This window comes from Nocardia transvalensis NBRC 15921, assembly GCF_000308875.1.
Classification (GTDB): Bacteria; Actinomycetota; Actinomycetes; order Mycobacteriales; family Mycobacteriaceae; genus Nocardia; species Nocardia transvalensis.
The window spans coordinates 1-56,360 of record NZ_BAGL01000027.1 but is presented as its reverse complement, the minus strand read 5'-3'; the positions used below and the strand labels follow the sequence as shown (position 1 = coordinate 56,360).

At 69.3% G+C, this 56,360-nt stretch carries 58 protein-coding genes (1 of these 58 running past the window's edge); 21 read left to right on the top strand and 37 right to left on the bottom strand.

Going from position 1 to position 56,360, the window contains the following annotated elements:
• The 4 genes in view from ON41_RS08245 to ON41_RS08230 are tightly spaced (at most 52 nt apart) and all read left to right on the top strand, a layout consistent with a single transcriptional unit that may run on beyond the window.
• Positions 1-343, top strand: the 3' portion of a protein-coding gene (locus ON41_RS08245) for a class I SAM-dependent methyltransferase (protein ID WP_221332883.1). The gene continues 197 nt to the left of window position 1, outside the view; 343 of the gene's 540 nt are visible here — the last part of the coding sequence; the start codon falls outside the window, past its left edge; the stop codon is at positions 341-343.
• 10 nt (positions 344-353) lie between these two features.
• Positions 354-764 (top strand): MerR family transcriptional regulator, encoded by a 411-nt coding sequence (locus ON41_RS08240; protein ID WP_040746604.1) that lies wholly within the window; start codon positions 354-356, stop codon positions 762-764.
• Between the two features lie 50 nt (positions 765-814).
• A complete protein-coding gene (locus ON41_RS08235; protein WP_051161104.1) occupies positions 815-1,528 on the top strand; it encodes a VIT1/CCC1 transporter family protein in 714 nt (237 codons plus the stop codon).
• A gap of 52 nt (positions 1,529-1,580) precedes the next feature.
• On the top strand, positions 1,581-2,012 hold the full coding sequence (locus ON41_RS08230; RefSeq protein WP_040746602.1) for a PaaI family thioesterase: 432 nt from the start codon (positions 1,581-1,583) through the stop codon (positions 2,010-2,012).
• 40 nt (positions 2,013-2,052) lie between these two features.
• Here ON41_RS08230 and trpS read toward each other — a convergent pair whose 3' ends face one another.
• Positions 2,053-3,033: a tryptophan--tRNA ligase gene (trpS, locus tag ON41_RS08225; RefSeq protein WP_040746601.1), complete on the bottom strand. Its 981-nt coding sequence runs from the start codon at positions 3,031-3,033 to the stop codon at positions 2,053-2,055.
• A gap of 120 nt (positions 3,034-3,153) precedes the next feature.
• Here trpS and yczE point away from each other — a divergent pair, with 120 nt between their 5' ends.
• Positions 3,154-3,774: a membrane protein YczE gene (yczE, locus tag ON41_RS08220; RefSeq protein ID WP_040746599.1), complete on the top strand. Its 621-nt coding sequence runs from the start codon at positions 3,154-3,156 to the stop codon at positions 3,772-3,774.
• A gap of 1 nt (position 3,775) precedes the next feature.
• On the opposite strand, the gene ON41_RS08215 is transcribed toward yczE, so the two are convergent.
• A complete protein-coding gene (locus tag ON41_RS08215) occupies positions 3,776-4,420 on the bottom strand; it encodes a response regulator transcription factor (protein ID WP_040746593.1) in 645 nt (214 codons plus the stop codon).
• On the bottom strand, positions 4,417-5,619 hold the full coding sequence (locus ON41_RS08210; protein ID WP_083905213.1) for a sensor histidine kinase: 1,203 nt from the start codon (positions 5,617-5,619) through the stop codon (positions 4,417-4,419). The genes ON41_RS08215 and ON41_RS08210 overlap by 4 nt, the downstream gene beginning before the upstream one ends.
• Before the next feature lie 126 nt (positions 5,620-5,745).
• Between ON41_RS08210 and ON41_RS08205 the strand changes: the two genes are divergently transcribed.
• Entirely contained in the window at positions 5,746-6,693 is a 948-nt protein-coding gene (locus ON41_RS08205; RefSeq protein WP_051161103.1) for an SDR family NAD(P)-dependent oxidoreductase, read from the top strand.
• Between the two features lie 7 nt (positions 6,694-6,700).
• On the opposite strand, the gene ON41_RS08200 is transcribed toward ON41_RS08205, so the two are convergent.
• The 6 genes from ON41_RS08200 to ON41_RS08175 all read right to left on the bottom strand — a co-directional run bounded on the left by ON41_RS08200 (position 6,701) and on the right by ON41_RS08175 (position 10,513).
• The gene (locus ON41_RS08200) at positions 6,701-7,348 is read right to left on the bottom strand and encodes a pentapeptide repeat-containing protein (RefSeq protein WP_040746592.1); all 648 of its coding nucleotides are present in this window, start codon (positions 7,346-7,348) and stop codon (positions 6,701-6,703) included.
• A 120-nt stretch (positions 7,349-7,468) separates the two neighbouring features.
• The gene (locus tag ON41_RS41040; RefSeq protein WP_085995636.1) at positions 7,469-8,035 is read right to left on the bottom strand and encodes a hypothetical protein; all 567 of its coding nucleotides are present in this window, start codon (positions 8,033-8,035) and stop codon (positions 7,469-7,471) included.
• Between the two features lie 114 nt (positions 8,036-8,149).
• Positions 8,150-8,542 (bottom strand): nitroreductase/quinone reductase family protein, encoded by a 393-nt coding sequence (locus ON41_RS08190; RefSeq protein ID WP_040746589.1) that lies wholly within the window; start codon positions 8,540-8,542, stop codon positions 8,150-8,152.
• Between the two features lie 27 nt (positions 8,543-8,569).
• The gene (locus tag ON41_RS08185) at positions 8,570-9,184 is read right to left on the bottom strand and encodes an NAD(P)H-binding protein (protein WP_040746851.1); all 615 of its coding nucleotides are present in this window, start codon (positions 9,182-9,184) and stop codon (positions 8,570-8,572) included.
• Positions 9,185-9,194: 10 nt separating this feature from the next.
• Positions 9,195-10,145 carry a M56 family metallopeptidase gene (locus tag ON41_RS08180; RefSeq protein WP_040746587.1) on the bottom strand — a complete coding sequence of 317 codons (951 nt, stop codon included), beginning with the start codon at positions 10,143-10,145 and terminating at the stop codon, positions 9,195-9,197.
• Complete coding sequence (locus ON41_RS08175) at positions 10,142-10,513, bottom strand: BlaI/MecI/CopY family transcriptional regulator (protein ID WP_040746585.1); 372 nt, start codon at positions 10,511-10,513, stop codon at positions 10,142-10,144. The genes ON41_RS08180 and ON41_RS08175 overlap by 4 nt, the downstream gene beginning before the upstream one ends.
• Positions 10,514-11,071: 558 nt before the next feature.
• Here ON41_RS08175 and ON41_RS08170 point away from each other — a divergent pair.
• A complete protein-coding gene (locus ON41_RS08170; protein ID WP_040746584.1) occupies positions 11,072-11,863 on the top strand; it encodes a helix-turn-helix domain-containing protein in 792 nt (263 codons plus the stop codon).
• Between the two features lie 84 nt (positions 11,864-11,947).
• Here the strand turns inward: ON41_RS08170 and ON41_RS08165 are convergent, their stop codons facing one another.
• A complete protein-coding gene (locus tag ON41_RS08165; protein ID WP_040746583.1) occupies positions 11,948-12,868 on the bottom strand; it encodes a LysR family transcriptional regulator in 921 nt (306 codons plus the stop codon).
• Positions 12,865-13,581, bottom strand: coding sequence for a class I SAM-dependent methyltransferase (locus ON41_RS08160; RefSeq protein ID WP_040746580.1), 717 nt, complete (start codon positions 13,579-13,581; stop codon positions 12,865-12,867). Before ON41_RS08160 ends, ON41_RS08165 begins: the two co-directional genes overlap by 4 nt.
• Before the next feature lie 107 nt (positions 13,582-13,688).
• Between ON41_RS08160 and ON41_RS08155 the strand changes: the two genes are divergently transcribed.
• The 3 genes from ON41_RS08155 (at position 13,689) to ON41_RS08145 (ending at position 16,365) form a co-directional block, all read left to right on the top strand.
• Positions 13,689-14,249, top strand: coding sequence for a TetR/AcrR family transcriptional regulator (locus ON41_RS08155; protein ID WP_040746850.1), 561 nt, complete (start codon positions 13,689-13,691; stop codon positions 14,247-14,249).
• Between the two features lie 72 nt (positions 14,250-14,321).
• Complete coding sequence (locus tag ON41_RS08150) at positions 14,322-14,981, top strand: PadR family transcriptional regulator (RefSeq protein WP_040746578.1); 660 nt, start codon at positions 14,322-14,324, stop codon at positions 14,979-14,981.
• 178 nt (positions 14,982-15,159) lie between these two features.
• Positions 15,160-16,365, top strand: a complete 1,206-nt coding sequence (locus ON41_RS08145) for an FAD-dependent monooxygenase (protein ID WP_040746576.1) — start codon at positions 15,160-15,162, stop codon at positions 16,363-16,365.
• Positions 16,366-16,638: 273 nt separating this feature from the next.
• Here the strand turns inward: ON41_RS08145 and ON41_RS08140 are convergent, their stop codons facing one another.
• Positions 16,639-18,675 (bottom strand): MDR family MFS transporter, encoded by a 2,037-nt coding sequence (locus ON41_RS08140; protein WP_040746575.1) that lies wholly within the window; start codon positions 18,673-18,675, stop codon positions 16,639-16,641.
• Between the two features lie 215 nt (positions 18,676-18,890).
• On the opposite strand from ON41_RS08140, the gene ON41_RS08135 reads away from it, so the two are divergent.
• From ON41_RS08135 to ON41_RS08125, 3 genes are all read left to right on the top strand, one after another.
• Positions 18,891-19,766: an oxidoreductase gene (locus tag ON41_RS08135; protein WP_040746573.1), complete on the top strand. Its 876-nt coding sequence runs from the start codon at positions 18,891-18,893 to the stop codon at positions 19,764-19,766.
• Between the two features lie 62 nt (positions 19,767-19,828).
• Complete coding sequence (locus ON41_RS08130; protein WP_040746571.1) at positions 19,829-20,248, top strand: glucitol operon activator; 420 nt, start codon at positions 19,829-19,831, stop codon at positions 20,246-20,248.
• Positions 20,245-20,643 carry a DUF3817 domain-containing protein gene (locus ON41_RS08125; RefSeq protein ID WP_083905211.1) on the top strand — a complete coding sequence of 133 codons (399 nt, stop codon included), beginning with the start codon at positions 20,245-20,247 and terminating at the stop codon, positions 20,641-20,643. Before ON41_RS08130 ends, ON41_RS08125 begins: the two co-directional genes overlap by 4 nt.
• Positions 20,644-20,748: 105 nt before the next feature.
• Here ON41_RS08125 and rdgB read toward each other — a convergent pair whose 3' ends face one another.
• The 9 genes from rdgB to clpS form a co-directional block, all read right to left on the bottom strand.
• Entirely contained in the window at positions 20,749-21,357 is a 609-nt protein-coding gene (rdgB, locus tag ON41_RS08120; protein WP_040746569.1) for an RdgB/HAM1 family non-canonical purine NTP pyrophosphatase, read from the bottom strand.
• Positions 21,354-22,118: a ribonuclease PH gene (gene rph, locus ON41_RS08115; protein ID WP_040746567.1), complete on the bottom strand. Its 765-nt coding sequence runs from the start codon at positions 22,116-22,118 to the stop codon at positions 21,354-21,356. The genes rdgB and rph overlap by 4 nt, the downstream gene beginning before the upstream one ends.
• Positions 22,119-22,161: 43 nt before the next feature.
• The gene (locus ON41_RS08110; RefSeq protein ID WP_040746565.1) at positions 22,162-22,926 is read right to left on the bottom strand and encodes a cyclic nucleotide-degrading phosphodiesterase; all 765 of its coding nucleotides are present in this window, start codon (positions 22,924-22,926) and stop codon (positions 22,162-22,164) included.
• A 69-nt stretch (positions 22,927-22,995) separates the two neighbouring features.
• Positions 22,996-23,685, bottom strand: coding sequence for a rhomboid family intramembrane serine protease (locus ON41_RS08105; RefSeq protein ID WP_040746563.1), 690 nt, complete (start codon positions 23,683-23,685; stop codon positions 22,996-22,998).
• Positions 23,686-23,878: 193 nt separating this feature from the next.
• A complete protein-coding gene (locus ON41_RS08100) occupies positions 23,879-24,841 on the bottom strand; it encodes a PLP-dependent cysteine synthase family protein (protein ID WP_040746562.1) in 963 nt (320 codons plus the stop codon).
• 5 nt (positions 24,842-24,846) lie between these two features.
• On the bottom strand, positions 24,847-25,125 hold the full coding sequence (locus ON41_RS08095) for a MoaD/ThiS family protein (protein ID WP_040746560.1): 279 nt from the start codon (positions 25,123-25,125) through the stop codon (positions 24,847-24,849).
• A gap of 47 nt (positions 25,126-25,172) precedes the next feature.
• Positions 25,173-25,601 carry a M67 family metallopeptidase gene (locus ON41_RS08090; protein WP_040746847.1) on the bottom strand — a complete coding sequence of 143 codons (429 nt, stop codon included), beginning with the start codon at positions 25,599-25,601 and terminating at the stop codon, positions 25,173-25,175.
• 185 nt (positions 25,602-25,786) lie between these two features.
• Positions 25,787-26,356 carry an oxidative stress transcriptional regulator AosR gene (gene aosR / locus ON41_RS08085; RefSeq protein WP_040746559.1) on the bottom strand — a complete coding sequence of 190 codons (570 nt, stop codon included), beginning with the start codon at positions 26,354-26,356 and terminating at the stop codon, positions 25,787-25,789.
• 22 nt (positions 26,357-26,378) lie between these two features.
• Positions 26,379-26,723: an ATP-dependent Clp protease adapter ClpS gene (gene clpS / locus ON41_RS08080; protein WP_246460997.1), complete on the bottom strand. Its 345-nt coding sequence runs from the start codon at positions 26,721-26,723 to the stop codon at positions 26,379-26,381.
• Between the two features lie 129 nt (positions 26,724-26,852).
• Between clpS and ON41_RS08075 the strand changes: the two genes are divergently transcribed.
• A complete protein-coding gene (locus ON41_RS08075) occupies positions 26,853-28,166 on the top strand; it encodes a nicotinate phosphoribosyltransferase (RefSeq protein ID WP_040746558.1) in 1,314 nt (437 codons plus the stop codon).
• 28 nt (positions 28,167-28,194) lie between these two features.
• Complete coding sequence (locus ON41_RS08070) at positions 28,195-28,761, top strand: nicotinamidase (protein WP_040746556.1); 567 nt, start codon at positions 28,195-28,197, stop codon at positions 28,759-28,761.
• A 51-nt stretch (positions 28,762-28,812) separates the two neighbouring features.
• On the opposite strand, the gene ON41_RS08065 is transcribed toward ON41_RS08070, so the two are convergent.
• Together ON41_RS08065 and ON41_RS08060 are read right to left on the bottom strand one after the other, a co-directional pair.
• Complete coding sequence (locus ON41_RS08065; protein ID WP_040746553.1) at positions 28,813-29,934, bottom strand: epoxide hydrolase family protein; 1,122 nt, start codon at positions 29,932-29,934, stop codon at positions 28,813-28,815.
• A gap of 139 nt (positions 29,935-30,073) precedes the next feature.
• Complete coding sequence (locus ON41_RS08060; protein WP_040746552.1) at positions 30,074-30,934, bottom strand: alpha/beta fold hydrolase; 861 nt, start codon at positions 30,932-30,934, stop codon at positions 30,074-30,076.
• 95 nt (positions 30,935-31,029) lie between these two features.
• On the opposite strand from ON41_RS08060, the gene ON41_RS08055 reads away from it, so the two are divergent.
• Positions 31,030-33,090: an ATP-dependent DNA helicase gene (locus ON41_RS08055; RefSeq protein WP_040746551.1), complete on the top strand. Its 2,061-nt coding sequence runs from the start codon at positions 31,030-31,032 to the stop codon at positions 33,088-33,090.
• Between the two features lie 228 nt (positions 33,091-33,318).
• Here the strand turns inward: ON41_RS08055 and ON41_RS08050 are convergent, their stop codons facing one another.
• Together ON41_RS08050 and ON41_RS08045 are read right to left on the bottom strand one after the other, a co-directional pair.
• Positions 33,319-33,867, bottom strand: coding sequence for a DoxX family protein (locus ON41_RS08050; protein ID WP_051161136.1), 549 nt, complete (start codon positions 33,865-33,867; stop codon positions 33,319-33,321).
• Between the two features lie 94 nt (positions 33,868-33,961).
• Positions 33,962-35,323: an NCS2 family permease gene (locus tag ON41_RS08045; RefSeq protein WP_040746550.1), complete on the bottom strand. Its 1,362-nt coding sequence runs from the start codon at positions 35,321-35,323 to the stop codon at positions 33,962-33,964.
• 269 nt (positions 35,324-35,592) lie between these two features.
• Between ON41_RS08045 and ON41_RS08040 the strand changes: the two genes are divergently transcribed.
• The gene (locus ON41_RS08040) at positions 35,593-37,647 is read left to right on the top strand and encodes an AMP-binding protein (protein WP_040746548.1); all 2,055 of its coding nucleotides are present in this window, start codon (positions 35,593-35,595) and stop codon (positions 37,645-37,647) included.
• Here the strand turns inward: ON41_RS08040 and ON41_RS38860 are convergent, their stop codons facing one another.
• From ON41_RS38860 to ON41_RS08020, 4 genes are all read right to left on the bottom strand, one after another.
• Positions 37,648-38,100 carry a hypothetical protein gene (locus ON41_RS38860; RefSeq protein WP_051161101.1) on the bottom strand — a complete coding sequence of 151 codons (453 nt, stop codon included), beginning with the start codon at positions 38,098-38,100 and terminating at the stop codon, positions 37,648-37,650.
• 80 nt (positions 38,101-38,180) lie between these two features.
• Entirely contained in the window at positions 38,181-40,784 is a 2,604-nt protein-coding gene (gene glgP, locus ON41_RS08030) for an alpha-glucan family phosphorylase (protein ID WP_040746546.1), read from the bottom strand.
• A 40-nt stretch (positions 40,785-40,824) separates the two neighbouring features.
• A complete protein-coding gene (glgB, locus tag ON41_RS08025; protein WP_040746545.1) occupies positions 40,825-42,978 on the bottom strand; it encodes a 1,4-alpha-glucan branching protein GlgB in 2,154 nt (717 codons plus the stop codon).
• A gap of 10 nt (positions 42,979-42,988) precedes the next feature.
• Entirely contained in the window at positions 42,989-44,992 is a 2,004-nt protein-coding gene (locus tag ON41_RS08020; protein WP_040746544.1) for an alpha-1,4-glucan--maltose-1-phosphate maltosyltransferase, read from the bottom strand.
• 103 nt (positions 44,993-45,095) lie between these two features.
• On the opposite strand from ON41_RS08020, the gene ON41_RS08015 reads away from it, so the two are divergent.
• Both ON41_RS08015 and ON41_RS08010 read left to right on the top strand, forming a co-directional pair.
• Positions 45,096-45,854: a dienelactone hydrolase family protein gene (locus tag ON41_RS08015; protein WP_040746541.1), complete on the top strand. Its 759-nt coding sequence runs from the start codon at positions 45,096-45,098 to the stop codon at positions 45,852-45,854.
• A 31-nt stretch (positions 45,855-45,885) separates the two neighbouring features.
• Positions 45,886-47,433, top strand: coding sequence for an alkaline phosphatase D family protein (locus tag ON41_RS08010; protein WP_040746539.1), 1,548 nt, complete (start codon positions 45,886-45,888; stop codon positions 47,431-47,433).
• 160 nt (positions 47,434-47,593) lie between these two features.
• On the opposite strand, the gene ON41_RS08005 is transcribed toward ON41_RS08010, so the two are convergent.
• The 4 genes from ON41_RS08005 to ON41_RS07990 all read right to left on the bottom strand — a co-directional run bounded on the left by ON41_RS08005 (position 47,594) and on the right by ON41_RS07990 (position 50,568).
• Positions 47,594-47,977 carry an SSI family serine proteinase inhibitor gene (locus ON41_RS08005; protein WP_051161100.1) on the bottom strand — a complete coding sequence of 128 codons (384 nt, stop codon included), beginning with the start codon at positions 47,975-47,977 and terminating at the stop codon, positions 47,594-47,596.
• A gap of 37 nt (positions 47,978-48,014) precedes the next feature.
• Positions 48,015-48,869, bottom strand: coding sequence for a tetratricopeptide repeat protein (locus ON41_RS08000; RefSeq protein WP_040746537.1), 855 nt, complete (start codon positions 48,867-48,869; stop codon positions 48,015-48,017).
• A gap of 61 nt (positions 48,870-48,930) precedes the next feature.
• Positions 48,931-49,284 (bottom strand): DUF3817 domain-containing protein, encoded by a 354-nt coding sequence (locus ON41_RS07995; protein ID WP_051161135.1) that lies wholly within the window; start codon positions 49,282-49,284, stop codon positions 48,931-48,933.
• A gap of 72 nt (positions 49,285-49,356) precedes the next feature.
• Positions 49,357-50,568: an acetyl-CoA C-acetyltransferase gene (locus ON41_RS07990; protein WP_040746532.1), complete on the bottom strand. Its 1,212-nt coding sequence runs from the start codon at positions 50,566-50,568 to the stop codon at positions 49,357-49,359.
• A gap of 67 nt (positions 50,569-50,635) precedes the next feature.
• Here ON41_RS07990 and mce point away from each other — a divergent pair, with 67 nt between their 5' ends.
• Positions 50,636-51,133 (top strand): methylmalonyl-CoA epimerase, encoded by a 498-nt coding sequence (gene mce / locus ON41_RS07985; RefSeq protein WP_051161099.1) that lies wholly within the window; start codon positions 50,636-50,638, stop codon positions 51,131-51,133.
• Positions 51,134-51,219: 86 nt separating this feature from the next.
• A complete protein-coding gene (locus tag ON41_RS07980; RefSeq protein WP_040746528.1) occupies positions 51,220-52,215 on the top strand; it encodes a coiled-coil domain-containing protein in 996 nt (331 codons plus the stop codon).
• Positions 52,216-52,305: 90 nt separating this feature from the next.
• Here ON41_RS07980 and ON41_RS07975 read toward each other — a convergent pair whose 3' ends face one another.
• From ON41_RS07975 to ON41_RS07960, 4 genes are all read right to left on the bottom strand, one after another.
• The gene (locus ON41_RS07975; protein WP_246829469.1) at positions 52,306-54,219 is read right to left on the bottom strand and encodes a vWA domain-containing protein; all 1,914 of its coding nucleotides are present in this window, start codon (positions 54,217-54,219) and stop codon (positions 52,306-52,308) included.
• 139 nt (positions 54,220-54,358) lie between these two features.
• Positions 54,359-54,667, bottom strand: coding sequence for an Rv1322 family protein (locus tag ON41_RS07970; protein ID WP_040746522.1), 309 nt, complete (start codon positions 54,665-54,667; stop codon positions 54,359-54,361).
• 10 nt (positions 54,668-54,677) lie between these two features.
• Positions 54,678-55,355, bottom strand: coding sequence for an endonuclease NucS (gene nucS, locus ON41_RS07965; RefSeq protein WP_040746519.1), 678 nt, complete (start codon positions 55,353-55,355; stop codon positions 54,678-54,680).
• A 38-nt stretch (positions 55,356-55,393) separates the two neighbouring features.
• A complete protein-coding gene (locus tag ON41_RS07960) occupies positions 55,394-56,116 on the bottom strand; it encodes a rhomboid-like protein (protein WP_040746517.1) in 723 nt (240 codons plus the stop codon).
• Positions 56,117-56,360 lie beyond the last annotated feature (244 nt).

The following is a 56,360-nucleotide window of genomic DNA, read 5'->3' as shown; positions in this document are numbered from 1 at the left end:
CGGTGTCGATCTGGCGCCGCCGATGATCGAGCTGGCCGCCGGGCATCTCGCCGGTGCGCCGGTCGAGCTGTCGGTGGGTGATGTCGCGGCCCTGCCCTATCCGGACGACAGCTTCGACTATCTGATATCCACGATCAGCCTGCACGAGTGGCCCGATATCGACAGTGCCGCAGGTGAATTGGCCCGAGTGCTCGCGCCCGGCGGCCGGGTCGTAATCTACGACTACCGCTTCGTCCGGACCGATCGCGCACAGGCGGCGTTGCGGGCGGCGTTCGGCGCGGATCCGGTGCGGACGGCGTGGGGCCCGCTCGGCCTGTTCGCGCGGATCACGGTGGGGGCATAGGGTCCGTGCCATGGCGGATCTGTCGATCGGCGACCTCGCCGCCCGCTTCGGCCTGGCCACCCATGTGCTGCGGCACTGGGAGGATGTGGGTCTGCTGACCCCGGTGCGCGATCCGGGCGGCCGCCGCCGCTATCGCGCGGACGACGCCGAGACCGTGACGCTGATCCTGGTCGCGAAGGGCGTCGGCCTGTCGCTGGAGGAGATCCGGGAACTGTTCACCGCCGCACCGGACCGCGAGTCGCGCCGCCGGCTGCTGCGGGCCCATCAGGCCAGGCTGCGGGAGCAGATCGCCCAGGCGCAGGCGGCGCTGGCGGCGGTAGGGCACGCGCTGGACTGCACGGCCGCCGATCTCCGGACCTGCCCGCATTTCCGCGGGCTGCTGTCGCGGGCCGCGGACACCCTGGCGGCACAGGGAGACTGACCGGCGCCGGATCCCCGGGGCCGCGGCGGTGGGGGCTTAGTCTGCTGGTCGTGGACTCATCGACCCATCCGCACGAACCGCACGACCCGAGTCTCGGCTCGCGGCTGAACTGGCTGCGAGCCGGGGTGCTGGGCGCCAACGACGGCATCGTGTCGACCGCGGGACTCGTGGTCGGCGTGGCGTCGGCGGCGACCAGCAGGACGCCGATTCTCACCGCGGGCGTCGCCGGGCTCGTCGCGGGCGCGCTGTCGATGGCGGTCGGCGAGTACGTCTCGGTGAGCACTCAGCGCGACAGCGAGAAGGCGCTGCTGTCGCGGGAGAAGCGGGAACTCGCCGAGGATCCCGACGCGGAGCTGGCCGAACTCGCCGGGATCTACGAGTGCAAGGGCCTGTCGCCGGAGACCGCGCGCCAGGTCGCCGAGGAACTCACGGCGCACGACGCGTTCGCCGCGCACGCCGAGGTCGAGCTGGGACTGAACCCGAACGATCTGACCAACCCGTGGCAGGCCGCGTTCTCCTCGGCGGTGGCCTTCACCTGCGGCGCCCTGCTGCCGCTGCTGGCCATCCTGCTGCCGCCCGCCACCTGGCGCGTCCCCGTCACCTTCGTGGCCGTCCTGATCGCACTGACGATCACCGGATCGATCAGCGCCCGCCTCGGCCGCAGCAACCCCCGCCGCGCCGCCCGACGCGTCCTCATCGGTGGCGCACTGGCCATGGGCATCACCTACGCCATCGGCCAGATTCCGGGAGTTTCCGGGCATTGAGCCCCGAATCCTGTGGCTGTCCCCCGTCCGCCGAACCTGCCAGGGTGATCACATGAGCGAACGACGAGGCCTCTTCTGGGACAGTGTCGAGGGCCGTGCACCGATGCCGCGCGCCGCGCAGACCCTCGGCTTCGAATTCGTCGACGCCGATACCGACAGCGGCACAATAGAACTCGCCTTCACCGCAACCGATGCCTTCACCAACCCGATGGGCGAGGTCCTGGGCGCCTTCGTCGCCGCCATGCTCTACGACACGGTAGGCCCGGCCCTCCTCGCCACCCTGGCCCCGGACGAATTCCAATCCACCCTCGACCTCCAAGTAACCTTCCTCCGCCCAGCCCGAACCGGCCGCCTCCGCGCCACCGGCCGCGTAATCCGCCGAGACGCCGACATAGCCTTCCTCGCAGCCGAACTACGCAACCCCGACGGCGAGCTGACCGGCACAGCCACCGCCACCGCCAAGGTCATCCCCCTCGGCAACTGAGCACCTACGTCGGCCGTATGCGTCGGTGTCCCTTCGGGTTTCAGGGGGCTGGGAGTAGGCCGAGGGCATTTTTCACGCTGTCGACTTTTGCTCGGGCTTGGGGGCGGGCTGTGGTGGCGCCGTGGTGCAGGGTGGCGCGGATGGTGGTGGGGTCTCGGGCTAGTTCGGTGTAGTGGTGGCGGATCGGGTCGGTTGTGGCGATCACGGCGTCGGCTACCGTGCGCTTCACGTCGCCGTAGGTGGTGAATTCGTGGGACAGGCCGTCGGGGGTGGCGCCGGTGCAGGCGGAGAGGATTGTCAGGAGGTTGGCGATGCCCGGCTTGCGGTGTGGGTCGTGGGTGATTTCGGTGTCGTTGTCGGTGACGGCGCGCATTACCTTGCGGCGCAGCACATCCGGGGGATCCAGGAGGCGGAGGGTGCCCGCCGGCGACAGGGATTTGCTCATCTTCCGGGTCGGGTCGGTCAGATCCATGATGCGGGCCGCCACCGATGGGTTCACGGCGCGGGGAACGGTGAGGACGGGAGCGTAGGTGGCGTTGAAGCGTTCGGCCAGGTCGCGGGCTAGTTCCACGTGCTGGCGCTGGTCCTCCCCGACCGGGATCTCTTCGGCGTCGTAGAGCAGAATGTCGGCGGCCATGAGGATCGGATAGGTCAGCAATGACATCCGGACCTGGCGGCGACCGCGGGATTTCTCCTTGAACTGGATCATGCGGTGCGCCTGGCCGTATCCGGTGACGCATTCGAGTAGATAGTGCAACTCGGTGTGCTCGGGGACGTGGGACTGCACCAGGAAGACGGTGCGGTCCGGATCGACGCCGGCGGCCAGCAGCACTGTCGCGAATTCCAGAGTGCGCCTGCGGACTTCGGCTGGGTCGTGGTCGAGGGTCAGGGCGTGCAGGTCGGAGACGAAGGTGATCGTCTCCCCCGGGATCTGCCGCTCGACCAGCGGTGCGATGGCACCGAAGTAATTGCCGAGGTGGAGATCACCGGACGGAGTGAATGCGGTGAGTCGGCGAGACATGGGTTGCCTTTCGGATGCCCGGAGGTTAGCACCGCGGCCGCCCTCCGGCCACCTCATTAAAGGCCAGCAATCCTGCACTGGCTCTGTTTTCGGGGTCCAGTTGGCGGGCATGCTGGCCGAATGTTGCTCCGTCGCCTGTGTGCTCTCTATGCCGGACTGTGGTTGTACGGGTTCTCGATGGCGGTGATGATCCGGGCGGCGCTCGGGCTCGATCCCTGGGATGTGTTTCATCAGGGCGTGGCGGGGCACGTGCCGGTGAGCTTCGGCGCGGTGACGGCGGTGACGGGTGTGGCGGTGCTGCTGGCCTGGATTCCCTTGCGGCAGCGGCCCGGACTGGGGACGGTGAGCAATGTCGTGGTGGTCGCGATCTCCGTCGATGCCGGGCTGTGGCTGCTGCCCGAACTGCACGCGCTGCCGGTGCGGGCGGGCGCGATGGTGGCGGCCGTCCTGCTGAACGCCACGGCGACCGTGCTCTACATCGGCGCGGGAATGGGTCCGGGCCCGCGGGACGGCCTGATGACCGGCCTGGTCGCGCGCACCGGACGGCCGGTGTGGGCGATTCGCACCGGCATCGAGGCGACGGTCCTGGTGACGGGCTGGCTACTGGGCGGCAGCGTCGGCATCGGCACGCTGGTCTACGCCGTGGGTATCGGCCCCCTGATCCACCTCATGATCCCGCTGGTCGACCGCTGGCTCCCCGGATTCCACCGAACCCCCGAACCGGAACTGACACCGGCGTGATCTACCGCTGCCCCAAGCCGAGGACAGCGAGCCGGACTCTGTTGGCGGCACCGGTTTTCGCCATCAGGCTGGCGATGTGGGTTTTCACGGTGGTGATGCCGACGTGGAGGCGGTCGGCGATCTCGGCGTTGGTCAGGCCCTGCGAAACCAGGTCCAGTACTTCGGTTTCCCGGGCCGTCAATCCGGACAGCGTTGTGGTCGAGCGGTTTTCACCAGTGCCGTGGGCATTGACCGCCGAGTCGACCACGCGGCCCAGGACCCCCGGGGAGAACGGGCGCTGCCCGGACGCCGCGCGCCGGATGCCGTCGAGCAGTTCGGTCGGTGAGGCGTCCTTGACCAGGAATCCGCAGGCGCCGGCGGCCAGCGCCGGGTACAGGTGGTCATCGTCGTCGAAGGTGGTCAACGCCAGCACGCGGGTGGCGGGCCGGTCGGCGAGAATGGTTGCGGTGGCGCGAATCCCGTCCATTCCGGGCATGCGCAGATCCATCAGCACGACATCCGGGCGGGTGTGCGCGGCGAGCCGGACCGCCTCGGTCCCGGTGGCGGCCTCCCCCACCACCTCGAGATCGTCCGCGTTCTCGCACAGCATCCGCAGCCCGGCGCGCACCAACTGCTGATCGTCGACCAGCAGCACCCGTATCGTCACGACGCCCGCCCCGGCAGATGCGCCGCGAGCCGCCAGCCCGCCGGTGTGGGTCCGGCGGTCAGCGCACCGCCGAGCAGTTCGACCCGTTCCGACAGTCCGATCAGACCGATACCGGTTGCGGCGCAGTCGGTCTCGCTCACCGCGATCGTATTGGTCAACAGGAAGTCCACGCCGCCCTCGACCCCGATCACCAGCCGCGCCGCCGCGCCTCGACCGCCGTGTTCGACGACATTGGCGAGGCCCTCCTGGGTCAGCCGCAGCAGCGTGAGCGCCGACAGTGCGTCCACCGCGCCGACGTCACCGATCTCGGCCTGTACCGACGGCCCCAGCCGCCGAGTGCGTGTCACCACGGCCTCGAGCGCGGCGGGCAGGTCGGCGGCCGCGACGAACGATTCGCCCGCACCGGGATCGCGCAGGACGGTCACCAGTTTGCGCAGGTCCGTCAGGGTGTCCTTGCCGCTGGCGTGGATATCGTCGAGCACCTCGCGCACGGCGGGCGGCGCGTCCGGCAGCGCGTGCCGCGCCACGCCCACCCGCAGAACCGTCGAGGAGACGTGGTGGGCGATCAGGTCGTGCAGTTCCCGCGCGATGGCAGTGCGCTCGGCCGCCCGCGCCGCGGCGATCTCCGCCGTGCGCTGCCGGGCGATCTCGGCCGTCGCACGCCGCGCCCGGACGGCATTGTCGAGCGCGCCGCGCAGCAGCCCGCCGATCAGCAGCGGCAGCCCCGCCATCACCACGGCCCGGTACCCGACCGCGCCCGCGCCACCCGTCTGATGCAGCAGATACGCCCCCGCCAGCGCGGCTGCTCCCACCCACTGCCGCCAATTGCCTTGCCGCGCGGCGAGTTCGGTCAGAGCCACGCCCGCCGCCACCTTGGCGACCACCGGACCCGTATCGCCGAATTCGAATCCGCACACCAGCAGCCCGGTGGTCAGCAGCGACGCTGCCATGGGCCAGCGCACCCCGGCCACGGACGCGAGAATGGCCCCCATCCCGATCACCCAATCGACCGCTGAGGCGGAGCCGGTCAACCACAGCAGACATCCCACGGCCAGCGCGGGCAGCACCACGAGCCGCACCGGCACCGACCGCGCGGACAGCACCCACTCGATTCCGCGCGTCACACCGCCGGAATCGCCGTCGACCCGCCCCGCATCGCGGCGGACACCGGGCACGCTCGTGTCCGCGGGCTCCCTCATTCCCACATCATGCCGTCCGGTGGCGGCGGACGTCTCCTACCTGGGGAGGAGACGGCTCGTACCGGAGGCCGCCGGGACGGCCCGCGGGCCGATTCGCGGGAGTCCGCCGTGCGACAGGGTGGGGATATGACCGATGAGGACACGACAGCCGCCGATCGCCCCACCCCGCCGAGCCGGCGCAGATTACTCGGCGCCATCGCCGCCTCGGGAGTGGTAGCGGGCGCCGCGGGACTGGCAGGCGGGGTGGCATTGGGCGCGGATTCGAACGCGCCGCGGTACCAGCCTGCCCAGCGCCGATTTCAGGACAAGGTCGTAGTGATCACCGGAGCCACCTCCGGCATCGGCGCGGCGGCGGCGCGAATGTTCGCGGCCGAGGGCGGGCGGGTGGCGTTCTGCGGCAGGCGCGTCGATCGCGGGCGGGCGGTGGAACGCGAGATCCGCGAGGCGGGCGGTGAGGCCACCTATATCCGCGCCGATGTGCTGGTCGAGCAGGACGTCCGCGCGTTCGTCGACGCCGCCGTGGCGAAGTACGGCGGGCTGCATGTCGCCTTCAACAATGCGGGGATCACCATCCAGAAGAAACTGCACGAGTACAGCGCCGACGAGTTCGACCGGGTGCTGCGCACCAATCTGCGCGGCACCTTTCTGGCCATGAAATACGAAGTGCCGCAGATGATCCGGTCCGGTGGCGGCGCCATCGTGGTGACGTCCTCGTCGAACGCCCTCGCCACCGATGCCGGTCGCGCCGCCTACACCGCGAGCAAGCGCGGGCTCGTCGGCCTGGTCCAGGGAGCCGCGCTCGACTACGCCGCCGACGGGATCCGGGTCAACGCACTGGTTCCGGGCACCACCGATACCGAACTGGTCCGCAATGCCAGCCCGATCGGTGCCCTGCCCGACGACGCCTATCACGTGGCGATGCGGCAGTGGGCCTCCTCGAATGTGCCGGGCCTGGGGCGGCTCGCCACACCGGAGGAGATCGCGGCGTTCGCCCTCACGCTGGCCGCGCCCGAGCACGGCTATCTCACCGGGGCGCAACTGGTCATCGACGGCGGCAAGACGGCGCACGCCTGACGCGACTTCAGTTGTCGCGCACGATGATTCCCGCCGCCCGCGCGAACGCCGGGGCGAGGTCGAACAGTTGCACGGTGCTGACGGTCGCGCCCTTCAGCGCGTCGATTCCGGCGGTGATGTCGAGGGAGACCGCGCCGCGCAGGTCGACGTCGTGCAGCGTGGCCCCGTGCAGCGCGACCTCGTCGAGGCGGCAGCCCGGGAAGCTCACCCGGGTCAGCGTGGCCTCGCCGAAGTCGGTGTCGCGCAACACACAATCCACGAAGGTGACGTCCTGCAGCGCCGCGTTGCGGAGATTCACCGACTCGAATTTGCAGCCCTCGAACCGGATGCGGCGCAGTTGCGAGCCCACCGCCTCCGCACCCGACAGGGCGCAGTCGACGAATTCGGCGTTCAGCCAACCGGATTGGCCGAGGTTGGTGCCGATCAGCCGGACGTTGCGCAACCAGACGTCGTCGAAGCGGGAGTACCGCAGGGTGCCGCCGGTGAACGCCGCCGCGGTGAGCGCGGATTCGGTGAGCCGGATACCGCGGGCGTCGACCTCGTCGAAGGTCGTGGCATCGATGTGCACGCTCTCGTATTCGGTGTCGGACTCCGGCTCGGCGTCGAAGATCTCGAGAAAACGGGCGTACGGCAGATCGGCTAAGTCGCGAGGCACCCCTGCACCCTAGGCGAGCCCGACGACATCCCGATTACCCGATCCCGGGCAATGGTGGGAGCGCGACCGGATCCCGGTCACCCGATCCCAGGCAGTGGTGGGAGCGCGACCAGATCCCGGTCACCCGATCCCAGGCAGGGGTGGGAGGCCGGGGAGGATCGGCATGGGCGGGGGCGCGGGTGGAGGTACGGGAGCGGGGGCGGGGGCCGGCTCGGGCTCTGGTTCAGGCTCGGGTTCGGGGGCGGGGGCAGGCGCGGGGACGTACTCGGGGGTGTATTCGGGAGCGGGGACGTACTCCGGCGCAGGTGCGGGGGGCGGGGGCGCTTCGGGCACAGCGGGCGCGGGCGGCGGGGGCGCACCCGGTGGGGGCGGAGGCGGCAGGAGTCGGCCGACCACGCCGGCCGGGCCCTGCGGAACGCAGGACCAGTCGTTTTTCATGGAGAGACCCCACTGCGCGGCGATCCCGTCGTGCGAACAGTCGTCGCCCACGCGGTGCGCCGGGCGCGACGTCGTCGGCGCGAGAGGGGTGGTCGCGGCCGTGTTGTCGGCGTCGGCACTCTTGTCCGACCGGTTCAGCAGCACCCCGACGAGGGCGGCCACCGCGATGATTGCCACGGCGACGGCGGCGATGGCCACGGTGCGCGGGGTGTTGCCGCCACTGTTCGGCGGACGGTCCGGTGACACCATGCTCGGAACCCTTTCGTTGCACCAGCGTGGAAAACGCTGACCCGAAAAGCCCGGTCACCAGGAACGTTACCGAATGCGACGCTCCCGGCGGGTGGTGACGCGCGGAAGCCGCGCTCAGTCCAGATCGATACGCACCGACAGCAGATCGGTGCCGACAGTGCCGACGACCGCGCTGTTCGCCCAGGGCAGCTGCTTGAGCCGCGCCCGCGCGTCGTCGTCGGGCACCAGGTGTGCGGTGCCGGTGTGCCAGTGACCGCGCAGCCGCAACCGCACGCGATTGTCGGCCTGGATATTGCGCACGTACTGGGACCGCTCGCCGAATTCCGAGACGAACCAGAACTCGGTACCGGTGCGGCGCCCGCCGATCGGGGTGACGCGGGGCTGCCCGCTCACCCGGCCGGTGGTCTCCAGCAGGGTCTGCGGGCTCAGTCGGCGCAGGATCGGGTTACCGAGATTGCGCTGGAACGTCGTCACCACGCGGTGCTGGATATCGCGCCGGTTCGCCATGGGCCGACCGTAGCACGCGGCCGAAACTCACTGCACGGGTTCGAAATCCGTCTGTCCGGTGTCGGTGACGGAGTAGATCCCGGAGGCGAGGTCGAGGGCCATCACGGTGCGCGCGGCCGCCTCCGCGATGTGGATGCGCGGCGGGTCCGGGTAGTCGTCGGGATTCGGGTAGTAGGTGCCCGGACCGTAGAACTGGCCGTAGCGCAGCACGACGCCGCCCATCTCGAGGACCGACTTCTCCAGGAATTCCGCCGCGGCCTTGCCGTCACCGGTCATTTCCCACGCCACGCTCTGCGCGAGCACGCGGGTGACGCCGGCCGCCCGCGCCGCGGCGAGGAGGTTGGCGGTGCCCTCGCGGCGCATGCGCGCATTCGTCGCGCGGCCGGCGGGCAGGTCGGCGGGGTTGTCGGGCAGGTCCGTGAGCTGGTGCAGCACCATATCGGGCGCGAACGCACGCACCGCCTGTTCCAGCGCGGGCGCGTCGTACACGTCGCAGACGACCGGTTCGGCCCCGAGTTCGGCCAGCGCCGCGGCCTTCTCGGGACTCCGGGTCATGCCCGCGACCTCGCACCCGACCGCGACCAGCAGCGGCGTCAGCCGGACGCCCAGTACTCCACTCGCACCCGCCAAGAAAACTCGCACGCCCGCCACCCTAGAGCAGGCAGATCAGAATTCCCGAGGCGGCGGTCGCGGCGATCAGCAGCGGCCCGCTGACACCCAGGGCGATGCCGGTGAGCAGGCCCGCGCGGGCCTGGAAGTGGCGGCCGGCGCGCGGGGCGGCCAGGCGTTCGGCGCGGGCCAGGACATCGGCGCCGCTGGCGGCGAGGACGCCCGAGGGCGCCGCGCCCGACAGCGTGAGCAGCCCGGACAGCAGCGGGGCACGGCCGTGCCCGCGCACGGCGGCGTCGTCGGCGCACATCTCCAGCAGCCGTGGCACCTCGCGAGCGCCGACCGTGCACAGCCGTAGTCGCGGGAAGGTCGTCGCCAGGCCGCGCATGACCGTCAGTACCAGCGGATGCCGGTACATCAGATGCGCGTGCTCGTGCGCGAGGACCGCCGCCAGCTCCCGTTCGCCGAGGGCCGCCATGGCCGCGCTCGTCACCACCACGACATTCGGCGCGCCGGCCACGCAGTACGCCGCGCGCTCCGCGGTATCGAGCACCACGATGTCCGCCACGGCGTGCCGGTGGACACGCCGGCCGGTCAGCCGCAGCGCCTCCGCGTGTTCGTGTGCCCGCAGCCGCATCCGCCGGTGCGAGCGCGCCCAGCGGATGCCGAGCACGACGGCCAGGACGGTCAGCGCGCCGGTCATCGCCATCAGGCCGAGCTGGGCGGCGATACCCGCGTGGCCGATCGCGATCTCCTCGGCCTCGTGCAGACCCGACAGCACCGGACCGTCCGGCCGGAACCAGGAGTGCGTGAGGTCGGCCAGCGCCACGGCGAGCCCGACGCTCCAGGACACGAAGACGCTCAGGGTCAGGGTCAGCCAGGCCAGCACGCCCAGGTGCGGAACGACCCCGTGGCGCGTGAGCCGCGGCAGTATCCGCGGCGCCACCATCGCGACGACGGTGGCATAGACGAACAGGCCGATCGCGACACTCACGAGCCCTCCGACAATCTCCGCAGTGCCGCGCGCAGTCTCTCGGATTCCTCGGGGCCGATCTGCTCCACGAAGTGAGCCAGCACCAGATCCGCCCGCCCGCCGTCGTCGAGCGCCTCCCGCATGAGCCGGGCGCTGTGCTGTTCGCGGGTCAGCGTGGGCCAGTACAGGAATGCCTTGCCCTCGCGCCGCCGCTGCAGCCAGCCCTTGCGATGCAGATTGTCCATGGTGGACATGACCGTGGTGTAAGCGATCTCGCGCTCACCGGCCAGTTCGTCGTACAGCTCCCGGACGGTGGTCGGGACGCCGTTCCGATTCCAGAGCCGGTCCATGACCACCGACTCGAGTTCCCCGAATCCGCGCGTACGCACCGTACCTCCTCATCGTGCGGCCGCTCCTGGTTCCGGAGGGCACCTGGACATACTATCTACGTACATAGACAGTAAGACTGTGGCGTCGGGGGGAAATTTCCCTTGACCGATTTCCCGAAAGTGATCTACTGTCTACGTACGTAGATAGTAGCGTGTACCTCGGCGCGCCGTTCCCTCAGCGGCCCGCCGAAGGTCACGACGCGACCGGCCGACCGTGCACGGCACCCCGGGTTTCCCTCATCACCCCGGGTGAGCCGCACGGCGCCTGGGGACAACACGCGCCGCACCAGCGGCCGACGCGCTCGTGACATGCACCGCCCCGGGCTCCCGCGCCGGCACGCCGGACCCCGGGGCGGTTGCGCGTCCAAGGCCAGGTGGATTCCGGGGAAGAACGAGGCGCGCCGACGATCGGTCCACCGGGCGAATCCCGAGGAGAGCCCTGGGGTGAGGATGCCGCCGGGCAATTGCCGTGGGAACGCCGAGATGCGCGAGGCAAGCACGGTGGACGATACCCCGCAGGGAATGGCGCGTCTCCCACCCGACGGTGAGGATGGGTTCATGACGACCGCTATTGCCGATCCGGGGCCGTTCGCCCGGGAGTTGCGCCGGTGGCGCGGGCTGCGGCGCTGGAGCCAGCTGGATCTGGCCCTGCGCGCCGATACCACCCAGCGCCATCTGAGCTTTCTCGAGCAGGGGCGGTCGCGTCCGGGGCGGGAGATCGTGGTGCGGCTGGCCGAATCGCTGGGACTGTCGCTGCGCGAGCGCAACACGCTGCTGATGTCGGCCGGGTACGCGCCCGCGTTCGGTGAATCTTCCTTGGACGCACCGCATCTGGAGCCGGTACGGGAGGCGCTGCGCGGAATCCTCGACGGGCACATGCCTTATCCCGCCCTGATCGTGGACCGGCACAGCCTCCTGATCGAATCCAATACCGCCTTCGATGTCTTCCTCGACGGATGCGCGCCCGACCTGCTGCGGCCGCCGATCAACGTGCGCCGCCTCGCCCTGCACCCCGACGGCCTGGCCCCGCGCGTCCGGAATCTGCCGGAATGGGGCCGCCACGTCACCGAGGGCCTGCGCGTCCGGGCCGCGGCCAGCCCCGATCCGGACCTCGACGAGCTGATCCGCGAACTGGAGAGCTATCTCCCGCCCGTCACCCCCGGCCCCGGCTACCTCGGCTTCGCGGTCCCGCTCCGCCTGAGCAGCGAAGACGGCGAGCTACGCCTGATCACCACCCTCACCTCGTTCGCCACCGCCACGGACGTCTCCCTGGCGGAGCTACAGCTGGAAGCGTTCCTGCCCGCCGACGAATCCACCGCGGCCATCCTGCGCGCCCGCGCACCCCACTGACGGGCCTGCGCCCGCCGCACTCGAGGCCCTTCGCGAGCACCAGCGAAGGGAACGCTGCCGACCGAACTCGGCTGACGGGGCCCACTACCAGTCGCGACCCGCGTCGAGCAGCGCGCGGTGCACGAGGTCCACGTGCGGCAGCGCGGGCGAACCGATCCGGCGGGCGAGGAATACGGTGTTGACGGGCGGCTCGTCGGGGCGCATCAGCGGTACCAGCGAGCCCGAATCCAGTTGGGCAGCAATGAGATAGCGGGAGACGACGCCGATGCCGCCACCCGCCTCGACCAGGGCGGCCACGGCGCGCGGATCGGCCACCACCACATCGGGTTCGGCCTCGGGCCGGTGGCCGAAGACGTGCCGCCAGTAGGTGCGTGTGTGGGCGGGCTCGGCGGCGCAGCCGATCAGCGGCAGCCCGTCGAGCGCACCGGGACCGGCGGTGCGCAGCCGTTCGGGATCGGCCCGCGCGGCCACGGCGGGCGCGGCGACCAGCACGAATTCCTCGTCCATCAGCGGTTCGGCGCGCACCGTACGGCCGCGCGGGCGCACCGGGGCCAGCACCAGGTCGTACTGCCCGGCGCGCAGTCCGGCCACCAGGTCCTCGGCCCGTCCCGCGATCGCGGTCAGTCGTACTCCCTGCGCGATCAGTTCCGACAGTGCCGGAAGAGCCAGGGCGGCAAGCATTTCCGCGGGACCGGCCAACCGCACGGGCGGTTGTGCGACGGGCTCCTCGGCTCCCCCGCCGACGATGGCTTCCAGCGCGTCCATCGGGCCCGACAGCCGCGCCGCCAGCTCGTCGGCGGCCGCGGTCGGGGCGACCCCGCGCGGCAGCCGCTCGAAAAGCTGCGTGTCCAAACGTCTTTCCAACATCTGGAGCTGGGTCGTCACGGTCGGCTGCGACAGCCGCACCTGCCGCGCCGCCGCCGTGACCGACCCGGCCCGGTACACCGCCAGGAACGTCCGCAGCTGCACAAGGTCGAGGGCGCCCTCGCCGGTCCGGTCGCTCACGCATTCGAGTGTATGGGCCCCGGCTTCCGTGCCGTCAGGATCCCCGTCGCGTACCTGCTCACGCGGAAGACCGGTTGCTCGAAGCCCGCGGCGACCAATGAATCGGCATACCGGCGCACATCCACCTCGGCGAACGGATCGCGCGGCGCCTCGGCATCCGCCCGATCACCCCGGGAACCGCGACGCGAGAACCTTCCCATGAGCCCGACCACGGCGCGCATCGGCCCGTCCGGGTGCGCGTCGGCGAGCAGCAGAGTCCCGCCGGGCCGCAGCACCCGGTACATCTCCGCGAGGGCGCGGTCGCGCGCCTCCGCGGCCACGTGGTGCATGACGAATGTGCATGTGAGAACGTCGAATTCGGAATCTCCGACCGGAATAGACTGTGCTGTACCGACTTCGAACCGAACATTCGGACCCCGGGTTCGCGCCGTGGCGTACTCGACCATCGGGCCGGACGGATCAATGCCCAGCACCGCACCCCCAGGACCGACCGCCACCGCGAGTGCTGCGGCCAATTTCCCTGGTCCGGAACCGATATCGATGACACGACTCCCCTTCCCCGCCCCGCTTGCGGTGGTGAGTTCGGCCACCAGCCGACGATGCCGCCCGCCCAGCAGCGCAGCGGTCAGGACGTTGTATCGGCGGGGACTCGTGATCAGCAGACCGGCCTCGTCGGGGACGATTACGGGGAACAGTTGTATGTTTCGGGACATATGTTCATCATCGAAGGGGCATCGCATTCCGGCCAGAACCGAAGTGCGCCACTCCGTTCGATTCGGAACGGTTGTTCGGATTCTGTCCGGAACGGCAGGAGGCAGCGATGGCCGAACCCACCGACCGCCGGGTCCGCAAGACCCGCCGGACCCTGCACGAGGCGCTGATCGGACTCATGCTCGAACGCGGCTACGCCCGGGTCACCGTGCAGGACGTCCTCGATCGCGCCGATGTCGGCCGCTCGACCTTCTACGCCCACTTCCGCAACAAGGACGACCTGCTGGTCCTGAGCAGTTCGGAGTATCTGAGCCGGGCGGTCGCCGAGACGGTGCCACCGTGCGCCCCGCCGCTGGAGCCGGCGCGCACGGTGCTCCGGCTCGCCGCCGAGCACCCGGATCTGTATCGCGCGCTGATCGGCCCGAAGGCCGGGGGTGTCCCGCTGCGCGCCACCCAGCGCATGATCGCGAACCTGCTGGCCGAACACCTCCGCGGCCGCCTCGATATGCCGGACGGCGAACTCAACGCCACCGTCGAATTTCTATCCTGGGGACTGCTGGCACCGATCGCCGCGGTGATCGATCCCCGCGACCCGATTACCCCGGAGACCGCATTCCGCCAGCTCGAGGCGCTGGCGGGCCCGGGCCTGAACGCCCGCCTGCGCGGCTGAGCGCCACCCGCGCCGCCATACTTGCCCACGAATACTCGTAGACGTATATTCGTAGACGAGTAAGGAGGTGCGATGGCGAAGAAGCGGAAGGTCGGCAATCTGCTGGCCCTCGCGGTGCTGGCGGCACTGCTCGAGCGGCCCATGCACCGCTATGAGATCGCGGCCGTCCTGAAGGAGCGCGGTAAAGAGCGCGATATGGATATCAAGTGGGGCTCGCTCTACACCGTGGTGCAGAACCTGGAGAAGCACGGCTTCCTCGAGGTCGTCGGCAGCGAGCGCGACGGCGCCCGGCCCGAGCGGGTCATCTACCGCATCACCGACCCCGGCCGCGCCGAACTCGAGGACTGGACCCGCGAGCTGGTCTCCCTGCCCGAATACGAGCACCACAGATTCGTCGCCGGACTGTCCATCGTCGCCCTGCTGCCGCCCGACGAGGTGATCACGCTGCTGGGCGATCGGGCCACCACGCTGCGACAGGTCATCGCCACCGAACGCGAGGAACTGGCCGCACAGCTGCGCGCAGTCCCCCGGCTGTTCCTCATCGAGGTCGAGTTCCAGATCGCGATGCTCGAGGCCGAGGTCGCGTGGGTCGACAACTTGCGTGCGGAACTGGCCGCGGGAGACTTCCCGGGCGTGGACTTCTGGCGATACATGCACGCCGCGGGCATCGACCCCGGCGAGGTCGCCGATATGGTCGAGAAGGGGGGATTCACCGGCTTCGAGGAGGCCTGACCTCAGGCAGACAACCGGGCCCGGCAAGGTGCGGCAACACCCCGCCGAGCCCGATCCATCACCGTCTCGAACCGCATTCGCGCAGGCGAACCCGGCCCAAGTGTGGCAACTTCAGGATAACTGGGCTCCCGGCGCGTGGGTCGGTTCGGGCATTCCGAACCCACGAGGGAGTACACCCATGTCCATCAGGACCGCTCTGGTCATCGGGGGCGGCATCGCCGGCCCGGTGGCCGCCACCGCCCTGCGCAAGGCCGGTATCGAGGCCCGCGTCTACGAGGCGTATCCGGGGCCCGCCTTCAATATCGGCAGCGCGCTCGGCTTCGCCCCCAACGGCCTGGCCGCCCTGGATGTCATCGACGCCGGGGACGCGGTGCGGAAGGTCGCGCTGCCGATCACCCGTTCCGTAATGTCGCTGGGGCACAAGCAGATCGAGGCGCCCTCGCCCGAGGGCGTGGAACCGCTGCATGTCGTGGACCGCAGCGCGCTGCACGAGGTGCTGCACGACACCGCCGTCGCCCAGGGCGTGCCGTTCGAATACGGCAAGCGGCTGACCGGCGTCGACGAGCACGGCGACGGCGTCACCGCCCGATTCGCCGACGGCTCCAGCGCGACCGCCGACGTGCTGATCGGCGCCGACGGCATCAAGTCCCGGGTCCGCGGCCTCATCGATCCGTCGGCGCCCGCGGCCGAATACCTCGGCATGCTCGGCTTCGGCGCCTACACTCGGTGCTCGTTCGAGATACCGCCGGAGACAATGGTTTTCGCCTACGGCAAGAACGCGTACTACCTGTACTGGTCGATGCCCGACGGCGGCGTCGCCTGGGGTGTGAACCTGCCGCACAAGCAGTACATGTCCCTGACCGAGGCTCGGCAGGTCCCTGCCGAGCAGTGGCTGCGGATCCTGCGCGAGACCTACGCCGACGACGTTCCCGGCGCCGAACTGGCCCGCAACACCACACCGGAGCAGTTGGTGAGTGCCGGTGCGCTGCACATCATGCCGCCGGTGCCGACCTGGTCCCGCGGGCGCATGGTGCTGGTCGGCGACGCGGTGCACGCCCCCTCGAACAGCACCGGTCAGGGCGCATCGCTGGCCATCGAGAGCGCCGTGCAGCTGGCCCGCTGCCTGCGCGACTTCGACGACCCCGCAACGGCATTCGCCACCTACGAGCGAATCCGCCGCCCCCGGGTGGAGAAGATCGCCGCCCGCGGCGCGAAGATCAGCCACAGCAAGACCATGGGCCCGATCATGCGCCGCATGATGCCGATCATGATGCCCCTCGCCACCAAACTGATGAAGATGGAGGAAACCATGCTCCGCGAGCAGAGCTACACCATCGACTGGGAGGCCCCTGTCGACATAGAAGCCGAACTCGCCCAGGGCTGAGGGAAATACGGTCCCGCCGGGCCCACAACACCCTTCCGGCGGGACCACCCACACCCTCCCGGCGGCCCCGCCTTCCGGGAAGAGGCCCCGCACCCTTCCCCGCCGGGCCCACACCCCTTTCCCGCCGGGCCACACCCTTTCCCGCCGGGCCACACCCTTTCCCGCCGGGCCACACCCTTTCCCGCCGGGCCACACCCTTTCCCGCCGGGCCACACCCTTTCCCGCCGGGCCACACCCTTTCCCGCCCGCCGCGGCCTGCCGCGGCGGGCGGGATCACCTCGCCGCAGCCGGCAACGCGTCCGGACGATCCGCCTCGTCCAGGAGTTTCGCGGCGATATTGTCCAAAGCCCGATCCAATAGCTCGCGGTCCTCGGGCTCCGCACAGTCCCAGTCGTCGAGGTGGCCGCAGAGCCACTGCCGCCAGGCGGCGAAGATCCGGTCGTACTCGGCCTGCCCGGAGTCGGTGAGATTCAGTAGCGTGCCGTCGAATTCGACGTAGCCGTTGCGGACGGCGGTGTCGTACACCGGCTCCAGGACCTCCGGCGGCATCCAGTGCGCGCGGGCGATCGCGTCCAGCGTCGCGGTGCCCCGCACCCGGTTCAGCATCTCCACCTGCCCGATGGCCCAGGCCTGGTCGCGGGTCAGCGTGCTGTCCGCCGCAGCGAGGATGCGCGGGTCGGGCAGTTCGTCGTCGCGCAGCCGACGCATCACGCTGGCCAGCGAATGTTCCAGCAGGACTACGCGATCCACCGAATCGGGCATCGAGAATCCGGCGCCCACATCGGTGGCCTCCGCCCGGGCGCTGTCGCGCAGCGGAACCTGCTTGAGGAACCACGCCACCGCGAAACCGAGCAGCGCCACCGGCACCACCCAGCGGAAGACGTACTCGATGGTGTGGGCGTAGGCGTCGATAATGGGGATGCGCTGCTGTTCCGGAAGCTGTTTCAGCAGTTGTGGATTGCCCGCGGCGGCCGGCGGGACGCCCGGGTCCCCCGCCAGCGCCGCGCTCAGCTCCGTGCCGATCCGGCTGCTGTAGAGCGTGCCGAAAATCGCTGTGCCGAAGGTACTTCCGACCGTACGGAAGAACGTCACGCCGGAGGTGGCCGTGCCGAGATCGGAGTACGGCACGGTGTTCTGCACGACGATGGTGAGCACCTGCATGGCCAGGCCGATACCCAGACCCAGGATCAGCATGTACAGCGATTCCAGCCAGAACCCGGTCTCCCGGCCCATCGTCGACATCAGGAACAGGCCCAGCGCCATCACCGCCGTGCCCGCCACCGGGAAGTACTTGTACTGCCCGGTCCGCCCGACCACCTGACCGGAGATGATCGAGGTGGTGAACAGGCCGACCACCAGCGGCAGCGTGCGCAGCCCGGACGCGGTCGCCGACACCCCGTTCACATATTGCAGATACGCGGGCAGATAGGTCATCGCGCCGAGCATGGCGAAGCCGACGATGAAGCTGAGGATCGAGCAGACGGTGAACACATTGCTGCGGAACAGGTGCATCGGCAGCATCGGCTCCTTCGCCCGCAACTCCGCGAACACGAAAGCCGTCAACAGGATCACCGCCGCGACGAAGAGGCCGATGATGGTCGCCGACCCCCACGGATACTCCTGGCCGCCCCATTCCAGCGCCAGGATGAGGCAACTCACGCCGACGGCCACGAGAGCGATTCCGGCATAGTCGATCACCGGCCGGGCGGCGGCGCGAACCGACGGAATCGCCCGTGCCGCAACGGCGATCATCAGGATCGCGATCGGCACGTTCACGTAGAAGCACCACCGCCAGCTGGCGTGGTCGGTGAACAGCCCGCCCAGCGTCGGGCCGATCACCGTCGTGACGCCGAAGACCGCGCCCAGCGCGCCCTGATACTTCCCGCGCTCCCGCAGCGGGATGACATCGGCGATCAGCGCCATCGCGGTCACCATCAGCCCGCCCGCACCGACGCCCTGTATCGCGCGCGCCACCACCAGCAGCGTCATCCCGTGCGCCAGGCCGGCCACCATCGACCCGATGATGAAGATCAGACCGCTGAGCTGGAACACCAGCTTGCGGCCGAACATATCGCCGAACTTGCCCGCCAGCGCGGTCGCCACCGCCTCCGCCAGCAGATAGGAGGTGACCACCCAGGCCATATGCCCGGCGCCGCCCAGATCGGCGACGATCGTCGGCAGCGCGGTGGAGACGATGGTCTGGTCGAGGGCGGCCATGAGCATGCCGAGGACGACAGTGGCGAAGACCACATTCGCCCGGGCGTGGCTCACGGGTGCGGGAGATTCGGTGACTGCGGTGGCGGCGGTCATTAGCTCAGTATGTGCTGGTGTCCACTATTCGTCCCGCAGACACGGCAGCGTGCCAGCTCGATCCGCACGCAGAGAATTTGCCACGCGGCAGCGACCGGCCATTTCCGGCACACACCGCCGGAGTTGCTTTTGCCGGAACTTACTCTGGAGTAAGGTCGTCGTGAGAGAGAATGCACCGACGCTTCTCGTACACGGTAGTCAGTGAGGTCGCGACAATGGCGTGGAATCCCAGCGAAATCCCGGACCAGAGCGGGCGCACAGTCGTCATCACCGGAGCCAACGGCGGTATCGGCAAGCACACCAGCCGAGTGCTCGCCGGCAAGGGCGCCACGGTGATCATGGCCTGCCGCAACACCGCGAAGGCCCAGGAGATCGCGGACCGCATCGACGGCGACGTCCGGGTGGCCGCGCTGGACCTGGCCGACCTCGCCTCCGTGCGCGCCTTCGCCGAGCAGTCCGGTGAGTTCGACGTGCTGATCAACAACGCGGGCCTGATGAACATCCCGTTCTCGCGCACCAAGGACGGCTTCGAAACCCAGTGGGGCGTCAACCATCTCGGCCATTTCGCGCTGACGGGCCTGCTGCTGGACCGGATCGGCGACCGGGTGGTGTCGCTGTCGAGTATCGCGCACAAGCAGACCCCCAAGCTGTGGATCGACGACCTGAACTACGAGCACCGCAAGTACCAGCGCAATCTGGCCTACGCGCAGGCCAAGCTGTCGAATCTGATGTTCGCCCGCGAGCTGCAGCGGCGGCTGACGGAGTCCGGCTCCGCGAAGCGCTCCTACGGCGTGCACCCCGGCGTCTCGGCGACGGACCTGTTCACCCAGACCGAGACCCCTATCGACAAGGTCGCCAAGCCCTTCATCGCGATGGTCGGCCACTCCCCCGCCAAGGCCGCCGAATCCAGCCTGTTCGCCGCCACCGTGCGCGACGCCGACCCGAATACCTACTGGGGTCCCACCCGGCTGTTCGGGGCGCAGGGTCCGGTGAAGCCTTCGCCGTCGACCAAGCTGTCGCAGGACCGCGACCTGTGGCGGCGGCTGTGGGAGGAATCGGAGCGGCTGACCGGGGTCACCTACAAGTTCTGAGCCGGGGAAATTCCGGGTACCTGCCACTACGTACTGTGTAGTAGACGGGTACCGTGGTAGGCGTGTCCGCCCCACACCGCCGCCCGGCTCTGATCATCCTGGTGATCGTCGCCGCGCTCGCCTGCCTGGGGCTCGGCTGGTGGCAGTGGGGCCGGTTCGAATCGTCGAGCGGCACCGCGCAGAATCTCGGCTACGCGCTGCAGTGGCCGTTGTTCGCGGCGTTCGTGGTGTTCGCGTACTTCCGGTTCGTCCGCCTGGAGCGGGAGACGCGGGAGGACGAGACACAGGCCACGCCCGCCGAAACTCCACGGAGCGCGAAGTCCGTTGCGCCGCGGGAGATTCCGGCGGGCCTACTGCCCGAACGCCCGAAAGCCGCGCACGACGACGACCCCGTTCTGGCCGAGTACAACCGGTACCTCGCCGAGCTGAACGCACGAGACCCGCGAGCATCCATCGCCCCATCCGAGAGGAGCGCCGGTTGAGCGCCGCCGACAACTCCACCGAAGCCACCCCTGCCGCCGCCCCCGCGGCCGCGCCGACCGCCGCGAATACCGGCCGTATCCGCTCGGCACTCACGCGCTACCGGGTGCTGTCCTACATCACCGGTGTCTGGCTGCTCCTGCTGTGCGGCGAGATGATCTACAAGTACCTCCTGCTCGAGGACAGCAGCACCGCGCCGCACTGGCTGTTCTACATCGGCCAGATCCACGGCATCTTCTACATGCTCTACCTGGTGTTCACCATCGACCTGGCCATCAAGACCCGCTGGAAGCCCGGCACCACGGTGATCACCGCCCTCGCCGGCACCATCCCGTTCCTGTCCTTCGTCTGCGAGCACTACCGCACCCGCCAGGTCCGCGCGGCCTACAACCTCTGAGGCGGGTGGTTTCCGGCCAAAAGCATGCCGGAAACAAGATAGGCGCGCGCTGACGCCTTCACCTTTCGCCTTCCCTATTGTTTCCGGCGTGCTTTGGGCCGGAAACTAGCGAGCCAAATCCGCCAAGGCGGGGAGAAGCGCCCGCAAGGCCCGCCCACGATGGGATGCGGCGTCCTTCTCCGCCGGGGTGAGCTGGGCTGAGGTGCGGGTCTCGCCCTCGGGGAGGAACAGCGGGTCGTAACCGAAACCGTTGTCGCCGACCGGCTTTCGCAGGATGGAGCCCGGCCATTCGCCGACCTCGACGACCTCGGTGCCGTCGGCCACCAGGGCGCAGGCGGAGACGAAGCGGGCGCCGCGGCGGTCGTCGGGGACGTCGGTGAGCTGGGCGAGGAGCAGGTCGTTGTTCGCCGTATCCGCGCCGTGGCGGCCGGACCAGCGGGCCGACAGGACGCCGGGCATGCCGTTGAGGGCGTCCACGGCAAGGCCGGAATCGTCGGCGACACAGGCCAATCCGGTCGCGGCCGCGCCGTCGCGGGCCTTGGCCAACGCGTTCTCCTCGAAGGTCGCGCCGGTCTCGGGGGCCTCGTCGTAGGGCGGCACCTCGTTCAGGCCCACGATCTCCAGGCCCTCGATACCGGCCTCGGCGAGGATGCGCCGCAGCTCGTCGAGTTTCTTGGCATTGCGGCTGGCGACGAGCACGCGGCGCGCACTCACTTCTTCTTCTCCGGTTCCGGCAGCACGCCCGGGTACGGCTGCGCCAGCGCCTCCTTCTGCACCGCGAACAGCTGCTCGCAGCCGGCCAGCGCGGAATCGAGCAGCTTGTCCAGGGTGGAGCGCGGGAAGGTGGCGCCCTCGCCGGTGCCCTGGATCTCGACCAGGGTGCCGGTGTCGGTGGCGACGACGTTCATATCGACCTCGGCGCGCGAATCCTCCTCGTAGGGCAGGTCCAGCCGCACCCGGCCGTCGACCACGCCCACGCTGACCGCGGCGATCATGCACGAGATCGGCTGCGGGTCGGCCAGTTTTCCGGCCGCGCCCAGCCATGTGATGGCGTCCGACAGCGCGACGTACGCGCCTGTGATCGCCGCGGTGCGGGTGCCGCCGTCGGCCTGTAGTACATCGCAGTCGACGGCGATGGTGTTCTCGCCGATCGCCGCGAGGTCGATGCAGGCGCGCAGCGAGCGGCCGATCAACCGGCTGATCTCCTGGGTGCGGCCGCCGACCTTGCCCTTCACCGACTCGCGTCCGCTGCGGGTGTGGGTGGCGGCCGGCAGCATCGCGTATTCGGCTGTGAGCCAGCCCAATCCGGAGTCGCGGCGCCACGGCGGCACGCCGTCGGTGACGCTCGCGGTGCACATCACCCGCGTCTGCCCGAATTCCACGAGCACCGATCCCGCCGGGTGCGCCGTGAATCCACGGGTGATCCTTACCTCGCGGAGTTCGTCGTCCGCCCTGCCATCGGCTCGTCTAGACACAGGAGGCAGCCTAGTGGCACGCCTCGCCGCGGCGGGCACCACCTCAGATGTCGATGACCTCGCCCGGGGACACCGCGTGCACCGGCCCGCTGAACTCCGCCTTGGCCTCCGCGATCACATCCTCGCGAGAAGTCCACGGCGGGATGTGGGTCAGCAGCAGTTCGCCGACGCCGGCCCGGGCGGCGATCTGCCCGGCCTCGGTGCCCGAGAGATGAATGCCCGGTGGGCGATTGGCCGGGTCGTGCGTCCAGGACGCCTCCGACAGCAGGACGTCGGCGCCCTCCGCGAGTTCGAAGACGGCCGGGCACAGCGCCGTATCGCCGGTGTAGACCAGGGTGCGGCCGGACGCCGTGGTCAGCCGCAGGCCGTAGGACTCCGGCGGGTGGTACATGCGGCGCGCCAGCACGGTGTGGCCGGGGCCGAAGCTGATCCGCTCGCCCTCCGACCACGGCCGCATATCGATCACGTCGGACCAGTCGTCGCATTCGCCGCCGATCTCGGCGGAGGCGTTGCCGATGCGCAGCGAGGTGTCGGTGGGCCCGTAGACGATCGCCCGCCCGCTGGGGGGATTCGGGTGGTAGCGCCGCCAGACCAGCAGGCCGGGCATGTCCAGGCAGTGGTCGGCGTGCAGGTGGGTGAGGAAGATGTCGACCTCGCCCGGGTCCAGGTACCGCTGGAGGGCGCCCAGGATGCCGGGACCGAAATCGATAACCGTCGGCGTCATGTCCGGACCTGTGAGCAGATAGCCCGACGCTGGGGAATCCGGGCCGGACACACTACCCGAACACCCGAGGACGGTGAGGCGCATTCCCCCATGCTGCCACGCTGCGTTTTCGGTCACGAGGGGATCCCCCAACTCCGCGGCCGGGCTCCGCAATCACCCCGAGGACGCGAGGCGGCCGTCACTTCCCCCGCGACTTCGATGTCCAGCATTCCGGGAGAGTACCCAACCGGCAACCAGTCCACCCACCGCCCCGAAAAGATGTCCTTGCCAAGAGATTCCGGGCTGCCCCGGCAGGACTCCGAACAGGATCGAGCCGTACAGCAACCCGACGACCACGCCGATCAGGATCTGCCAGAGGTTCCGGGCGAAGATCCCGCGCGAGATGAGGTAGGTGAGCCAGCCGAATATGAGCACCGACGCGCCGACATGCACCGACCCGCTCGCCCCGGTCAACCAGGTGCCCACCCCGGCCACCACCCAGATGATCGCGGTCGCGGCCAGCCCGCGCCCGATCCCGGTCAGCAGGGTCAGCAGGCCGAGCACGATCACCGGCAGGGTGTTGCCGATCAGGTGCGCCCAGTCGGCGTGCAGTACCGGGGCGAACAGGATGCCGGACAAACCCTCCGTGGTGCGCGGGCGCACGCCCTCCCGTTCGAGGCTGCCGCCGGTGGCGGTGTCGACGCCCTCGATGCCGTACAGCAACGCCACGAAACCGAGGGTCAGTGCGATGGCCCGCTGCCACAACAGCTTCAGCGCATTCGAGGAGGCGCCCTGCGGGGTCAGGGATTTCCCCCGCTGCCCGCGCAATGCCGCGATCCGGTCGGGATCGAACGACGAGCCCATGCCTGCGGTCACCGGTCTTCACCTCCTGCGGAGGACCGGGGATCCAACCGGCTCCGCACCTTCGAGCCTACCGATGACTACGGCACCACCTCTTTTCCCGGCGCGCTTTTGGCCGGGATCTCGCGATGAGATTCCGGCCAAAAGCGCGCCGGAAAATCAGGTGCGGGGCTCGACACGTGGACGCGCGCCGGGACTATGCCCAGAGTTGCCCGTCCAATTTTTCCTCCGCCTCGTCCAGCGTGCCCTCGTATGCCCCGGTGGACAGGTACTTCCAGCCGCCGTCGGCGACGACGAAGGCGATATCCGCCCGGCGGCCCGCTTTCAGGGCCTTGGCGCCGACGCCCAGTGCCGCGTGCAGGATGGCGCCGGTGGAGATGCCCGCGAAGATGCCCTCCTCGCCGACCAGCTCCCGGGTGCGGCGGACCGCGTCGTAGGGGCCGACGGAGAATCGCGAGGTGAGGACCGACTCGTCGTACAGCTCGGGCACGAATCCCTCGTCGAGATTGCGCAGGCCGTAGACGAGTTCGCCGTAGCGCGGCTCGGCGGCGACGATGTCGATCTCCGGCAGCTTCTCCCGCAGGAACCGGCCGGTGCCCATCAGGGTTCCGGTGGTGCCGAGCCCGGCGACGAAATGGGTGATCTCCGGCAGGTCCGCCAGGATCTCCGGGCCGGTGCCCTCGTAGTGCGCCAGCGCGTTGGCCGGGTTGCCGTACTGGTACAGCATCACCCAGTCGGGATTCTCGGCCGCGATCTTCTTCGCCTGTGCCACGGCCTGATTGGAACCGCCCGCCGCCGGCGAGTCGATGATCTCCGCGCCGAACATGGTCAGCAGCTGCCGCCGCTCCACCGAGGTGTTCTCCGGCATGACGCAGACCAGGCGATACCCCTTCAACCGGGCCGCCATGGCCAGCGAGATACCGGTGTTCCCGCTGGTCGGTTCCAGGATCGTGCAGCCGGGGCGCAGTGTGCCGTCGGCCTCGGCCCGCTCGATCATGCGCAGCGCCGGTCGGTCCTTGATCGATCCGGTCGGATTGCGGTCCTCGAGTTTGGCCCAAAGCCGCACGTGGTCGTCGCCGTCCCATTGCGGCGACAACCGGCGCAGACCCACCAGCGGCGTATTGCCGAGGGTCTCGATCAGCGATTCGTAGCGTGCCACGGGAACTAGGCCGAGCCGCCCGCGACGGCGGGAAGGATGGTCACGGAGCCGCCCTCGGGGACCTCGGCCTCGAGGCCGCCGGTGAAACGCACGTCCTCGTCGTCGACGTAGATGTTGACGTAGCGGTTGAGCTTGCCGTCGGAGAGCAGCCGCTCCTTAAGGCCCGAGTAGTTGCCCTCGAGGTCGTCGATCACGGCGGCGAGGGTGGCGCCGGTGGCCTGCACCCGCTTCTCGCCCCCGGTGAGGGTGCGCATGATGGTCGGGATGGACACGGTTACCGACATGGGTACTCCTTGTTTCCTGGTCGGGACGGCATTTCCGGCCCGGGGCCTCAGGCCCCGGCGGTGGAATATTCGGGCACGATCCGCACCGATTCCTCGGTGACCACACCGTCGACTATCCGGTAGCTGCGCAGCTCGTGGTCTTGCGGGTCCCGGGTGGAGATCAGCACGTAGTGGGCGTTCGGCTCGGAGGCGTAGGAGATATCGGTGCGGCTCGGGTACGCCTCGGTCGCGGTGTGCGAGTGGTACACGACAACGGGCTCCTCGTCGCGGTCGTCCATCTCGCGCCATACCCGCAGCTGCTCACCCGAATCGAAGCGGTAGAACGTCGGCGAACGCTCGGCGTTGACCATCTCCACGAACCGCTCGGGACGGTCGGAGCCCTCGGGCCCGGCGATGATGCCACAGGCCTCGTCGGGGTGATCGGCACGCGCGTGCGCCACCATCGCGTCCACGAGGTCGGCCCTGATCACCAGCACAGTCGACAATCCCTTCCGTTCACGTCCGCGCACTCGACCTCGGTCGAATCGCTGTCGTCAACGGCCCAGGATATGCGCCTATTCCCCGGCGTCGGAGCGCCAGCCCCCGAATTCCCGCGCCGATCCGGGAAATGTGCTAGTCACGCTCGCTGTCAAGAGTTCTTCGCAGTGAGATTCGAAATCGTTCAGGGCATGAGGGCCTGGAGCAGGGAGTCCTGCATCCAGGTCAGCCAGTGGTAGACGTCCAGGTGCGGGGCGCGCGGATCGTCCGGATCGAGCTGGTCGGGCGTGTCGTCCTCGATGCCGAGGGCCGTCCCCAGGGCCAGGCGGACGTCGTTGAGGGCGGTCAGCCAGGCGTCGGCCTGTTCGGGCGTGAGCGCGATCTTGCCGCCCTGCGCGGGGAGGGTCTGCAATACCACCGTGCCCGCGGCCACCTTGGCCTCGATGATCTCCGGTTCGTGCAGGCCGCGCAGCGCGCTGTTGAGGTCGGCGCGGTCGGCATCGGGCGATCCGGGTTCGGGCCGGTGGAAGTCCGGCAGCAGCCGGGCCAGCCGCGGATCGTCCGGCGGGGTGGTGTTGCCGGTGCGTAGCCCGGTGAGCTCGGCCAGATCGTCCTCGGGCGCCGACTCTGCCCGGTCGCTCAACAGCCCGGTCACCGCGCCCACCAGCGAGCGCAGGACCTCCGCCTCGCGGGCGTCCATCTCCGACCGCAGCTTGAGCCCGCTCAGCGAGTTCTTCCTGCTCCACTTGCGCACGGGGCTACGGTAGTCGTCCCGGTCAGTCGTCACGCTGCATGGTGGCCCAGAGTCCGGCCGCGTGTAGACGCTGCACGTCGTGCTCCATCTTGTCGCGCGATCCGGACGAAACCACCGCCTTGCCTTCGTTGTGCACCTTCAGCATCAGTTCGGTTGCCTTGGCTTTGCTGTAGCCGAACAGCTTCTGGAAGATGTAGGTCACGTAGTGCATCAGATTGACCGGGTCGTCCCAGACCACCGTGACCCACGGCCGATCCTCGGCCTCGAGGATCTCGGTGGACTCGACCGCCTCCGGAGTAGCCTGTGGCGCCGACAGTGTCGCGTTCCCACCGCCCGGACCGGCGGTGACCCGGACAGCGTCCTTCATGCACAGACCCATAACCTTCAGGGTACGACTCGACCCCGGATCCACAACACCCGCAGGTAGCCGTTTCCTCCCGCGCCACGGCGACGTCCGGAGCGGGTATCCGGCTGCCTCGCTGTCTACAGTGACGGCGTGGACACCACACCTCCGCCACCCAGTACGGCGCTGCTGACCGACCAGTACGAACTCACCATGCTCGCCGCCGCGCTGGCCGATGACTCGGCCGGGCGGCACTGCGCCTTCGAGGTATTCGCCCGAAGGTTGCCGCACGGCCGCCGCTACGGCGTGGTGGCGGGGACCGGCCGGCTGCTCCAGGCGCTCACCGAATTCCGTTTCGGCGCGGCCGAACTCGAGATCGCCGCGGGATTCCTGGACGACCGCACCCTGAACTGGCTGCGCGACTACCGGTTCTCCGGCGATATCGACGGCTATCGCGAGGGCGAGCTGTACTTCCCCGGGTCGCCGATCCTGTCGGTGCGGGGCAGCTTCGCCGAATGCGTGGTCCTGGAGACCCTGATCCTGTCGATCCTCAACCACGACAGCGCGATCGCCGGGGCGGCGGCGCGCATGGTGAGTGCCGCGGCCGGACGCCGGATGATCGAGATGGGATCGCGGCGCACCCACGAACTGGCCGCCCCGGCCAGTGCCCGCGCCGCCTACCTCGCCGGCTTCGACGCCACCTCCAATCTGGAGGCGGTGCGGCGCTACGGCGTTCCCGGCGCGGGCACCAGCGCGCACGCGTTCACCCTGCTGCACAGCGGACCGGACGGCCAGCACGAGGCGGCGGCGTTCCGCAGCCAGATCGCGGCGCTGGGCGTCGGGACGACGCTGCTGGTGGACACCTTCGACATCACCCAGGGCGTGGCCACGGCGGTCGAGGTGGCCGGGCCCGAACTGGGCGGTGTACGAATCGATTCCGGTGATCTCGGGGTGCTGGCGCGGCAGGTGCGCGACCAGCTGGACGGGCTCGGGGCGACGCGGACCCGGATCGTGGTGTCGGGGGATCTGGACGAGTATTCGATCGCCGGGCTGCGCGCCGAGCCGGTGGACGCGTACGGCGTCGGGACCTCGCTGGTGACCGGGTCCGGCGCGCCCACGGCCGGCATGGTCTACAAGCTGGTCGAGGTGGAGGGGGTGCCGGTGGCCAAGCGCAGCAGTCACAAACAGTCGCGCGGCGGCGCGAAGTCGGCGGTGCGGGTCTCCCGATCGACCGGGACGATCGTGGAGGAGATCGTGTATCCGGCCGGCGCCGATCGCCCGGTCTCCGAGGGCCACGACGTGCGCGACCTGCTGGTTCCGCTGGTACGGAAGGGTGCGGTCGTGGACGGGCAGCCGAGTCTCCAGGACGGCCGGGAGCTGGTCTCGCGGGGGCGGGTGAGCCTGCCCTGGGAGGGGTTGAAACTGTCGGACGGGGAGCCCGCGATTCCCACCACGTTCCTACAATGAGGGCGAGCCGGAAGCCGAGGTGCGCGATATGACCAGAGCACTCATCGTCGTCGACGTGCAGAACGATTTCTGCGAGGGCGGATCGCTGGGCGTCGCGGGCGGCGCCGCGGTGGCCGAGCGGATCAGCGACTACCTGGGCGTCTCCGATTACGCCGCGATCGTGGCGACCCGCGACCATCACATCGATCCGGGCGCGCACTTCTCCGACCGCCCCGACTTCGTCGACAGCTGGCCGCCGCACTGCCGGGTCGGCACGCCGGGCGCGGAGTTCCATCCGAACCTCGACCTCGCGCGGATCGAGCGGATCTTCTCCAAGGGCGAATACACGGCCGCCTATTCGGGTTTCGAGGGCGCTGCCGACGACGGCACCGCCCTCGCGGACTGGTTGCGCGCCAACGGGATCGACGCGGTCGACGTCTGCGGCATCGCCACCGACCACTGCGTGCGCGCCACCGCCCTCGACGCCAAGGCCGCGGGCTTCGACACCCGCGTCCTGCTGGGCCTCACCGCCGCCGTCGCCCCCGAGACCACCACCAAGGCCCTCGCCCAGCTGCGCGGCGCGGGCGTGGAACTCGCCGGGGAACTGGAGAGCTGACGCCTCGGGCCCCGGCCGACGAATCGACCGGGGCCCGAGGCGATCCCGCGCCTACACCAGCTTGGCGAAGAAGCCGCGGATATCCTCGGCGAGGATTTCGGGGACCTCGTAGGCCGCCCAGTGGCCGCCCTCGGCGTATTCGTTCCACTGCACGATGTTCGAGTGGTCGCGCTCGGCGAATTTGCGCGGCGCCCGGAAGTCGTAGCCGAAGGATGACAGGCCCATCGGGACCGTGGTCGGTTCCGGGGCGTGTTCGCCGTGGCCGTCCTCGAAGTAGAAGCGGGCCGAGGAGGCCGAGGTGTTGGTGAACCAGTAGATCGCGACATTGGTGAGGATGTCGTCGGGATCCAGGGTGCCCAGCAGCTGACCGCTCCAGGCGAGCTGGCCGACCGGTGAGTCCGCGAGGCCGTGCGCCAGGGTCTGCGGCTGCGCCCGCTGCGCGGAGTCGTGGATGGAGTGCTCCAGGAACTTCTGGCCGAACTGCACGCCCATCAGTTCCTGTTCGCTCAGGCCGTCCAGCTCGCCCGGCTCGCCCTTGGGGAACGAGAAGATCTGGTTGACGTGCACGCCGATCACGTTCTCCGGCGCCAGCCGGCCCATCTCCGGCACGACGATCGCGCCGCCGTCGTTACCGTGCACGCCGTAGCGTTCGTAACCCAGGCGCCGCATCAGCTCGACGTAGGCCGCCGCCATCCGCTCCCGCGCCCAGCCGACGTCGCCGGTCGGGCCGGAGAACGCGAAGCCGGGGTAGGACGGGATGACCAGGTGGAACTCGTCTGTGAGCCGGTCGATCAGACCCAGGAACTCGACGAACGAACTCGGCCAGCCGTGCGCCAGCAGCAGGGGGGTGGCTTCCGGATTCGCCGACCGCACGTGCACGAAATGGATGGTCTGCCCGTCGATCTCGGTGATGAAGTGCGGGTGGGCGTTCAGCTTCTCCTCGACTGCGCGCCAATCGAATTCGTCGCGCCACTGCTCCACCAAGGGCCGCACGAACGAGCCCGGCACGCCGTACTCCCAGCCCGGAGGCACCGGGATCCCGAGGTCGACCTTGCCCGCGAACCGCTCGGCGGGGAGTTCGTCGGCGAACCGGGCGTGCGCCAGGCGGTAGGCCAGATCGTCCAGCTCGGCCTGCGGGACCTCGATGCGGAAGGGGCGGATGTCGGCGGTCATGGGTTTCTCCTCACTATCCAGAACGGAGTGCTTCGTTCTGTTCTGACATCAGCCTAACAGAACAGATCATTCCGTTCCAAGTCTTTCTGGAAATCGGCCCTGAACAGGGCGATTGCCCAGCTCCAGCTAGGCCCGCGGCCTACGAGGCCAGGAACTCCGACAGCGCCGCCGCGACCGGCTCCGGATTCTCGACCTGGGGGTAGTGGCCGGTCGCCGGATCCTCGTCGAGGACGACGAACGTCGCCTCCGGGAACCGTTCACGCAGCCGCGGCAGCAGATGCCCGCCGCTGATCGGATCGGCCGGACCCCAGACGAACAACGCCGGGCCGGGATAGGACTCGAGCGAGCGCTGCCAGCGGTCGGCGTGGGTGCGGCGTTCGTCGTGATAGCGATTGAGGTACCACTGCGCGTGCTTACCCCCGCCGCTCGAGGTGGCCAGCCACATCTCGTGCAGATCCGCGTCGGCGATCGGGCGGCCGAGGACGCGGCGCAGCGAGGCCCGATAGGTCGTCTCGGACATCAACGGCCCGAGCAACCTGCCCAGCTGAGTGTGCAGGAGCCGCTGAATCGCCATGGGACGGTACAGATCCACGTAGAGGCCGCCGTTCAGCCAGGCCATCCGCGTGATGCGGTCCGGATCGCGGGCCAGCAGCTCCTGCGCGACGCTGACCCCGTAATCGTGTGCGACAAGGGCGGTTTCACCGATTCCCAGATGACTCCACACCTGTTCGACCAGGGTGGCCTGTTCGGTGAGCCGGTAGTCGTGCCCGCGCGGCTTGGCGCTGGCGCCGAATCCGAGGAAGTCGAGAGTCGTTACCCGGCAACCCGATTCGACCAGGGCGGGCAGGACCGGCGCCCAATCGTGCGAGGAGGTCGGATAGCCGTGCAGCAGCGTCACCGGGCGGCCGTCCTCCGGCCCGTCCTGCCGGTGGAACAGCCGGTGACCGTCCACCTCGACATACGCTCCCCCGGCGATCCACTCGGTGCGCGACGGCCGCATCGGATACTCCCTTTCGCCGGGTTCGATGCCGACACCGTACCCTCGCCCCGGCGAGCGCCTGTGTCTCTGTCGGACCGGCGCAGTAATCTGCCTGGGTGCCCGAACTGCCGCCCGTCCCGACCTTGCTCGCGACCGCCGTCGATGCGCTCGGCGGTACGGCGCGCAAGGGCCAGCAGACCATGGCGGCCGCGGTCGCGCACTCCATCGACACCAAGGAGCACCTCGCGGTCCAGGCCGGCACCGGCACCGGCAAGTCGCTGGCCTACCTCGTGCCCAGCCTGCGCCACGCCATCCAGACCGGCCGCACCGTGGTGGTGTCGACGGCGACCATCGCGTTGCAGCGCCAGCTCGTGGATCGTGATCTGCCGCGGTTGTCCGAGGCATTGCAGAAGCCGCTGGGCCGCCAGGCGAAGTTCGCGATCCTCAAGGGCCGCAACAACTATCTGTGCCTCAACAAGATCAACAGCGTGATCCCGGACGAGCCGGCCGATGCCGAGCTGTTCGACGCGTTCGCCGTCTCCCGCCTGGGCCGCGAGGTGCAGCGGCTCAACGAGTGGGCCTCCGACACCGAGACCGGCGACCGCGACGAACTCACCCCGGGCGTCACCGATCGGGCGTGGCGGCAGGTCAGCGTCTCGGCACGAGAGTGCCTGGGCAAGTCCCGCTGCCCCTTCGGCACCGACTGCTTCGCCGAGCGGGCGCGCAGCGAATCCGGCCAGGCCGACGTGGTGGTGACCAACCACGCCCTGCTGGCCATCGATGCCATCAGCGGCATCCAGGTCCTGCCCGAACACGACGTGGTCGTCATCGACGAGGCGCACGAGCTGGTCGACCGCGTCACCGGCGTGGCCACCGCCGAACTGTCCACCGCCGCCATCTCCGCCGCCGCCAAGCGCTGCGCCAAACTCGTCGACGAGAAGGAGGTCGACCGGCTGGAGGGCGCCGCCGAGGCCTGGCACGACCTGCTCGAGGAGCTGCCGCCGGGCCGCTGGGACGAACTGCCCGGGGGCGTCTCGGGCGTGCTGGCGCTGATTCGCGACTCCGCGTGGAACTGTCGCACCGCGCTCGCACCGCCGGGTTCCTCCGCACCGCAAGGCGATCCGGAGGGGGCCGCGTTACGCAATCAGGCCGTGGCCGCGGTCGAGGAGATCCACGATTCGGCCGTGCGCGCGCTGACCACCTTCGAGGAGTCCGATCCGGCGGCCCGGCGCGACGTCATCTGGCTGTCCGCCGACGAGGTGCGCGGCGTCGCCCGCCGCAGCCTGCACATGGCGCCGCTGTCGGTGGGCGGGTTGCTGCGCAGCCGCCTGTTCGGCACGGCCACGGTCATCCTGGCCTCGGCCACGCTCCAGGTGGGCGGCTCGTTCGACGGGCTCGCCGTCACCTGGGGCCTGCCGCCACAGTCGGGCGCCAAGGTCGACGCCGCGCTGGCCAACGGGGCCGAGGCGCCCTCGGATACCGCTGCGGTGCGCTGGAATTCGCTCGATGTCGGCTCCCCGTTCGACCACGCCAAGTCGGGCATCCTCTACGTCGCCCGGCATCTGCCGCCACCGGGTCGCGACGGGCTGGTCACGGCCTACCTCGACGAGATCGAGCGGCTCATCCGCGCCGCGGGTGGGCGCACCCTGGGCCTGTTCTCCTCGATGCGCGCGGCCAAGGCCGCCACCGAGATCCTGCGCGAACGCCTGGACACCCCGGTGCTGTGCCAGGGCGACGACGCGACCGGGGCCCTGGTCCGCCGCTTCGCCGAGGACCAGGAGACCTCGCTGTTCGGCACGCTGTCGCTGTGGCAGGGCGTCGACGTGCCCGGCCCGTCGCTGAGCCTGGTGATCCTCGATCGCATCCCGTTCCCGCGCCCGGACGATCCGCTGCTGGTCGCCCGGCAGCGAGCGGTGGAGTCGCGGGGCGGCAACGGTTTCATGGCCATCGCCGCCAATCACGCGGCGCTGCTGCTGGCCCAGGGCACCGGCCGGCTGCTGCGCAGCACCGAGGACCGCGGTGTGGTCGCGATCCTGGACCCGCGCCTGGTCACCGCGCGCTACGGCGCCTACCTGCGCGCCTCGCTCCCGCCCTACTGGGAGACCTCCGATCCGGAGGTCGTGACCAAGGCCCTGCACCGCCTCACCGGCACGGCACCCGCGCCGACCGGCGGCTAAACCTAATCGTTATGCGAAGAAGGTCACACACGCCTGGACAAACTTCTAAGCGGAAGTAAATTGGTCGGCGATGCGCCGATGTACCCCAATTCCCACATCGGAAGCATCTGACGCCCCCGCGCCAAGCCCTGCACGCGGTGCGGGGGCACCAAACTTTCAGCCCCGCACGCGATGCGAAGGCACAGGAACTCGAGCCCGCACACGATCCGCGGGCGGTGAATCACTCGCTCACAGCACCCATTTGAGTATCAGCGTGATCACCGCGGCGACGACCGCCAGGACCACCGCGGCCACTCCCCAGGTGACTCCGCGCCGCTCCCACGGCCGCCCGTAGTCGAGCGAGTACCGGCCCGGACCGGTGAATGCCAGCGCCGCCGCGACCACGGCGAACAGCAGAGCGATCTCGTAACCCGGCCCTTGCTGGCTGCCGAACAATCCGCTGCTCCACGTCGCGTTGATCGCGTTGATCATGGTTCCGAGGGCGATGGCCGCGGCGAGCGGGGTCAGCAGGCCCAGGAACAGCAGCGCGCCGCCCGTCGCTTCACAGAGCCCGGCCAGCGTGCCGAAGACCTTGCCGGGGTTGTACCCGATCTGGTCGAAGCTCGAGGTGGTCGCGTCCCAGCCCATGCCGTCGAACCAGCCGAACAGTTTCTGGGTCCCGTGCGCGAACAGCAGGCCGCCGAAGACGACGCGCAGGATCAACAGACCGATATCGGAAGCGCTGACGCTGCCCGCGCCCTGTTCCAGGTCGCGGGCGGCAGTGGTGTGTGCGGTCATGAGAGTCTCCATGTCCAGGACTAATTAGTTGTCGCAAGCAAATCGGACCATGGTCCGCTTCGACCACGGGAGACAACCCTAACCGGTTCAACGGTTATTCCGCGAGGAAGAAGAAGTAGCCCAGGAATACCGCCATGAGCACCCACATCACCCAGTGCACCTCGCGCCCGCGCCGGCGGGCGACCATGACGATCGGATAGAACAGCAGGCCCATGGCGATGCCGTTGGCGATCGAATAGGTCAGCGGCATCATGATCACGGTCAGGAAGGCCGGGATCGCGTATTCGAGCTTGTCCCACTCGATCTCGCCGAGGGCCCGCGCCATGAGCACGCCGACCACGACGAGCGCTGGCGCGGTCACCGCGGGCGCGTCGGCGACGACCGCGAACAGCGGGAAGAAGAACATCGCGATCAGGAACCAGACGGCCGTGGACACCGCGGTCAGCCCGGTGCGCCCGCCCGCGCTGACACCGGCCGTCGATTCGACGTACGCGGTGGTCGTGGAGGTGCCGATGATGGCGCCCGCGGTGGTGCCGACCGAATCCGCGGCCAGCGCCTGGGCGGCCCGCGGAAGCTTGCCGTCCGGGCCCAGCAACCCGGCCTGGTTGGCGATCCCGATCAGCGTCCCCGAGGCGTCGAAGAAGTCGACGAACAGCATGGTGAGCACGACGATCACCATCTGCCCGGTGAACGCGTCCGGCAGATGGATGATCGCCTGCCCGAAGGTCTGATTCAGCCCGTGCGGCATGGCGACCACGGCGTCCGGCAGATGCACCAGCCCGCTCACGATGCCGACGACCGCGGTCGCGACGATGCCGTACAGCACCGCGCCGTGCCAGCGGAGCACCATGAAGACCACCGTCACCAGCAGCCCGAACAGCGCCAGCAGGGTGCTGCCCTTGGTGAAGTCGCCGAGGTGCACGAGCGTGGCGTCGCTGGCGACCACGACACCGGCGTTCTTCAGCCCGAGGAACGCCACGAACATGCCGATCCCCGCGCCGACGGCCAGCTTCATCTGCATCGGGATGGCGTCGATGATCTTCTCGCGGACCTTCGTCACGGCCAGCGCGAAGAAGATCACGCCCGACAGGAACGTCCCCGACAGCGCCTGCTGCCACGGGATGCCCATCCCGAGCACCACCGAGTAGGCGAAGAACGCGTTGAGGCCCATCCCCGGCGCGAGCGCGACCGGATACCGCGCCCACAGCCCCATGACCAGCGTGCCGAAGACGGCGGCGACGGCCGTGGCGGTGAAGACCGCCTGCGTGGGAATGCCCAGCGCGCCGAGCTGACCCTTGTCGCCCAGAACCGAGGGATTCACGGCGAGCACGTACGACATCGCGAGGAAGGTCACGGTGCCGGCCATGATCTCGCGCCGGTACGTCGACCCGAGTTCGCTGACTCCGAAGTAGGAGTCGAGGCGACCCCGTGGTCGCGGCTGCACGTCGGTACTCATCCTGATGTCTCCACCTCACCCGGAGGAACAAATGCCCTGGGAACCGTAGCTTCCGCCACTCACCCCGCGCCATTCCCACGCGAGCAAACAGGAAGCAATCCGCACCGCCATGCGGAAACCGTTACGGCAAGTTACACGCAACCATTGGGCAATTTAACGCAAAATTCGCCTGCAATCTGATGCTTCTTGACCTGCCGTGTGGCTGCCGTTACAAATACGTTATCCGCCGAACCGAGCTGTCGAGGCGGCCGAACGAGAAGTGCAAGCAGTTGGTTACCGATGTCGTCGAGGCGGCCACCGAGCTGACGGTCGCCCGCAAAGCGCTCTGGGATCTCCTCGTGGATCCCGACACCTACCCGCGGGTGTTCCCCGGCATCGGCGCGTGCGAGCACCTCGGCGCCGACGGCGGGCCACCGCTGGTGCGCATGCGGCTGGGCGGCGGCGCCGGCGATATCCACACCGTCGACGTGCGCCTGGTGCCCGGCAGGCCGGGCGAGCTGCTGGAGTTGCAGTGTCCCGGGCAGGGCAGTTTCGCGTCGGTCCGGCTGCGCGGCGACGCCGAGCGGACTCGGGTCAATGTCACGTATTTCGCACCGGCGCGGGCACATCCGCTGATCCCGGCGCTGTCGAACGAGGACGTGATCGACTGGACGGTGGCCGCCCTCGACCGGCTGGCCGATCTCGCGACCGGCGCGCCCACGTCGATGGTGATCAACGGCGAGGATTCCCCGCGACGTTTGCAGGTCGATGTCGCACGGCAGATGCTGGCGACCGGCGTCGTGCGCAGCTACAGGTTCGACAAGGGCGTGAAACAGCTCGGCCGCCTGGCGAAATGGGGTTTCACGCTGGCCGGTGGCTACGCCGCCGCGGCCGCCTACGACCCGCACCGCACGGCCCTGATCGACGATCGCGGCGGGCGCACCTTCGCCGAGATCCATCAGCGGACGCATGCGCTGGCGGGGGCGCTGGCCGATCTCGACATCCGCGCCGGCGATGCGATCGGCCTGCTCTCGCGCAATCACATCGAGATGGTCGAGATCATGGTCGCCGCAGGCAAACTCGGTGTGGACGTGGTGCTGCTCAATACCGGGCTCGCGGCCGGGCGGATCGCCGAGATCGCCGAAAAGCATGAACTCGCGGCCGTATTCGCCGATCCGGAACTGGAAGACCTCATCCGCTACCTGCCCCCGGATCTGCCGCGTTACGCAGCCTCGGACTACCTCGCCGAACCGGGACGCGCCACCGTCGACGACCTGATCGATGTGGGCGGAAGGGGTTTCGGCAAGCCGCCGCGTACGGGCACCCTGATCGTGCTCACCTCGGGCACCAGCGGCACGCCGAAGGGCGCCCGCCGCCCGCACCCCAAGGGCTTCGGCACCGTCGCGGCGCTGCTGTCGCGAATTCCGTTGCGCATGAACGAGACCATGCTGATCCCGGCGCCGCTGTTCCACACCTGGGGGCTGGCGGCCCTGCAGATCAGCACCCCCATCCGCGCCACGGTGGTGCTCACGGAGCGGTTCGACGCCGAGGACTGCCTGCGGATCATCGACGAGCAGCAGGTCACGTCGCTCATCGTGGTGCCGATCATGGTGAACCGCATCCTGGATCTGCCCGCCGAGGTGCGGGCCCGCTACGACACCTCCAGCCTGCGCGTGGTCGCCAGTTGCGGTGCGCCGCTGGCGGGTGCGGCGGTGCTGCGGTTCACCGAGTTGTTCGGTGACGTCCTCTACAACGTCTACGGGTCGACCGAGGTCTCCTGGGCCACCATCGCCGACCCGGCCGACCTGCGCATCTCGCCGACGACCGCGGGCCGCCCGCCGCTGGGCACGAAAGTGGCTGTGCTGGGCCCCGATTCGCGGCCGGTGCCGGTGGGGGCGACCGGGCGCATCTTCGTCGGCAACCACATGCTCTTCGACGGCTACACCGATGCCGCGCCGCCGGGCGAGGCGGACGGCATGCTCGATACCGGCGACGTCGGCTACCTCGATGCCTCCGGGCGGCTGTTCGTCGCCGGCCGCGACGACGAGATGATCATCTCCGGCGGCGAGAACGTCTTCCCCCGGCCGGTCGAGGAGGCGCTGTCGCATCTGCCGCAGGTGAGCGAGGTGGCGGTGGTCGGCGTGCCCGATCGCGAATTCGGCCAGCGCCTGGCGGCTTTCGTCGTCAAACGCCCGGATTCCGGTCTGGATCCGGACATGATCCGCACCTATATCCGCAATCGCCTGGGCCGCTTCTCCGTTCCCCGCGACGTGCACTTCCTCGACGCCCTCCCCCGCAACCCCACCGGCAAGATCCTCAAACGCACACTGGTGCAGTCGAGCTGATCAGACCACGGCGATCAGCATGATCATGAAGAACGCCACCATGCCGAGCACCAGCAACAGCGGCAGCAGCAGGATGAAGACGAGCGCGCCGCCGCCGGACGAGCGCTGCGGCGTGGTCCCGATGGCCGCCCGCCCGAAATTCGACACCGGAAGTTTGTAGTACACAGGGACTCTGGCCCCCGGGCCTGCCTCGACGGGCAACTGCGCGTGGTACTGATACACGCCGAACCGATTGATGTGCACGACGACGTGATGACGCCCGGGCGGCACCGGCACCACCCACAGCCCCCACCCCCGCGCAACGATCACCCCGTCGACGATGATCTCCGGTGTCATCGCCATCAGAGCCAGCGGATGTCCGCTCACCGGCGCGGCGACATGCACCTCGAGCATCGCCGCGGCCGGCGGTACGGCATCGATGACCACGGGGAGCGCATCCTGCCTGTCCTGCATGAGAAAAGCATGCAAGACCGCCCTTAACGATCACTTGCCGATCGCCAGGAGATTCCGGCCGAAAGCATGCCGGAAAACGATCAGGGGCTGGGCGTGGCCACCAGACCCCATTCGGCATCCGTGGACATGAGCCGGTGGTGTGGCAGCACACGCACCGTGTACCCCACCGCCCCCGACAGCGGAACCTGCGTCTCCACCGTGAATACCTCCACCCCGGAATCCGTTCCGGCGTGGGTCATATCGACCGTCGTGACGTCGGACAGATCGTCGTCCTGGGATACCCGGCCCAGCAGCGCCTGGACCGAGACGTCCGAGGGCGAGAGGCCCGCGAGATCGATACGGGCGCGCAGGTTCAGCGTCGCGCCGATCACCGGGATGTCGGGCAGGCCGGAACTGTCGACCTGGACCACCCGCACCCGGGGCCACGCCCCCTCGATCCGCCGCCGGTACTCGGCGAGTTCCCGCGCCCCGGCGAAATCGTCCTGTGCCACAGCGGAATACGCGACGGCGGCGGGCATGTAGTACCCGACGGCGTAGTCACGCACCATGCGGGAGGCCAGCACCTTCGGGCCGAGCGTCTGCAAGGTGTGGCGCACCATCTCCATCCAGCGCACCGGCAAGCCGTCGTGGTCGCGGTCGTAGAAGCGCGGCAGCACCGAGCGCTGCAACATCTCGTAGAGGGCGGCGGCCTCCAGATCGTCGCGGCGGTGGTCGTCGCGGACGCCGTCGGCGGTGGGGATGGCCCAGCCGTTCTCGCCGTCGTACATCTCGTCCCACCAGCCGTCGCGAATCGACAGATTCAGCGATCCGTTGAGCGCGGCCTTCATCCCCGAGGTGCCGCACGCCTCGAGCGGGCGCAGCGGATTGTTCAGCCACACATCGCATCCCCAGTACAGGTACCGGGCCATCGACATGTCGTAGTCGGGCAGGAAGACGATGCGATGCCGGACGGCCGGATCGTCGGCGAAGCGCACCACCTGCTGGATCAGCGCCTTGCCGCCGTCGTCGGCCGGATGGCTCTTCCCGGCCACCACCAGCTGCACCGGACGCTCCGGATCGAGCAGCAGGGCCCGCAGCCGGTCCGGATCGCGCAACATCAGCGTCAGCCGCTTGTAGGTCGGCACCCGGCGCGCGAAGCCGACCGTCAGCACGTTCGGATCGAAAACCTCGTCCACCCAGGCCAATTCGGCGGGCGCGGCGCCGCGCTCCAGCCACGACGCCCGCACCCGGCGGCGCACCTCGGCAACCAGCGTGGCGCGCAACGCGTTCCGGGTCGACCAGAGTTCGCTCAGATCGACGTCGCGCAGCCGCTCCCAGCCGCGCGCCTCCTCCACCAGTTCCGGGCCGACGAGTTCGCGGGCCTTGTCGATCCATTCACGCGCCGCCCACGTCGGGGCGTGCACGCCGTTGGTGACCGCGCCGATCGGCACCTCGGCGGCATCGAAACCCGGCCACAGCGGCGCGAACATCGCCCGGCTGACCTCGCCGTGCAATTGCGACACCCCGTTCGCGCGCTGCGCCAGGCGCAGCCCGAGGTGGGCCATATTGAACACCGACGGATCCGCTTCGCGCCCCAGCGCCACGATCCGATCCACGGAAACACCCGGCAGCAGCGGAGATTCGCGCTCGCCGTGCGCGCCGCCGAAATACCGGCGCACCAGCGCACCCGCGAACCGATCGATACCCGCCGGGACCGGCGTATGCGTGGTGAAGACGGTTCCGGCGCGGACCGCGGCCAGGGCGGCGTCGAAATCCATTCCGGCGGCCATGAATTCGCGAATCCGCTCGATGCCGAGGAAGCCGGCGTGACCCTCGTTCATATGGAACACATCCGGATCGGGCAGGCCGTGCGCGCGGGTGTAGGCGCGCACCGCCCGCACCCCGCCGATACCCGCCAGGATCTCCTGCTTGATGCGATGGTCCTGATCGCCGCCGTAGAGCCGATCGGTCACCGCCCGCAGTTCCGGATCGTTGTCGGCGATATCGGAATCCAGCAGCAGCAACGGAATCCGGCCCACCTGCGCGATCCACACCCGCGCCCGCAGCACCCGCCCCTCGGGCATGGGCACGTGAACCAGGACAGGCGACCCCGTGCCCGCAGCACCCGCCCCGTCGGTGAGCGCCCGCAGGGGCAACCCCTGCGGGTCCAGGTCCGGATAGCGCTCGGCCTGCCACCCGTCGGCGGTCAGCGACTGCCGGAAGTATCCGGAGCGGTACAGCAGCCCGACGCCGATGAGCGGCAGTCCCAGATCGGAGGCGGCCTTGAGGTGGTCACCGGCCAGAATGCCCAGCCCGCCCGAATAGTTCGGCAGCACCTCGGTCACGCCGAACTCCATGGAGAAGTACGCGATCGACCGGGGCAGCCGGTCGGCGTGCTCGCCGTTCTCCTGCCGGTGGAACCAGCGGGGCCGGGTCAGGTAGTCCTCGAGATCCGCCGCGGCCTCGTCCACCGCGCGGACGTACGCCTCGTCGGCGGCCAGCTCGTCGAGCCGCTCGGCGGGCACCTCGCCGAGCATTCGCACCGGATCGCGCCCGACCTCGAGCCAGAGCGCCGGATCCAGACCGGCGAACAGATCCTGTGTCGGCATGTGCCACGACCACCGCAGATTCGTGGCCAACTCGGCGAGCGCGGCCAGCCGCTGAGGCAGATGGGCACGGACCGTGAACCGACGCAATGCCTTCACCCTGCTAGACCTTACACGGCAGCCCGCCCGTGACCTGCGGTCATTGCGGCGTCAGCCAGACCGCGCTGTTCGGGGCGAGGGTGACGGCCGCGGAGTACGGACGTCCGTGCCAGGGCTCCGCCACCGCCCGAACTCCGCCGAGGTTGCCCACCCCGCTGCCCGCGTAGTCGGCGGCGTCGGTGTTGAGGATCTCGCGCCAGTACCCGTCGTTCGGCAGTCCGATGCGGTAGTCGCGGTGCTGGGCGCCGGAGAAGTTGTAGACGCAGGCGACGATCGAGCCGTCGGCCCCGTAGCGCAGGAAGGCGAGGACATTGCCGGCGTGGTCGTCGGCATCGATCCAGGCGTAGCCGCCGGGCGAGGAGTCCTGCGTCCACAGCGCGGGATTGGCGCGATAGGCCGCGTTGAGGTCGCGCACCAGGCGCCGGATCCCGGCGTGCAGCGGATTCTCCAGTTCGCGCCAGTCCAGTCCGCGATCGTGCGACCACTCCCGGAACTGGCCGAAGTCCTGCCCCATGAACAGCAGCTGCTTACCCGGATGCGCCCACATGTAGGCCAGCAGCGCGCGCACCCCGCACGCCTTCACCCAGTCGTCGCCGGGCATCCGGGTCCACAGCGTGCCCTTGCCGTGCACCACTTCGTCGTGGCTGATCGGCAGCACGTAGTTCTCGCTCCACGCGTAGACGGTCGAGAAGGTGATCTCGTTGTGGTGCCAGCTGCGATGGATCTGATCGTGGGCGAGATACCCGAGGGTGTCGTGCATCCAGCCCATATTCCACTTCATGGTGAAGCCGAGGCCGCCGACGTCGGCCGGTCGCGTGACGCCCGGCCAGGTGGTGGACTCCTCGGCGATGGTGACCACACCCGGATGGTCGCGGTGCACCATGGCGTTCATCTCCCGCAGGAACGCGACGGCCTCCAGATTCTCGCGGCCGCCGTGGATATTCGGCTCCCAGCCGCCCTCGGGCCGCGAATAGTCCAGGTACAGCATCGAGGCGACCGCGTCCACGCGCAGGCCGTCGATGTGGAATTCCTCGATCCAGTACCGCGCGTTCGCCACCAGGAAGTTGCGCACCTCGGACCGGCCGAAGTCGAAAACGTAGGTGCCCCAGTCCAATTGCTCGCCACGGCGGGGATCGGGATGCTCGTAGAGCGGGGTGCCGTCGAAGCGCGCGAGCGCCCATTCGTCGCGGGGGAAGTGCGCCGGCACCCAGTCGAGGAGGACGCCGATCCCCGCCCCGTGCAGCCGGTCGACGAAGGCGCGGAAATCGTCCGGCGTGCCGAACCGGGCCGTCGGCGCGTAGTAGGACGTGACCTGATATCCCCAGGAACCGCCGAAGGGATGTTCGGCGACGGGCAGCAGCTCGACATGCGTATAGCCCTGCTCCAGTACGTATTCGGCCAGTTGCTCGGCCGCGTCGCGATAGTCGAGCCCGAGCCGCCAGGAGCCCAGATGCACCTCGTAGATGCTCATCGGCGACCGGACCGGATCGGTACTCGCGCGGGCGGCGATCCAGTCCCGGTCGTGCCACTCGTAGGTACTGCGGGTGATCACCGAGGCGGTCGCGGGCGGCACCTCGGTGGCGAAGGCGAACGGGTCGGCGTGGTCGACGGTGCGACCGTCCGCGCCGTGCACACGGAACTTGTACTTCGCGCCCGGCTCGAGGCCCGGGACGAACAGCTCCCACACCCCGGATTCGCCCAATGTCCGCATGGGCGCGGTATTTCCGGTCCACCCGTCGAAATCGCCCAGCACCGCGACCCCGCGGGCATTGGGCGCCCACACCGCGAACGACGTCCCCGACACCTCGCCATCGAGCGTGGTGTACCGGCGCGGATGCGCGCCCAGCACCTCCCACAGCCGCTCGTGCCGTCCCTCGCCGATCAGGTGGAGGTCGAGTTCGCCGAGCGTCGGCAGGAACCGGTAGCCGTCGGCGTCGAGCACGGTCCGGCTGCCGGGATAGGACACCAGCAGGCGGTAGTCCCAGAGATCCGGGAACGGGACGACGCCCTCGAAGACGCCGTGCTCCATCCGCGTCAGCGGGTGGTCCTCGCCGCCGATCCGCGCGGAGACCGAATTCGCCAGCGGGCGAAGGACTCTGATCACGGTGCCGTCGGGGTCGGGGTGCGCGCCGAGCACGGTGTGCGGATCGCGGTGGGTGCCCGCCGCGAGCAGCATCAGATCGCGCCGGTTCATCGGCACGCCCTCACCGGAACGACCTCCGGTACGCCAGTTCCGTGCGCGCCGCCGCGGACACCGGCGGCAGTGCCAGGATGTGGGCGGCCGCGCGCACCGGATCCAGGCGCACGTAATTCGTTTGGCCCCAGTGGTATTCCTCGCCGCTCACCTCGTCGACCACCACCGGGTGGTCGTGCCACTCCCGGCCGATCGCGGGCAGGTCGAGCGAGATCATGCCGTCCTCCGGCCCGTACGGGTCGAGGTTCACCACGATCAGCACCGCGTCGCCGGTGGTGGGATCGACCTTCGAATAGGCCAGCAGCGCATCGTTGTCGACGTGGTGAAACGCGATGCAGCGCAACTGCTGCAGCGCGGGATGCGCGCGGCGGATCTCGTTGAGCCGGGTCAGCCACGGTTCCAGCGACTCGCCGCGCGCGGCGGCCGCGGCGAACGGGCGCGGGCGCAGCTGATACTTCTCCGAGTCCAGGTACTCCTCGCTGCCCGGCCGCACCGCCTGATGTTCGAACAGCTCGAATCCGGAGTACACGCCCCACGCCGGCGCCAGCGTCGCCGCGAGCACCGCGCGGATCGCGAACATGCCCGGCCCGCCGTGCTGCAGGCTCTCGTGCAGGATGTCGGGCGTATTGACGAACAGGTTGGGCCGCGCCTCGTCCGCCTTGTCCGCCAGCTCCCGGCCGAATTCGGCGAGTTCGTGCTTACCCGTGCGCCAGGTGAAATACGTATAGGACTGGCCGAATCCGCGCCGCGCCAGCCCGTACAGCCGGGCCGGGCGGGTGAACGCCTCGGACAGGAAGACGACGTCCGGATCGGTGCGGCGCACCTGGGCGATCAGCCACTCCCAGAAGTCGGCGGGTTTGGTGTGCGGGTTGTCGACGCGGAATATGGTGACGCCCAACGCGATCCAGTGCCGCACCACCCGCAGCACCTCGGCGTACAGGCCGTCGGGATCGTTGTCGAAGGCCAGCGGATAGATGTCCTGGTACTTCTTGGGCGGGTTCTCGGCGAAGGCGATGGTCCCGTCGGGCAGGGTCGTGAACCACTCCGGATGCTCGCGCACCCACGGATGGTCCGGGGCGCACTGCAACGCCAGGTCCAGCGCCACCTCCATACCGAGTTGCCTTGCCGCGCCGACGAATCGGACGAAGTCGTCTTCGGTGCCGAGCAGCGGGTGGACGGCGTCGTGACCGCCCTCGTCGGAGCCGATCGCCCACGGCGACCCCACATCGCCGGGCTCCGCGGTCAGGGAGTTGTTGGGGCCCTTGCGGTTCACCTTCCCGATCGGGTGCACCGGCGGCAGGTACACCACGTCGAAACCCATGGCGGCGATGCGCGACAGCTCCTTCGTCGCGGTGTCGAAGGTGCCGTGCACCGGATTGCCCTCGGCGTCCCAGCCGCCGGTGGAGCGGGGGAAGAACTCGTACCACGAGCCGTAGAGCGCACGGCGGCGCTCCACCAGCACGCTGTGCTGCGGGCCGCGGGTGACGAGGTCGCGGAGCGGCGTCTCGCGCAGGATCTCGCCGACCTCCGCACTGAAGGCGGGGGCCACCCTGGCGGGCAGCTGCCCGTCGCCGCGCAGCGCGGCCGCCGCCGCCCGCAGCCGCTCCCACTGCCGCTTCGGCACCTGCTGCGCCGCCCGGTCCAGCAGCCGCGCGCCGATCTCGAGGTCGTTGGCGAGGTCCGCGGCGCTCTGGCCGACCGCCAGTTTCGCCTCCACCGCCGCCCGCCAGGTGGCGATCGGATCGCCCCAGCCCTCGATGCGGTAGGTCCACAGCCCCGGCTCACTCGGGGTGAACACCGCGTTGAACACGTCGGGTTCGTAGTCCGGCGCCATCCGGATCCGCCGGGCGCGCGCGGAACCGGGCGCCCGCACGGCGAGCGTCGCGCCCACGGCGTCGTGTCCCTCGCGCCACACCACGGCCCGCACCGGGAAAACCTCGCCCACCACGGCTTTGGCCGGGCGGCCGCCGGGAATGGCCGGGGCGGTGTCGTCGATGGCGATGCGACCCGTCACGGGACCAACCGTACCGGTATTCGCCGCGCGATCATGAATACCGGCCGCCGGGCCTATCGTGAATCCGGGATCCGTAGTCATCGACGCTTCAGGAGGCATCTCCATGACGACAGTGCAGGGCCAGACAGTGGACGTCCCGACACCCGACGGCATCGCGGACGCCTATCTCACCGCGCCGGACGACGGCGAACGGCATCCCGGCGTCCTGTTCTACCAGGACGGATTCGGGGTCCGCCCGAGCCTGCGGGCGATGGCCGATCGGCTGGCCGGCCACGGATACACGGTCTTGCTCCCGAACGTCTACTACCGGCACGGCCGGGCGCCGGTGATCGATCTGCCGGACTTCATCGATCTGGAACAGCGGCCGGAGATCTTCCAGCAGGTGCGCCCGCTGCTCCAGGGCATGACCCCCGATGTCCTGGCCGCCGACGCCCACGCGTATCTGGACTATCTGGCCGGCTCCGACCGGACCACTCCCAGCCCGGTGGGCGTCACCGGCTACTGCATGGGCGCCCGGCTGTCGCTGGCCACCGCCGCGATCTATCCGGACCGGGTGGCCGCGGCCGCCGGTTTCCACGGCGCCCAGCTGGCCACCGACACCCCCGACAGCCCGCACCTCGCCGTCGGAACCATCACGGCCGAACTGTATTTCGGCCACGCGGACCAGGACCCCTCGCTCCCCCAGGAGCAGATCGACCTGTTCGAGAAGGCCCTGACCGACGCGGGCGTCCGCCACCGCTGCGAGGTCTATCCCGGCGCCCACCACGGCTACACCCAGACCGACACCGCCGCCTACGACGAGGAGGCGTCCGAGCGCCACTGGCGGGAACTCGTGGCGCTGCTGAACCGTACCCTGGCGTGAGTTCGTCCCCACCCGATCCGCCGGAGGTGTCATGCCGGGCCGTGTCAGCCGTCGCAGCGTCCTGATCGGCGCCGCGCTGGCCGGAGCCGCGGCCTGCGGCGGCCCGTCCGAACCCGCACCGCGCCTGCGCTATCCGTTCACGCTGGGCGTGGCCTCCGGCGAACCCGCCGCGACCGGGGTGGTGCTGTGGACCCGGCTGGCGCCGGATCCGCTGGCCGACGACGGGCTGGGCGGCATGCCGGATCGGGTGGTCGGGGTCGGCTGGGAGATCGCCGCCGACGAGCGGTTCGGCGATATCGTCCGGCGCGGAACCGCCGACGCGGCACCGGAATTCGGGCACAGCGTGCATATCGAGGCCGACGGGCTGCGGCCGGGGGCCGAGTACTTCTACCGGTTCCGCGCCGGCGAGCACCTCTCGCCGGTCGGCCGCACCCGCACCGCCCCGGCCGCCGGGGCCGGAATCGACGCTCTCACCATGTGTTTCGTCTCCTGCGCCCAATACGAGCACGGGTACTTCACCGCCTACCGCAGGCTCGCGGAGGACCATCCCGACCTGATCCTGCACCTGGGCGACTACATCTACGAATACGGGCCCGGCGGCTATCCGCTCGACGGCGGGAACGTGCGCGCCCACGTCGGGCCCGAGGCCGAGACGCTGGCCAATTACCGGCAGCGCTACGCGCAGTATAAGACCGATCCGGATCTGCAGGCCGCGCATGCCGTCGCCCCGTGGGTGCCGGTGCTCGACGACCACGAGGTCGACAACAACTGGGCGGGCTACGCGTACGAGAAGCCGCAGAAACCGCAGCCGAACTTCCCCGCCCGCCGCGCGGCCGCGTTCCGTGCGTACTACGAGAACATGCCGCTGCGCCGCGCCCAACTACCGCGCGGCGGCGACCTGCAGCTGTTCCGTCGTCTCAGCTGGGGTGACCTGGCCACCTTCCATATGCTCGACACCCGGCAGTACCGCGATGCGCAGGCCTGCGGCGGCGGCACGAAAGACTGCCCGGACCGGCTGACTCCCACCCGGACCATTACGGGCGGCGATCAGGAGCGCTGGCTGCTGGACGGATTCCGCGATTCGCGCGCCCGCTGGGACATCCTGGGCCAGCAGGTCTTCTTCTCCGAACTCGGCACCGGGCACGGCCGCAAGAACAATACGGACGCCTGGGACGGGTACGCCGCCAACCGGGACCGCGTCGTCGACGGCTGGGTCCGGGCACGCGTACGCAATCCGGTGGTGCTCACCGGCGACGTCCATTCGGCGTGGGCCACCGACATCAAACAGCGCTGGGATGATCCGGCCGCCCCGACCGTGGGCACCGAACTGGTCGCCACCTCGATCACCAGCGGCGGCGACGGCTCCGAATCCACCAAGGCCACCCCGGCCGTCCTCGCCGACAACCCCCACATCAAATTCCACAACAACCGCCGAGGCTACGTCCGCACCCGCATCACCCCCGACGCCATCCACGCCGACTTCCGCGCGGTCCCCTACGTCTCCACCCCCGGCGCCCCTGCGGAAACAAGGGCCTCTTTTGTCATCGTGGACCGCTCACCCGGCCTCGAAAGCGCTTGATCAGGCCCCACTCCCGACCATGAACGCGCATGCCTTCACTCCCGACCACGCACACTCCCCATTTTCCGGCATGCTTTTGGCCGGAATCCACAGCCGCAGCGGGCTCGACAGATCCCGGCCAAAAGCGTGCCGGGAAACGAGTGGGCATGGGGTGAGCCCCTCAGAAGTCCCAGGGGGCGGCCAGTTCCGGGATCAGGCAGCCGTAGGTGTGTTCCACGGTCACCGGTCGGCCGCGCAGGGTGCCCTCGGCCCGGTACGTGACGGGGTGGTAGCGGAAGCACCGGACGCCCGGGTTCTCCTCGGGGAGGGCGAGGGCGTCCGGTAGGGCCAGGTAGCCGCAAGCGGGGGCCGCCGTGGGGTGGGAACCGCCGACCGGGTCGCAGGTCAGGGTGGCCGTGCGGGTCGGCTGGTCGGGGTCCTCGCGAGTGAAGACCAGGCGGGTGGGCGCGTCGTCCTGCGCGACGGCGCTGCCGGCCGGCAGCATCACCGCCGCCGCGGCAACCGCGCCGACCGCGATCCGGACGGCATTCCGTGCGATGAGCATGTGCTCGCCTCTCCCCCCGGCCCTGACAGCGTGCTTCTCAGTACAGCGCGGTGGCCAGCTTGCGCCGGGCCGCGACCACCGCCGGGTCGGCCGTGTCGAACAGTTCGAACAGTTCCACCAGGCGGGTGCGGACGCGGTTGCGGTCGTCGCCCGCGGTGCGCTTGATCAGGTCGATGAGGCGGCCGAAGGCAGCCTCCGGCTGCTGGTTGAACAGTTCCATATCGGCTGCGGCAAAGGCGGCGTCGATATCGTCCGGAGCGGCGTCGGCGGTGGCGATCGCGTCGGCGGGCAGGTTCTGCGCCCGGCCGAAGAAGCGCACATTGCGCAGGGCCGCCTTGGCCTCCGTATTACCCGGCTCCTCGGCCAGGATCTTCTCGTACGCGGCCTCGGCCCCGGCGATATCGCCCTGGTCGAGCGCGTCCTCGGCGGCGGTGAAGCGCGGGTCCTCCGGTTCGGCCGGGAGTTCCTCGCCGGGCGCGCCCTCCTCGCCGGAGAGCTTGCCGCGCACCGCGTCGACGACGGCCGCGAGCCACTGCTTCACCTGGGGTTCGGGCTGGCCGCCCTGGAAGTCGGCCAGCGGCTGGCCCCCGGCCACCGCGATGACGGTCGGGATGCCCTGCACCCCGAGCGCCTGCGCGATGCGCATATTGGGCTCGGCTTCGACGGTGGCCAGGTCCCAGGCGCCATCGTCCTCGGCGACCAGGCGCTCGAAGAGCTTCACCAGCTCCACGCTGCCCGGACTGCGCTGCGAGTAGAGGACGATGACCACCGGTACCTGCATCGACCGGCGCAGTACCCGAGTCTCGAAATCGGCCTCGGTGACTGCGTGATCGGTCGGCGTATCCGTGGCGGCCGGCTGTTTCAGGCTGGAGAGATCCACCGCGCCGGACATGGCGGCGGCGACAGCGGGCGAGGGACGACGTGAGGCAGGTCGAGTCACGGTTTCCAGTTTGTCACGAACGAGCGACCTCGGGTGCCGCGGCCGTACCCAGATCGCCCAACTGCCCCGACCGAATCGCCCAGCGCTCGAACCAGACCGAGGTGAACGGCACGATCGACGACAACAGACCGAGCAGCAGGGTCTTTCCGGGCCATTCGTACTCCCGCGACGCGAGCACCAGATTCACCGCGAACAGCAGGAAGATGATGCCGTGCAGCATGCCGAACACCATCACCGGCCAGGTGATCGGCTCCGGCAGCCGCTTGAGCACCGACCCCGTCAGCAACAGTGCCCACGACGGGGCCTCGAGCAGTCCGAACAACCGCACGCGCTTACCCACGGTGCTCACATCGAAGAATTCGCCCATGGCCACCATTGTGCCCAACGGGTATACGCCTACGACACCGGGTAGTTGGTGTGGGTTACAACACAGTGGATCTCAGGAAACCCGAACGATCAGCGCATCACCCTGACCGCCACCACCACACAGCGCAGCAGCACCCACACCCCCACCACGCCGCTTCAACTCCAGCACCAGGTGCAGGAGGATGCGGGCGCCGGACATGCCCAGCGGGTGGCCGATGGCGATGGCGCCGCCGTTGACGTTGACCTTCTCCGGGTCGATGCCGAGCTTGCGGGTGGAGGCGATGCCGACCGCGGCGAACGCCTCGTTGATCTCCACCAGATCCAGATCGGCGGGCGAAATGCCTTCCTTCGCACAGGCTTTGGCGATCGCGTTGGCCGGCTGGTCCTGCAGCGTGGAGTCCGGGCCGGCCACCACGCCCGCGGCGCCGATCTCGGCGATCCAGCTCAGCCCCAACTCCTGCGCCTTGGTCTTGCTCATCACGACCACCGCGGCGGCGCCGTCGGAGATCTGCGAGGCCGATCCGGCGGTGATGGTGCCGTCCTTGCGGAAGGCCGGGCGCAGCTTGCCCAGCGAATCGACCGTGGTGTCGGCGCGAATGCCCTCGTCCTGCGCGACCACGACCGGATCGCCCTTGCGCTGCGGCACCTCCACCGGCACCACCTCGTCGGCGAACAGGCCGTTCTTCCACGCCGCGGCGGCGCGCTGATGCGAGGCGGCGGCGAAGGCGTCCTGCTCCTCGCGGGTGATGTGGTCTGTGTCCGATCCCACCCTGCTCCCACCCGCGTCGTTCCGCGTCTCGGTCAGCGCGCCCATCGCCTGATCGGTGAAGATGTCGTGCAGCCCGTCGAAGGCCATGTGGTCGCGCAGCGTCACGTCGCCGTACTTGAAGCCCTCGCGGCTCTTCTCCAGCAGATGCGGCGCCTGGGTCATCGACTCCTGCCCGCCGGCCACCACGATCTCGTACTCCCCGGCGCGAATCAGCTGATCCGCCAGCGCGATTGCGTTGATACCGGACAGGCACACCTTGTTCAGCGTTAGCGCGGGGACATCCATCGGGATGCCACCGGCGACAGCCGCCTGCCGCGCGGGAATCTGGCCCGCGCCGGCGGTCAGCACCTGACCCATGATCACGTAATCGACCTGGTCACCGCGGACGCCGCCCTTCTCCAGCGCGGCCTTGATCGCGAACCCGCCCAGATCCGATCCGGTGAAGTCCTTCAGTCCACCCAGCAGACGGCCGACCGGGGTACGCGCGCCGGAGACGATGACGGAGGTGGTGGTCACGATGTGCCTCGCTTCGTGGAGTGGGTACGCCGTACTCCACGGTAACCGGTGGTGTCCCGGCGCCACCATGCAGGTCCGCGCTACCGTTCGAAGGGTGAGTACCTCCGAAACGCCCGAATTCATCCCCGCCGACTACGTGATAGCCGTCGATCATGTCGGCGTCGCCGTTCCCGACCTCGATACCGCCGTCGCGTGGTACTCCCAGCACCTCGGGATGGTCGAAACCCACCGCGAGGTCAACGAGTCCCAAGGCGTGCACGAAGCGATGCTCTCGCTGCCCGGCGCCGGCGACGACTCGACTGCTCTGCAGTTGCTGGCACCCGTCGACGAGTCCTCCACGATCGCCAAGTTCATCGATCGCAACGGTCCCGGGCTCCAGCAACTGGCGTATCGCGTCACCGATGTCGAGGCTGTAGCTACCTTCCTGCGTGCACAAGGTCTGCGATTGCTGTACGACGCGCCTCGTCGCGGAACGGCCGATTCCCGGATAAACTTCGTACACCCGAAGGATGCTGGCGGTGTGCTCATCGAGCTGGTGGAGCCTGCGCCGAATCCTACTCACTAGTACCGGAATCCGGCTACGGAAACTTGTCGTAACGACATTCGCGGTCGGGTCACCATGGCCGGTCGACAGGCTGTAGTTTGTGGGGCATGTCGTCCACTGAGCCCGATCGCAATCGCTTCGTCGCGTTGCCGTTTACCGTGGTCCGTAAGGGCTACGACCGCGATGAGGTGCGCAATTACTTCGACCGATTTGATGCAGAACTAAGGGTTACCGCAACAGATCGCGATGCCGCCGCAGCCCAAGCCCGAAATCTCGCCGCGCAGCTCGAGGATGCGCGCGACGAAATCGATGAGCTGCGTAAGGAAGTCGACCGGCTGTCGGTGCCGCCGACCACCGCGGAAGGCATGAGCGATCGTATCTCGCGCATGCTCCGCCTGGCCTCCGACGAGGCCTCCGAGGTCCGCGCCCAGGCCCAGGCCGAGGCCGCCGAGATGATCTCGATCGCCGAGCAGCAGGCGACGGAGATGCGCGGCAAGTACGAGTCGCTGCTCGCCGAGACCAAGGAGAAGCGCGAGGCGCTCGAGGTCGAGTTCGAGCAGACCCTCGCCAACGCGCGCTCGGAGTCCAAGAAGATCCTCGAGGGCGCCAACGCGGAGTCCGACCGGATCACCAAGGAAGCCGAGGCCAAGCGCAAGGCCGCCCAGCAGGACTTCGAGGTCACCATGGCGGAGCGGCGCACCAAGCTCACCCGCGCCATGGAGGAGCTCGAGGCCAGCAGCCGCAGCGAGGCCGCCCAGCGCGTCAAGGACGCGACCGACGAGGCCAACCGTCTGGTCACCTCCGCCACCCAGCAGGCCGATCGCAAGATCGCGCACGCCAAGGAACTGGCCGAGGAAATGCGCGTCCTGCGAGGCCGAGTCCTGGCCCAGCTCTTGGGAATTCGCGGTCAGCTCGATTCCGTGCCGGCCATGCTCGCCGCGGTCAACCGCGAGAGCGAGCTCCTCGACGGCGCCCCGGAACAGCGCTCGCTGTCCGGCAAGCAGTCGAACTCCGGCCGCCAGAAGGCCATCCCCGAACTGAAGTCCGAGGAAGACGAGCTCGTCGACGACGATGAGCGCGAGAACGCAGACCTCTCGAGCTAGCGCCGAACCCGCCGGGCGACACAAAAAATTCCGTCCGAAGGCCGCCCCCGCAGTGCGGGGGCGGCCTTCCTTATGTCTACCGGCGCACGGTCATCCGCGCCGCCGCCTGCCCAGGACGAATCCACCCACGAGGGCGAGCAGGACCACGACCACGCCCGCTCCGGCGGCGGCCACGATCCATCCCTTCGACGAGCCGGACGCCTCGGCCGCGACGGCGGGCTCGACCGACCCACCCGTCTCGCCCGTGCCGCCGCCGGTACCACCGGCCCGCTGCTCACCGAAGATGCCGCCGTCCTCCGCCGAGACATACTTCGGCCCCGCCTCCGGCTGTCCGGCGACGGTGACCTCCACCCGCACCGGAACCGGCACGTTGGGGCCCTCGGACGAGGTGGCGCCGGCCTTCACCGCGATGTAGTACCACCCCTCGACGCTCTGCCTGCGCAGCTCGTAGGCGTCGGCATTGCGATTGCCGTACCGGATCGGCACGGTGGCCAGCGACTTGAACTGATTCGGCAGGACGTTCTCGGAGCCGGTGTAGGACGCGAAATCCGAATCGATCCGCTCGCGGAGCGGCGTGTAGAAGACCGTCTGGACATTCGACATATTGTCGATGCCGGTGTGCCCGTTCGATTCGAAGTGCACCCGGTACGACAGGCCCTGTCCCCACTTCAGCCGCACGCGGTAGAACACGAACTCACCGCGCTGCAAGGTATCGGTGTAGCTCCCGCTGCCCGGCAGTTCGGTGGCGACGTTGAACGAACCACCACCGGCGGTCGGGACATCCGGCCCGGTCGGCGGGGTGAAGGCGGTCACGGGCAGCACCGCGGCCGGACCGGGATCGGTGACGGCCGGCTCGAGGCCCACCAGCAACTCGATCGGCAGCCGCTCCGGCACTCCCGTCGAGACGTGGTCCCACTCCAGCGCGAAGTAGTACGGGCCGCCGCCCTTGCAACTGTCGGCGGCGGTCTTGCCGTCCTTCTTCTTCGTGGCGCCGTCCCATGCCTTGGCCACCGTCAGCGCGACGCCGTCACTGGATTTGGTCACCATTTCGTGTTCGAAGACATTGCAGTCGCGGCCGTCCGTTCCGTACACCCGCAATGTCAAGGTATTCAGATCGTCCGTGACGGAAATACCACTTTTGCGAGGAAAGGACATGGTGCCGCTGAAATAGGCGGTCGCCCCGTCCGGAACATCGACGGCGTAATACCGGGTTTCCTTCTGACCGATGGTGTCGAGATATTGGCCCGGAGTCGCCTTCGGCGCGGTGCGATACTTATCCGTTCCGGTAATAGGCTTTCCGGCGGTTTGATAGTTCCGCAGGGCCGCGCCGCTCACGCGCGGCAGGATTTGCTCGAGCGACCGCCCGTCCGGAGCGTCCGTGTAGGTTCCGCCGGTCGCCTGGGCCATACAGGTCAGCTGGGCCCGGGCGTTGGCCTCGACCGCGAAGCCGATCGAGTGCACGATCAGGTCGACGCCCTGCTTCTTCAGCTCGCGGGCGACATCGCACGGATCCGGCGGCGCGCAGGTGTCGTCGCCGTCGGAGACCAGCACGATGGAACGCGGCCCGGAGGTGGGCAGGGCCTCGGCTGCCTGCTTCAACGCGACGCCCATCGGCGTCCAACCCCGTGCCGTGATCCCGTCGACGGCGGCGGTGAGCGCACCCTTGTCGAGGGTGTCGGGACGCCTGAGCAGGCTCACGTCACGACATCCCGCGGCCTTCTCCTCGGGGGCGTTGCCGGTGCTGGTGCCGTAGGTCATCAGGCCGACCTTCGCGGCGTCCGGCGCCGCGGAGACGAAGGAGCGCGTCGCGCGCTTCGCCGAATCCATCATCGTGCCGCCGGAATCGGGGCGCTCCATCGAACCGGACGCGTCGAGGATCACCATCGTCGGCGCGTACTGCACGCCGCCTCCGCCCTCGTCGGCCAGCGCGGGAACGGCCATCGGCAACAGGCCGATCACCCCCGCCGCCACGACGGCCAGCGACCGTACTAAACCTGATGCCACGTTTTTCAACTCCGATCGATCGAGCGCAGGGTTCGTTGATCAAAGTCAAAATCGGACAGGAGCGCAAGGCGTATTCCAGCTGCTGAGAAATATATGCCGGCGAATTTCCGTCCGCGCACGCGGAAACTCGTACAAATTTCTAGGACCAGCGCCGCGTGATTGTGCGAGTATGCCGCCCGCGCCAGCATCCGGTATGCCAGTGTCGTCGGTCGTCCTCGCCGCCGTACTCGCGCCACGCGACGATATGCGCTGTGCCGGGCGGAATCTCGTGATCGCACCCCGGGCAGCGGTAGGTCTTCACCGCGCGAGAACCGGGGACGGTGCGGACGGTGTAGGAGTCCCCGCCGCCCGGCCCCGCCTCGGTCCGCCCGAAGACGTCGCCGACCGGACGCGGCTCCCGCTGGAACCGCGCCGGCGACTGCTTGGGTCGCGGTTTCCGGCGGGGCATGCCTTCGAGCCTAGAACAACCGGAACTCGGCGCTGTCGGTGCCGCGGAGAGCGTTGTAATCGAGTGTCAGGCAACGGATTCCGCGGTCGGTGGCGAGCGTCTTGGCCTGCGGCTTGATCTGCTGGGCGGCGAAGACGCCGGTGACCGGGGCCAGCAGCGGATCCCGGTTGAGCAGTTCGAGGTAGCGAGTCAGCTGTTCGACGCCGTCGATCTCGCCGCGGCGCTTGATCTCCACCGCGACCGTGGCGCCGTCGGCATCGCGGCACAGGATGTCCACCGGGCCGATCGCGGTCATGTACTCGCGCCGGATGAGGGAGTAGCCCGCGCCCAGGGTCTCGATGTGCTCGGCCAGCAGCTCCTGCAGATGGGCCTCGACGCCGTCCTTCACCAGGCCGGGGTCGACTCCGAGTTCGTGCTCGGTGTCGTGCTCGATGTCCTCGACGGTGATGCGCAGTTCCTCGCCCGCCTTGTTGGTCACCACCCAGAGCTTGGCGGCCTCGGTCTCGATGTCGCGCTCCTCGAGCCAGCAGGGCGGGCTCATCCAGTTCAGCGGCTTGTACGAGCCGCCGTCGGAATGCACCAGCACCGAGCCGTCGGCCTTCATCATGAGCAGCCGTCGAGCCATCGGGAGGTGAGCAGTGAGCCGACCCACATAGTCGACCTGGCAGCGAGCAATGACGAGGCGCACCCCAGGCACTTTAGGGGAACGCCGGCGGGCAGCGTTATTCAGCCCACAAGCATGAGATAGCCGAGCGCCGAGGCGATGGCCAGCAGGGCACATTCGAACCGCGTCAGGCGCGGGAGGCGCAGCCGGTGGGTGCGCAGCAGCCAGAAGCCGACGGCCAGGCCGATACTCAGGGCCACCAGATGTCCGACGTTGGTGAACGTCCGTCCCATGGCGACGCCGGACACCGCGACCGCCAGCCAGCTGATGGACCAGGTCGCTCGCCAGCGCCGCGGCAGCAGCACCACGAACGCGCCGATCATGGCCATGGCGCCGTAGCTGATGCCCACGTCTTCGGCCGTCGTGATGCTCACGGGCACCCAGTCGGCCGTGACGGCCACCCACAGCCCCGCGGCGACCAGCAGCGTGGCGCCGATATGGCCGGCGACGAAGATGCGGATCGTGGTGAGCGCGCCGAACCGCAGTTCGGCCAGGGCGAGGAGGCAGATCAGGAGGGGGATGATCAGGGCCGCGGCGGCGCCGTCACCGACGACGAGGGCACTGGAGACCAGCGTGGCGTAGTGGCCGCGCAGCAGATTGCTCAGGTTGGTGCTGGCGTGCAGGATCACCTGGCTCTGCGCACTGTCCCCCAGGGCCGCCAGTAGGGCTGCCACGGTGATGAGGAGGGCGGCGTAGCCGTAGGTGACCGGCAGGAAGAACCGCCGCCACCCGGTGCGTGTGACGCCGAGTGTGGGGGTGACCCCGGCCGTTGCCTGGCCGACCATGCATCGTTCCTTCCGCGCTGTGTGCCGGACCTACCCGTCCATCATCCAGCGAAGTACTTCCGAGCAGGTTGCCATTGCTTGTGAAGTGCCTGTGAATCCGGAGCGCCGGCCACGTGTAGAAGGTTGTTTGCCCACTTCGCGGCGGCCTACACGTCATGGGATGAATTATGTCCGGATATGGCCGAGATGCCGCCCCGATATACAGCGAAGGCCCCCAGCTTTCGCTGGGGGCCTTCGGGAAGTA

Bases quoted from the DNA above. Each gene is read 5' to 3' on its own strand.
- ON41_RS08240 (WP_040746604.1), top strand. From the start codon at position 354: ATGGCGGATCTGTCGATCGGCGACCTCGCCGCCCGCTTCGGCCTGGCC.
- ON41_RS08230 (WP_040746602.1), top strand. From the start codon at position 1,581: ATGAGCGAACGACGAGGCCTCTTCTGGGACAGTGTCGAGGGCCGTGCA.
- trpS (WP_040746601.1), bottom strand. From the start codon at position 3,033: ATGTCTCGCCGACTCACCGCATTCACTCCGTCCGGTGATCTCCACCTC.
- yczE (WP_040746599.1), top strand. From the start codon at position 3,154: ATGTTGCTCCGTCGCCTGTGTGCTCTCTATGCCGGACTGTGGTTGTAC.
- ON41_RS08210 (WP_083905213.1), bottom strand. From the start codon at position 5,619: ATGAGGGAGCCCGCGGACACGAGCGTGCCCGGTGTCCGCCGCGATGCG.
- ON41_RS08205 (WP_051161103.1), top strand. From the start codon at position 5,746: ATGACCGATGAGGACACGACAGCCGCCGATCGCCCCACCCCGCCGAGC.
- ON41_RS41040 (WP_085995636.1), bottom strand. From the start codon at position 8,035: ATGGTGTCACCGGACCGTCCGCCGAACAGTGGCGGCAACACCCCGCGC.
- ON41_RS08190 (WP_040746589.1), bottom strand. From the start codon at position 8,542: ATGGCGAACCGGCGCGATATCCAGCACCGCGTGGTGACGACGTTCCAG.
- ON41_RS08170 (WP_040746584.1), top strand. From the start codon at position 11,072: ATGACGACCGCTATTGCCGATCCGGGGCCGTTCGCCCGGGAGTTGCGC.
- ON41_RS08160 (WP_040746580.1), bottom strand. From the start codon at position 13,581: ATGTCCCGAAACATACAACTGTTCCCCGTAATCGTCCCCGACGAGGCC.
- ON41_RS08155 (WP_040746850.1), top strand. From the start codon at position 13,689: ATGGCCGAACCCACCGACCGCCGGGTCCGCAAGACCCGCCGGACCCTG.
- ON41_RS08150 (WP_040746578.1), top strand. From the start codon at position 14,322: ATGGCGAAGAAGCGGAAGGTCGGCAATCTGCTGGCCCTCGCGGTGCTG.
- ON41_RS08145 (WP_040746576.1), top strand. From the start codon at position 15,160: ATGTCCATCAGGACCGCTCTGGTCATCGGGGGCGGCATCGCCGGCCCG.
- ON41_RS08140 (WP_040746575.1), bottom strand. From the start codon at position 18,675: ATGACCGCCGCCACCGCAGTCACCGAATCTCCCGCACCCGTGAGCCAC.
- ON41_RS08135 (WP_040746573.1), top strand. From the start codon at position 18,891: ATGGCGTGGAATCCCAGCGAAATCCCGGACCAGAGCGGGCGCACAGTC.
- ON41_RS08110 (WP_040746565.1), bottom strand. From the start codon at position 22,926: ATGCGCCTCACCGTCCTCGGGTGTTCGGGTAGTGTGTCCGGCCCGGAT.
- ON41_RS08105 (WP_040746563.1), bottom strand. From the start codon at position 23,685: ATGGGCTCGTCGTTCGATCCCGACCGGATCGCGGCATTGCGCGGGCAG.
- ON41_RS08095 (WP_040746560.1), bottom strand. From the start codon at position 25,125: ATGTCGGTAACCGTGTCCATCCCGACCATCATGCGCACCCTCACCGGG.
- clpS (WP_246460997.1), bottom strand. From the start codon at position 26,723: ATGAAGGACGCTGTCCGGGTCACCGCCGGTCCGGGCGGTGGGAACGCG.
- ON41_RS08070 (WP_040746556.1), top strand. From the start codon at position 28,195: ATGACCAGAGCACTCATCGTCGTCGACGTGCAGAACGATTTCTGCGAG.
- ON41_RS08065 (WP_040746553.1), bottom strand. From the start codon at position 29,934: ATGACCGCCGACATCCGCCCCTTCCGCATCGAGGTCCCGCAGGCCGAG.
- ON41_RS08060 (WP_040746552.1), bottom strand. From the start codon at position 30,934: ATGCGGCCGTCGCGCACCGAGTGGATCGCCGGGGGAGCGTATGTCGAG.
- ON41_RS08050 (WP_051161136.1), bottom strand. From the start codon at position 33,867: ATGACCGCACACACCACTGCCGCCCGCGACCTGGAACAGGGCGCGGGC.
- ON41_RS08045 (WP_040746550.1), bottom strand. From the start codon at position 35,323: ATGAGTACCGACGTGCAGCCGCGACCACGGGGTCGCCTCGACTCCTAC.
- ON41_RS38860 (WP_051161101.1), bottom strand. From the start codon at position 38,100: ATGCAGGACAGGCAGGATGCGCTCCCCGTGGTCATCGATGCCGTACCG.
- glgB (WP_040746545.1), bottom strand. From the start codon at position 42,978: ATGAACCGGCGCGATCTGATGCTGCTCGCGGCGGGCACCCACCGCGAT.
- ON41_RS08015 (WP_040746541.1), top strand. From the start codon at position 45,096: ATGACGACAGTGCAGGGCCAGACAGTGGACGTCCCGACACCCGACGGC.
- ON41_RS08010 (WP_040746539.1), top strand. From the start codon at position 45,886: ATGCCGGGCCGTGTCAGCCGTCGCAGCGTCCTGATCGGCGCCGCGCTG.
- ON41_RS08005 (WP_051161100.1), bottom strand. From the start codon at position 47,977: ATGCTCATCGCACGGAATGCCGTCCGGATCGCGGTCGGCGCGGTTGCC.
- ON41_RS08000 (WP_040746537.1), bottom strand. From the start codon at position 48,869: ATGTCCGGCGCGGTGGATCTCTCCAGCCTGAAACAGCCGGCCGCCACG.
- ON41_RS07995 (WP_051161135.1), bottom strand. From the start codon at position 49,284: ATGGGCGAATTCTTCGATGTGAGCACCGTGGGTAAGCGCGTGCGGTTG.
- mce (WP_051161099.1), top strand. From the start codon at position 50,636: ATGCAGGTCCGCGCTACCGTTCGAAGGGTGAGTACCTCCGAAACGCCC.
- ON41_RS07980 (WP_040746528.1), top strand. From the start codon at position 51,220: ATGTCGTCCACTGAGCCCGATCGCAATCGCTTCGTCGCGTTGCCGTTT.
- ON41_RS07970 (WP_040746522.1), bottom strand. From the start codon at position 54,667: ATGCCCCGCCGGAAACCGCGACCCAAGCAGTCGCCGGCGCGGTTCCAG.
- ON41_RS07960 (WP_040746517.1), bottom strand. From the start codon at position 56,116: ATGGTCGGCCAGGCAACGGCCGGGGTCACCCCCACACTCGGCGTCACA.